The following is a 57,192-nucleotide window of genomic DNA, read 5'->3' as shown; positions in this document are numbered from 1 at the left end:
TCTCCCGCCGGCTGCGCCGTAGCCACCTGCGCCACCTGCCAATCCAGCTTGAGCAGACTGCCGAGATGGCTCAGCAGATCCTCGTACATCACCGGCTTGGCAATGAATGCGTCATGCCCCCTCTGCGCCGGGTCTTTCGGATCCAGCCCCAGGACATTGGCCGACAGCATCACAATCGGCACGGCCACGCCTTCATCGCGTAAGCGCCGCAGAACGTCCCACCCCGTCATATCCGGCATCGAGACGTCCATCAATATCAGGGCCGGCCGCAGCGTATGCACGCAGGCCAGGCAGGCCGCGCCGTGCGGCGCTTCGTGCACCTGAAAGCCCAGGGGCTCGAGCAGGTCGCGCACCAGCCGCCGCTGCGAGGGCTGGTCGTCCACCGTCAGGATCCGCAGCCGCTCGCCGCGATAGCCCACCACCAGTCCCGACGGCCGGGCGTCGCTGCGCGGCGAGCGCACTTCCGGCAGGAACAGCTTGAGCGTGAACACACTGCCGCGGCCGACGGCGCTGCGCACCGTCAGCTCGCCGCCCATGATGCCGGTCAGCATGCGGCAGATGGTCAGGCCCAGGCCCGTGCCGGAATCGGCCTGCTCGGCTGCCGCCCAACTGCGCTCGAAGGGCAGGAAGATGCGCTCCAGATCCTCGGCCGGTATGCCGCGGCCGCTATCCTCGACCTCGAACGACACCATGTCCGCCGCCGACTTCACGCGCATCGACACCTGCCCGGCCGAGGTGAACTTCAGCGCGTTGCTCAGCAGGTTGATCAGGATCTGCCGCAGCCGCTTTTCGTCGATATGCACGATGGACGGCAGTTCCGCCGCTTCGTAGCAGAAGGCCAGCCCCTTGAGTGTGCTCTGCGGCCGGAACATCTGCACGATCTGTTCCAGAAACTCCGGCAGGCGCAGTTCGCTGTTCTCCAGCCTGAGCCGACCCGCCTCGATGCGCGCTATGTCCAGCAGGCCATCGATCAGGCCGATCAGATGTTTGCCGCTGCGATGGATCACATCGATGGCCTCGCGCCGCGCCGGCGGCAAGGCCGGGTCGCGCTGCAGGATCTGCGCATAGCCCAGAATGCTGTTCAAGGGCGCGCGCAATTCGTGGCTCATGCCGCCCATGAATCGGCTCTTGGCCAGATTGGCGCTTTCGGCCGCCTCCTTGGCCTGCTGCAACTGCGCGTCGGTCTGCTTGTGCGCCTCGATTTCGCGCAGCAGCAAATGGGTCTGGCGATCCGATTCCTCTTGCGCCACGCGGCGGCTTTCATGGGCCAGCACCAGCCACCAGGCCGCCACGCCGCCGATCAGCGACAGGGCGGCGTACAGCTTGAAGAAGGTCGGCCGCAAACCCGAGGGATCCAGGCCCGACCGCATGTGACCGGCGTACTCCTGGTAGTAGATCAGGCCCAGGATGGCGGCCAACAGCGTCCCCATGCCCGTCACGATCAAGAGGTAGTGGCCCAGGCGGCTGTGCAGCAGCGGCGTGACCCGCGCCGGCAGCAGCCGTCCCAGGACCGCCTGTACCTGATCCTTCAGGCGCCCCTGCTGTTTGCAGCGGTCCTGGCAGCGGGCGTCGAGCGTGCAGCACAAGGAACAGATAGGGCCGTTGTAGGCCGGGCAATGCGCCATGTCGGGCTGTTCGAAGCGGTTGGCGCAGATCACGCAGACATGATCCGAACCCGCCACGTCGACCGGCTTGCGCGCCAGGTTGTAGCGTCCCCGCGTGCGCCAGGCGATGACAGGCGCGCAGACGAACGCCGCCAGCAACGCCACAAAAGGCGACAATGCCTGCGCCAGCGCGCCCGCCGTGCCGGGGAACACGCCGGCGAAAGCCAGCAGGCCCAGCGTCATGGCGATCAGCATGCTGCCCACGCCGACCGGGTTGATGTCGTACAGATAGGCGCGGCGAAACTCGATCCGGTCCGGCGACAGGCCCAGCGGCTTGTTGATCACCAGATCCGCCACCAGCGCGCCGATCCAGGCCAGCGCGACGTGCGAGAAAACCGCCAGCACGTGCTCCAGCGCGCCAAACACGCCCATCTCCATCAGGACCACGGCGATCAGCACGTTGAACACCAGCCACACCACCCGGCCTGGATGGCTGTGCGTGATGCGGGCAAAGAAGTTGGACCAGGCCAGCGAGCCGGCATAGGCGTTGGTCACATTGATCTTGACCTGCGAGACCACCACAAAGGCCGTCACCAGAGCCAGCGCCAGGCCGGGATCGCTGACCACATAGGTGTAGGCCGCCAGGTACATGTGGGTCGGGTCCCCCGCTTTGTCGGCCGGCGCTCCCAGGGACAGTGCCAGCCAGGCCAGGAAGGCGCCGCCCAGAATCTTGGCCGCGCCCGGCAGGATCCAGCCCGGCCCCGCGCAGACCAGGGCGAGCCACCAGCGCCGGCGGTTGGCCGCCGTGCGTTCGGGCAGAAAGCGCAGGAAGTCGACCTGTTCGCCGATCTGCGTCACCAGCGAAGCGGCCACCGCCACCGCCGAGCCGAACATCAGCAGATTGAAACTGCCGCCGCGGCCGTCATGGCCCGGAAACTGCAGAAACTCGCGCAGCGTCCCGGGATCGCGGAAGGCGACGAAGGCGTAAGGCAGCAGCAGCAGCAGCAGCCATATCGGCTGCGTCCATGATTGCAGCCTGCTGATGAAGGTGATGCCATAAGCGACCATCGGCAGGATGACCACGGCGCACAGGAGATAGCCGATGGACAGCGGCAAGCCAGTGGCCAGCTCGATGGCCAGCGCCATGATGGCGGCCTCCAGCGCGAAAAAAATAAAGGTGAAGGACGCGTAGATCAGCGAGGTGATGGTCGAGCCGATATAGCCAAAGCCGGCCCCGCGTGTCAGCAGGTCCATGTCCAGGCCGTGGCGGGCCGCGTAATAGGCGATCGGCAGGCCGGTCAGAAAGGTGACCAGGGCCACGGCGATGATGGCCCAGAAGGCATTGATGAAGCCGTAGTTCAGCGCCAACGCGCCGCCGATGGCCTCCAGCGCCAGGAAAGACACCGCGCCCAGGGCGGTATTGGCGACACGGAACTCCGACCATTTGCGGAACGACACCGGCGTGAAACGCAGGGCATAGTCTTCCAGCGTCTCATTGGCGACCCAGGTGTTGTAGTCGCGGCGGATCTTGACGATGCGTTGAGGCGCGCTGGCGGACAAGTCGGGCTCCGGGGGGTAGGGGATACGTCATTGAACGTAGTTGCGGTTGTAACGCCCGGGGGGCTGGCCTGCCTCTACGTCAATCAACGTATGTTGCACTGCGTCATTGGCTCCTAGTATGCCCTCACCCTCCGGGCCGCGGTACCTGCCGCGCATGCTCGGTTTCCCTGGTCGTGATCCACTGAGGAGTCATCGATGTCTGGCAAAACCCCTTTTGATACCGCTCCGGAGCTGCCCTCGCGCCGGCGCCTGGCGCTGGCATTTGCCTCCCTGCCGCTGTTGGGCATACCGGCCCTGTCGCGCGCGGCCGCCCCGGCCACCTCGGCCATCAACAGCACCGGCCTGGCCATTACCGACACCGAAGTCACGGTGGGCCAGTTGCATTCGGCGACCGGCACCATGGCCATCAGCGAAACGGGGTCGATTCAGTCCGAGCGCCTGGCCATCGAGCAGATCAACGCCATGGGCGGCATTCTGGGCCGCAAGATCAAGATCATCCAGGAAGACGGCGCCTCCGACTGGCCGACCTTTGCCGAGAAAGCGCGAAAACTGCTGGTCAGCGACAAGGTCGCCACCGTGTTCGGCTGCTGGACCTCGGCCTCGCGCAAGGCGGTGCTGCCGGTATTCGAGAAGGAAAACGGCCTGCTCTACTACCCGACCTTCTATGAAGGCCTGGAGCAATCCAAGAACGTGTTCTATACCGGCCAGGAGGCCACGCAGCAGATCCTGTCCAGCCTGGACTGGCTGGCGCGCGAGAAGAAGGCGCGTTCCTTCTACCTGATCGGCTCCGACTACATCTGGCCGCGCACCTCCAACAAGATCGCCCGCAAGCATATCGAGAACGTGCTCAAGGGCGAAGTGGTGGGCGAGGAATACTACCCGCTGGGCCACACGCAGTTCGGTTCGCTGATCAACAAGATCAAGCTGAAAAAGCCCGACGTCGTGTTCGCCGTGGTGGTAGGCGGCAGCAATGTGTCGTTCTACAAGCAGCTCAAGGCGGCCGGCGTCACCAGCGGCAAGCAGAAGCTCTTGACCATCTCGGTGACCGAAGATGAACTGCTGGGCATTGGCGGCGAGAACGCCGAGGGCTTCTGGTCCTGCATGAAGTACTTCCAGAGCCTGGACAACGCCAACAACAAGAAGTTCGTCGAGGCATTCAAGGCCAGGTACGGCGCCAATGCCGTGATCGGCGACGTGACCCAGGCGGCCTATCTGGGCCCCTGGCTGTGGAAGATGGCGGTGGAGAAGGCCGGCAGCTTCGACGTCGACAAAGTGGTGGCCGCCTCGGCCGGGCTGGAGTTCAAGGAAGCGCCCGAAGGCTACGTCAAGGTCGACCCGAATCACCATCTGTGGAGCAAGACCCGCATCGGCCAGATCCGCAAGGACGGCCAGTTCGACGTGATCTTCGAAACCCCGGAACTGATCAAGCCCGATCCCTTCCCCAAGGGCTATCAGTAATCACCTCGATCCGGGCGCCGCGCGCGGCGCCCTTGCCACTGCCGGGAGCCATCCATGGAATCCTTCTCCGATCTCGGGGCCATCCTGCTGATGCAGGGCTTCAACGGTCTATCGGTCTTCAGCGTGCTGTTGCTGATGGCCCTGGGCCTGGCGATCATCTTCGGCCAGATGGGCGTCATCAACATGGCCCATGGCGAGTTCCTGGCGGTGGGCGCCTATTGCACTTATCTCTGTTCCGAGCTGGTGCAGCAGTACGCGCCGGGCCTGATGCCGGCCTACTTCTTCATCGCCATCCTGTTGGCCTTTGCCGTGACCTTCGGCCTGGGCTGGCTGGTCGAGTGGCTGATGATCCGCCATCTCTACCGCCGGCCGCTGGACACGCTGCTGGCGACCTGGGGCTTGTCGCTGGTGCTGCAGCAGACGCTGCGCTCGCTGTTCGGTCCGCGTGAAGTCAGCCCCACGCTGCCCGACTGGCTGATGGGCTCCTGGCAACCGCTGGACGGCGTGGACATCCCCATCAACGGCCTGTTCGTCATGTCCATCAGCATCCTGCTGACCGGCGCACTGCTGCTGGCGCTGTTGCGCTCGACCTGGGGCCTGCATGTGCGCGCCACGGTGCAGAACCGCGCCATGAGCGGCGCGGTCGGCATCGACACCAAGCGCGTGGACCGCGTGACGTTCTCGCTGGGCTGCGGCATCGCCGGCATTGCCGGCGCGGCCTTCACCACCATCGGCTCCACCGGGCCCACCAGCGGCTCGCTCTACATCGTCGACACCTTCCTGACCGTGGTGTTTGGCGGCGCTGCCAGCCTGTTCGGCACCATCGCATCGGCCTTCGTCATTGCGCAGACGCAATCGATCTCGGAGTTCTTCATGACCGGCTCGATGGCGAAAGTGCTGACCCTGTCGACCATCGTGATCATTCTGATGCTGCGCCCGCAAGGCTTGTTCAGCATCAAGGTACGCAAGTAGGGGCGCATCATGCAGAAATTCTTCCGCAATGTCGTGGGCGGGCGCGAAGGGCTGGCCGGGCTGGCGATCCTGGCGCTGCTGCTTTTCGTGGTGTTTCCGCTGGCCCTGGACGTCTTCCGGCTCAATCTCATCGGCAAATACCTGTCCTATGCCTTCGTCGCGCTGGGGCTGGTGCTGTGCTGGGGCTATGGCGGCATCCTGAGCCTGGGCCAGGGCGTGTTTTTCGGCCTGGGCGGTTACTGCATGGCCATGTTCCTGAAGCTGGAAGCCTCGACACCGGAGGCCACCAAAATCCAGTCCACGCCCGGCATCCCGGACTTCATGGACTGGAACCAACTGACCTCGCTTCCCTGGTTCTGGGCGCCCTTCAAAAGCTTCTGGTTCACCTTGATGGCGGTGCCGGTGCTGCCCTGCCTGCTGGCGCTGATCCTGGGCGCGGCGATGTTCAAGCGTCGCGTGGGCGACACCTATTTCGCCATCGTGACGCAGGCCGTGGCCCTGATTCTTTCGGTGCTCATCATCGGCCAGCAGGGCTGGACCGGCGGCGTCAATGGCATCACCGACCTGAAGACGCTGCTGGGCTGGGATATCCGCACGGACAGCGCCCGGCTGGTGCTGTACTTCATCAACGGCGCGCTGCTGTTTGCCTGCATCCTGTTCGGCCGCTACCTGCTCTCGTCCAAGCTGGGCAAGCTGCTGATGGCGATGCGCGACAAGGAAGAGCGCGTGCGCTTCTCGGGCTATGACGTCGCCAGCTTCAAGGTGTTCGTCTTCTGCGTGGCCGCCGTCTTCTCGGCCATCGGCGGAGCCATGTTCACCTTGCAGGTGGGCTTCATGTCGCCCTCGTTCGTGGGCATCGTGCCCTCCATTGAAATGGTCATCTTCGCCGCGGTCGGCGGCCGCCTGTCCCTGCTGGGCGCGGTCTACGGCACGCTGCTGGTCAACTTCGGCAAAAGCTACTTCTCCGAGAGTTTTCCGCAGCTCTGGCTGTTCCTGATGGGCGGCCTGTTCATTGCCGTCGTGATGGCGTTTCCCAACGGGCTGGCGGGTCTTTACAACCAATACATCCGGAAACGCCTGGCGCGCAGAACATCGCGGCGCGAGGCGGATGGCGCCACGGAGGCAGCATGAATCCCTCAGCGTTCGCCCTGTACATCGAAGGCCTGACCGTCTCGTTCAATGGCTTTGTCGCCGTCAATGACCTCAACCTGTATGTCGACCAGGGAGAGCTGCGGGTGGTCATCGGCCCCAATGGCGCTGGCAAGACCACGCTGCTGGATCTGATTTGCGGCCGCACCAAGGCCTCCGCCGGCTCGATCCGCTTCAAGGACACGGAGCTGACCGGCCTGGCCGAATACGAAATCGTGCGCGCCGGCGTGGGCCGCAAGTTCCAGACGCCCTCCATCTATGAAACCCTGTCCGTGCGCGAAAACCTGGAAGTGTCGTACCCGGCCGGGCGCAGCGTGCTCGGCGCGCTGACCTTCAGGCGCAGTCCGGCGGTGCTGGAACGGGTCGAGCAAGTGGCCGAAGAGATCTTCCTGGCGGACCACCTCGACCGCTCGGCGGAATTGCTTTCGCATGGCCAGAAGCAATGGCTGGAGATCGGCATGTTGTTGATGCAGGAGCCCGAGCTGATGATGCTGGACGAACCGGTGGCCGGCATGAGCGTGTCCGAACGCGAGCGCACCGCCGAACTGCTCAATCGGATCAGCCGCAACCGATCGCTCATCGTGATCGAACATGACATGGAATTCGTCAAGAACATCGCGCACAAGGTCACGGTGCTGCATCAAGGCCGTGTGCTGGCCGAGGGCAGCATGGACAAGGTGCAGTCCGATCCGCGCGTGGTTGAAGTCTATCTGGGTCATTGAGGCCGGGAGGCAATATGTTCAATATCGCTGGCCTGGTGTCAGGCTATGGCCAAAGCAAAGTCATCCATGGCGTCGACCTTGCGGTGGCGGCCGGTGAAATCGTCGCCGTCATGGGCCGCAACGGCATGGGCAAGACCACGCTATTCAAGACCATGATGGGCCTGCTGCCCGCCATGCAGGGCTCGATCTCGCTGGAGGGCAGGGCGCTCGAGCGTCTGGAGAGCCATCAGCGCGTGCGCAGCGGGGTGGCCTACGTGCCGCAGGGCCGCATGATCTTTCCGACGCTGACCGTGGAAGAGAACATCCGCACCGGCATGCGCGGGCGGGCGCTGCGCAACACCATTCCGGAAGACATCTACGCCCTGTTTCCGGTGTTGCACGAAATGCGCGGCCGGCGCGGCGGCGATCTGTCGGGCGGGCAGCAACAGCAGCTCGCCATCGCCCGCGCCCTGGTCACCAACCCGCGCGTGCTGCTACTGGACGAGCCCACCGAGGGCATACAGCCGTCCATCATCAAGGACATCGCCCGCAGCCTGCTGGAGATCCGCAAGCTGCGCAACCTGGCCATCGTGGTGTCCGAGCAGGTCCTGAGTTTCACCATGCAGATCGCCGACCGCCTCATCGTGATCGACAAGGGCCGCTTCGTGCACGAAGACCCGCGCGAGCGCGTCGATGAGCAGACGATCAGCAAATACCTGTCTGTCTGAATTCATTGTCCATCTCAAAGGAGCATGACATGCCTGAAACCCTGATCAAGGTCGACCTGGCCCAATCCCCCTACGAAAACGAAGGCGTGCACAATCGCTGGCATCCCGACATCCCCATGGCGACGTGGGTCAGGCCGGGCGATGACTTCGTGCTCGAAACCTACGACTGGACCGGCGGCGCGATCAAGAACGATGACGATGCCTCCGATGTGCGCGACGTGGACTTGTCCACGGTGCACTTCCTGTCGGGCCCGGTCGGCGTCGAAGGCGCCGAGCCCGGCGACCTGCTGGTGGTGGACTTGCTCGATATCGGCGCCAAGCCGGAGAGCCTGTGGGGCTTCAATGGCTTTTTCAGCAAGAACAACGGCGGTGGCTTTCTGACCGAGCACTTCCCGTCGGCGCAAAAGTCGATCTGGGATTTCGAAGGCATGTTCACGACCTCGCGCCACATCCCCGGCGTGCGCTTCGCCGGCCTCATCCACCCGGGTCTGATCGGCTGCCTGCCGGACCAGGCCCTGCTGGACAAGTGGAATGCGCGCGAACAGGCACTTATCGACAGCGACCCCGAGCGCGTGCCGCCCCTGGCCAATCCGCCGGCGCCCAAGACGGCGCACATGGGCAAGCTCAAGGGGGCCGAGCGCGATCGCGCGGCCGCCACCGGCGCGCGCACCGTGCCGCCGCGCGAGCACGGCGGCAATTGCGACATCAAGGATTTGTCGCGCGGCTCCCGGGTGTTCTTCCCGGTCTACGTCAAAGGCGGCGGCCTGTCTGTCGGCGACCTGCACTTCTCGCAGGGCGATGGCGAGATCACCTTCTGCGGCGCCATCGAAATGGCCGGCTGGGTACACATGCGGGTGTCGCTCATCAAGGGCGGCATGGCCAAGTACGGCATCCGCAATCCCATCTTCAAGCCCAGCCCCATCACGCCGAATTACAAGGACTATCTGATCTTCGAGGGCATTTCGGTCGACGAAGGCGGCAAGCAGCACTATCTGGACGTGCACATCGCCTATCGCCAGGCCTGCCTGAACGCCATCGAATACCTGAAGAAGTTCGGCTATTCGGGGGCGCAGGCGTATTCGATCCTGGGCACGGCGCCAGTGCAGGGCCACATCAGCGGGGTGGTGGATATTCCCAACGCCTGCGCCACGTTGTGGCTGCCCACGGAGATCTTCGAGATCGACATCCAGCCCAATGCGCTTGGCGACGTGCCGCAGATAACGCGCGGCATGGACATGCCCATCGCCAAAGACCTCTGAGGAGCCGGCATGCCGCTCTATGACTATCGCTGCCGGGACTGCGGCGAGTTCTCCGTGCTCAGGCCCTTGGCGCAATGGCGCGACGCCGCGCCCTGCCCCCATTGCGGCGCCGCCTGCGAGCGTTTCGTCAGCGGCGCGCCGGCCCTCTCGGCGCTGTCCTCGGCCATGAACCGCGCCCGCGCCGTCAACGAACGCGCCGCCCATGAACCGCGCAGCACCCGTGGCGGGCACGGCATGGGTTGCGGTTGCTGCGCGGGCGCCAAGGCCGCCGGCCGGACGCGCCAGACGGCCGACGGCGGCAAGACCTTCGCCGGCGCCCGGCCGTGGATGATCAGCCACTGAAAGCGGGGGAGAGTGTCACGGGTTCCCGGGGGGAGGCTGATCCGACAGGGCAGCGGCATGCGCCCGGAACCCCGGCCGCAGGTGCCATTCATGTCGCCATCAGCTTGCCCAGCGTTGCCATGCCTTGTTCCATCGCGTCGTTCCAGGGATGGCCGCAGTTCAGCCGCAGGAAGTTGCCGAACGCGCCGGTGCACGAAAACAGCGGCCCCGGCGCAATGCTGATGCCGTGGTCGAGCGCGGCGCGGTGCAGCCGCAGGGTGTCGATGTGCGCGGGCAGTTCGACCCAGGTGAAGTAGCCGCCCAGCGGCCGAGTGGCGCGCGTGCCCTTGGGAAAGTAGCGCGCCACCGCCTGCAGCATCTCGCCCTGCTGCAATGCCAGCGTCTGGCGGAATTGGCGCAGGTGGCGGTCGTAGCCGCCCTGCGCCAGGTAGGCGGCAATCGCGGCCTGCGTCGGCGCGGCGGTGGCCAGGCTGGTGGTGAGCTTGTTGCGCATGATGGCGCGGGTGTAGCGCCCGGCCGCGACCCAGCCGACGCGATAGCCCGGCGCCAGCGTTTTCGAGAACGACGAGCAGTGCATCACCATGCCGTCGGTGTCGAAGGCCTTGGCGGGACGCGGCCGCGTGGCGCCGAAGTACAGTTCGCCGTAGACGTCGTCCTCGATCAGCGCCACGCCGTGGCGCGTCAGCAGCCTGACCAGCGCTTCCTTCTTGGCCTCGGGCATCAGGCTGCCCAGCGGATTCTGGAAGGTCGTCATGAGCCAGCAGGCGCGCGGCTGGTGCTGCACGATGGCCTGTTCCAGCGCTTGCAGGTCGATGCCTTCGCGCGGATGCGTGGCCACTTCGATGGCATGCAACTGGTTGCGTTCGAGCGACTGCAAGGCTGCGTAGAACGTCGGCGATTCCACGATCACCGCGTCGCCGGGCCGCGTGACCGCGCTCAGGCAGAGGTTGAGCGCGTCGAGCGCACCGTTGGTGATGATGATGTCGTCCACCGGCACCGTCAGGCCGTCGGCCAGGTAGCGCAGGGCGATGGCGCGGCGCAGGGCGGGGTCGCCGGGGCTGAGGTCGTCGATGGAGCCCCATGGGTCAAGTTGCTGCACCGTGGTTGCCATGTATCGCGCCAGCCGGCCATAGGGCAGCAGCGACGGGCTGGGAAAGGCCGAGCCGAAAGGCAGCATGTCGCGCCGCAAGGTGGCGTTGAGCACTTGTAGCACGTTGTCGCTGACATCGACCGGATGGCGGCCGGCGGCGGCGCTGGAAAGGTCGTCGGGTTCGGGCAGCGCGGCCTGCGGGGCGCGCAGCACGTAGTAACCGGAGCGGTCGCGCGCGCGGATAAGGCCGCGCGCTTCCAGCAGGTAATAGGCCTTGAACACCGTCGACGGGCTGACGCCGCGGCTGGCGCTGGTCTGGCGCACCGAGGGCAGGCGGTCGCCCGCCTGCAGCAGGCCCGACAGGATCGAGGCGGTGATTTCTTCGGTCAGCCGTTCATAGCGCTTCATGGAGGGATCCGTGGAAGACGGCGGTTCAGGTCGACATGCCGATGGCGCGCATCACCAGCCGCAGCGCGCCGGCGGCCAGGCCCAGCGACGCCACGCCGCCGGCCCAGATCAACAGCAGCCACAGCAGCCGGCTGCGCCAGGAGGGCAGGGAGCTCGGCGCGGCCATCAGTGAAACGCCTCGCCGGTGCGCACCTTGCCGCGGAACACGTAATAGGACCAGGCGGTGTACATCAGGATAATCGGAATGATGGCGAGCGCGCCGACCAGGGCGAAGCCCAGGCTCTGCGGCGGCGCGGCCGCGGTCCAGATCGACACGTCGGGCGGGATCACGGCCGGCCAGATGCTGATGCCCAGGCCGCTGTAGCCCAGGAACACCAGGCACAGCGCCAGCACGAACGGCCCCGCGGCGGGCGCGCCGCGCACGCGGCGCATCAGGTCGATGCCGGCGGCCGCCACCAGCAGCGGCACCGGCAGGAACCAGAACATGTTGGGCAGGCTGAACCAGCGCTGGGCGATATGCGGCTGCGCCAGCGGCGTCCACACGCTGAGCGCGGCGATCACCGCCAGCAGCGCCAGCGTCAGCGGCCGCGCCAGCGCGCACATGTGGCGATGCAGGCGGCCCTCGGTCTTCATGATGAGCCAGGTGCAGCCCAGCAGCGCATACGCCACCACCAGGCCCGCGCCGGTGAACAGGGAGAACGGGCTGACCCAGTCCCACGGCCCGCCCTGGTAGGCGCGGTCCACCACCCTGATGCCTTCGATGTAGGCGCCCAGCGTCACGCCCTGGAAGAAGGTGGCGCAGAGCGAACCCAGCACGAAGGCCCGGTCCCACAGCGCGCGGTGGCGCGGGTCGGCCTTGAAGCGAAACTCGAAGGCCACGCCGCGGAAGATCAGCCCCAGCAGCATGAACACCAGCGGCAGGTGCAGCGCGCTCAGGATCACCGAATACGCCAGCGGAAACGCGGCCAGCAGCCCCGCGCCGCCCAACACCAGCCAGGTCTCGTTGCCGTCCCACACGGGGGCGACGGTGTTGACCATGGCGTCGCGCTCCTCGGCGTCGCCGATCAGCGGAAAGAGGATGCCGATGCCCAGGTCGAAGCCGTCCATCACCACGTACATCATCACGCCGAACAGAATGATGACGGCCCATATCAATGCAAGGTCGATGCCCATGGCCTCAGGCTCCTTTGAATCCAGGTTGCGCGGACGGGGCGTCCGCCGAGGTGGAGGCGGCCGACAGCGGCCGCGACGGCTGGCGCGGCTCGCCCGGGCCGCCGGACAGCGGGGCGTGGCCGGGCGCCGGGGTCGGGCCCATGCGGATCAGGCGCAGCATGTACGACACGCCGGCGCCGAACACGAACAGGTACACCACCACGAACAGCGCCAGCGTCAGCGTCAGTTCGCCCGGGCCGTGGCGGGTGGCGGCGTCGGCCGTGCGCATCACGCCATAGACTACCCAGGGCTGGCGGCCGATCTCGGTCACGTACCAGCCGGCCAGGATGGCCACCAGCCCCGATGGCCCCATCCACAGCGCGAAGCGCTGCAGCGCGCGCGATTGGTACAGGCGGCCGCGCCAGCGCGCCCACAGCGCCCACCCTGCCAGCAGAATCATCAGCATGCCCAGCCCCGCCATCACGCGGAACGACCAGAACACCACGGTGGCATTGGGGCGGTCTTCGGGCGGATACGATTTCAGGCCGGGGAACTGGCCGTCCCAGCTATGCGTGAGGATCAGGCTGCCCAGGCGCGGCAGGTTGAGCGCGTAGCGGGTCTCTTCGCGCTCCATGTCGGGAATGCCGAACAGCGTCAGCGGCACGCCGGCGCCCGGTTCGTTGTTCCAATGACCTTCGATCGCGGCGATCTTGGCGGGCTGGTGCCTGAGCGTGTTCAGGCCGTGGAAGTCGCCCACCACCGCCTGCAGCGGCGCCGAGATCGCCAGCATGGCCATCGCCATCGCGAACATCTTTTTCACGGCCGGGCTGCGGTCGCCGCGCAGCAGGTGCCAGGCGCCGGACGCGCCCACCATCAGCGCGGTGGCCAGGAACGCGGCGATGCCCATGTGCGCCAGGCGATAGGGGAACGAGGGGTTGAAGATCACCGCCAGCCAGTCGGTCGGCACCACGCGGCCATCCAGGATCTCGTAGCCGGCGGGGGTCTGCATCCAGCTATTGGACGCCAGGATCCAGGTGGCCGACACCAGCGTGCCCAGCGCCACCATGATGGTCGAGAAGAAGTGCAGGCCCGGGCCCACGCGCGACCAGCCGAACAGCATCACGCCGAGAAAGCCGGCTTCCAGGAAGAAGGCCGTCAGCACCTCGTAGGCCAGCAGGGGCCCGGTGACGCTGCCTGCGAAATCGGAAAAGAAGCTCCAGTTGGTGCCGAACTGGTACGCCATCACCAGTCCGGACACCACGCCCATGCCGAAATTGACGGCGAAGATCTTGGTCCAGAAGTGGTAGAGGTCGCGGTAGACGGTGTTGCGGGTGCGCAGCCAGCAGCCTTCGAGCACGGCCAGGTAGCTGGCCAGGCCGATGGTGATGGCCGGAAAGATGATGTGAAAGGAAATGGTGAATCCGAACTGTATTCGGGCAAGCAGTAACGCGTCGCTATCCATGGCGGGAAATTCCTGGCTTCAAGGCCCGCGCGTTCCTGCCGCCACCGGGCGGCGCGCGCGGACAGGCTGGTGCCTGCAGCGTCAAGATAGGCCGATGGCGCCGAGCAGTACAGATTCAGAAGTGTCGAGAAAAAGCGGAGCAGTTTGACGGCCGTGTGCGGGCGGCGCGCCTGCCGCCATAGGGAAAACGGGCCATCCGCATGACCAGGGCCAGATCCCGCCGTTACAAAAAAAAGCAGCACAGCGGGACTGCTGTGCTGCCTGATCCGGCCGGTATTGCGCGGGCCGCGTCAGTACATGTGCTGCCCGCCGTTCATGGCGACATTGCTGCCTGTCATGAATGCCGCCGCGTCGCTGCAGATGAACGCCACCAGCGCGGCGATCTCGTCGGGCTGGCCCAGCCGGCCCAGCGGAATCTGCGGCAGGATCTTTTCCTTGAGCACCTCTTGCGGCACGGCTTCGACCATGCGCGTGGCCAGGTAGCCGGGCGACACGGTGTTGACCGTGACGCCTTTCCTGGCCAGCTCCAGCGCCAACGACTTGGTGAAGCCGTGGATGCCGGCTTTGGAGGCGGCGTAGTTGGTCTGCCCGAAGGCGCCCTTGGATCCGTTCACCGACGAGATGTTGACGATGCGTCCCCAGCCGCGGTCGGCCATCGGCCCGCACAGCGGCTGCGTCATGTTGAACATCGAATCGAGATTGCTGCGCAGCACGTCGTTCCAGTCGGCGTAGCTCATCTTGCGCAGGCTGGCGTCGCGGGTGATGCCGGCGTTGTTGACCAGGATGTCGATCTGGCGGCCGTCGCCGGCCAGGCGCTGCGCCAGGGCCTGGCAGGAATCGTAGTCGGCCACGTCGACCTTGACCATGTCGTAGCGGCGGCCGGCGGCCGCCTCCTCATCGAGCCATTCGCGCGTGGCCGACTCGTGGGAATGGCAGGTGACGATGATGTCGTGGCCGGCGGCGTGCAGGGCCCGGGCGATGGCGCGGCCCAGGCAGCCCGCGCCGCCGGTGATGAGCGCGGTGCGTCTAGTTGCCATGGCGGGCTCCAAACTGGCTGGCCTCGCGCATGGCCGAGCAGGCCGAGGTCATCTGGTCGCAATACGACGACCACATGCGCGTCAGTGGCGATTCCGCCAGGCCGCCGCTGGCTGCGGCGGAGGCGTTGTGCAGCCAGCCGCTCACCGCTTCGCTGACGCCCGCGGCCAGCGCCGCCTGGTCTTCCAGCGCGGCGTGGGTGATGGCCTGGCTGGCCTCGAGCTGGCATTGCCATTGCCTGCGCGTAACCTCGCCCAGCGCCGGGGCGATGTTCTGCCAGTTGCCGTCGAGCTTGAGCGGCGCCAGGGTCGACAGGTACTGGCCGGTGCCGTCGCTGGCCAGGCGCTGTCCCAGTTGCAGCCAGCGCTGGTGGCTTTCGCGCGCCAGTTCAGCCAGGCGCTGGCAGTAGGCGGCATTGGCGCCGGCGAGGTCCTGGGTCGTGGAAGCAGGGGTCTTCTTCATGATGCGTCCTTTTAAGAGAGTGGTAAGGGGCAACGAATGCACAGGCCTCACGCCATCTGGCTGAGGGTCTTGCGGAAACGGGTCAACGAGAAGGCGAACAGGACGCTGCCGATCAGTGTCAGCGCCAGGAACGGTTGCCATACGACGCTAATGCCGGCGCCACGGAAGAGAATCGCCTGGCCGAGTTCCACGAAATGGGTGGTGGGGGCGGCCAGCATGATGTTCTGCACGAAGTCCGGCATGCTTTCGCGCGGCGTGGTGCCGCCGGACAACAACTGCAGCGGCAGCAGCACCAGCACCAGCAGCATGCCGAATTGCGGCATGCTGCGTGCGAGGGTGGCCATGAAGATGCCCATGGAGGTGGTCGCGAACAGGTGCAGCGCCACCCCGGCCAGGAACAGCGCCACCGATCCTTCGACCGGTACGTGCAGCAGGCCGCGCACGACGAATGTCAACGATAGCCCGGCGGACACCAGTACCACCAGCCCCATGGACCACACCTTCGCCAGCATGATCTCGTTAGGTGTAACAGGCATGACAAGCAGGTGCTCGATGGTGCCGTGCTCGCGTTCGCGGATCAGGGCCGCGCCGGTCAGGATGATCGACAGCATCGTGACGTTGTTGATGATCTCCATCAGGCTGCCGAACCACGCCTGCGTCAGATTGGGGTTGAAGCGCATGCGCACCGCCAGGTCCACCGGCAGCTCGGTCGGCTTGCGGTAGCGCTTGACGAATTCGTTGATTTCGTCGGTGATGATCTGCTGAATGTAGCTGCTGCCGGTGAACGCCTGACTCATGCGGGTGGCGTCCACGTTCAGTTGGATCTCGGCCGGCTTGCCTGCCAGCACGTCGCGCTGGAAATTCGGTGGCACGTTGACCGAAAAGGTGTAGCGCCCGGCGTCCATGCCGGCATCGGCCTCGGCCGAGGTGACCATCGCGGGCATCGTGAAGTGCGGCGGGTAGAACGCCGAGGCGATGCGCGCGGACAGCGGCGAGGCGTCCTCGTCCACCACCGCGATGGCCGCGTTGTGCAGCGACTCGGGCACGGCGGTGGCGGCCGTATAGATCATCAGCGTGAATGAAACGAAGATCAGGGCCAGCATCATCGGATCGCGCGCCAGGCTCCACAGTTCCTTGACGCCCAGGCGGAATATATTGGCGGCATGTCGCGGCATGGCTCAAGTCTCCTGCTTTTTCAATAGGAGCGTCGAAGCGCCCAGGATCACCGGAATGGCGACCAGCAGCGGCCAGAACGACCCTTGCAGGTTGGAGAAATCCAGCGCCTTGCTGAACACGCCGCGGCTGATGGTCAGCATGTGGGTGGCGGGGTAGACCTGGCCGATCAGCTTGCCCATGCCTTCCAGCGACGACACGGGATTGAGCAGGCCGGCGAATTGCACCGCCGGCACCAGCGTGCCGATCATGGTGAAGAACAGCGCCGCGATCTGGCTGCGGGTGAAGGTCGAGGCCAGCAGGCCGATGGCGGTGGCCACCACGTTGTAGATCAGCGCCGCCGCCAGCAGGGTGGCGAAGCTGCCGGTGATCGGCACGCCGAACAGCGTCACCGCCATCAGCGCCATCAACAGGAAATTCAGCATCGCCAGCGCCACATAGGGCGCCTGCTTGCCCAGCAGGAATTCCAGCCGCGTCACCGGCGTGACGTACAGGTTGATGATCGAGCCCAGTTCCTTCTCGCGCACCACCGCCAGCGCCGTCAGCATCGCTGGCATCATCAGCAGCAACAGCGGAATCACGGCCGGCACCATGGCCGGCAGGCTGCGCACGTCCGGGTTGTAGCGAAAGCGGGTTTCGATACCGACCTGCTGCGTGGCGGCGGCGCCCAGGCGTTCGCGCGCCTGCTGTTGCAGCCAGCCCTGGTGCATGCCGAGCACATAGCCGCGGATGGTCTCGGCGCGCTGCGGCATGGCGCCGTCGATCCAGACGCCGATCTGGGTGTCGCGGCCGCGCGCGGCATCGCGCGCGAAGCCCTGTGGAATCTCTATCGCCAATGACAGTTCGCCGCTGCGCATGCGCGCGTCCATGTCCTGGTAACTGGTAATGGGGGCGTGCTCGATGAAGTAGCGCGATCCCGCCAGGTTCAGGCTGTAGTTCTGGCTCAGGGCGGTCTGGTCGCGATCCATGACGGCGTAGCGCAGGTCCTCCACGTCCAGGCTGATGCCGAAGCCGATCACGAACATCAGCAGCAGCGAGCCGGCCAGCGCCAGGGTGGCGCGCACCGGATCGCGGCGCAGTTCCAGCGCCTCGCGCCACATGTAGCTGAACATGCGCTGCAGGCTGAAGCCGCGCGTTTCGTGGGCCGGCGCGGTGGCGGCCGGCGCCGGCACGGCCGCTTGCGCCTGGCCGGGCCGGGTGCCCGCGCCGGCGTCGACCAGGAAGGCGATGAAGGCTTCTTCGAGCGTGCTGGCGCCGCGCATCCGGGTGATCTCGTCCGGCGCGGCGCTGACCAGCACCTTGCCCGCATGCATCAGCGACATGCGGTCGCAGCGCTGCGCCTCGTTCATGAAGTGGGTCGAGATGAAGATGGTGACCTGGTCCTGGCGCGCCAGGGCGATCAGCAGGCGCCAGAAGTTGTCGCGCGCCACCGGGTCCACGCCCGAGGTCGGCTCGTCCAGGATCAGCAGCTCGGGCTTGTGCACCATGGCCACCGCCAGCGACAGGCGCTGGCGCACGCCCATGGGCAGCTTGCCAGGCAGCTCGTCCAGCGACTCGCCAAGGTCGAAGCGCGCCGCCATTTCGTCCACGCGCGCCGGGATCTGCGCCTCGGGCACGTGGAACAGCCGCGCGTGCAGCACCAGGTTCTGCCGTACCGTCAGTTCGCCGTAGAGCGAGAATGCCTGAGACATATAGCCGACGCGGCGGCGCGTGGCGAGGTCACGCGGGTCGACTTCGGCGCCGAACAGCCAGGCGCGGCCCTCGCTGGCCGGCAGCAGGCCGGTCAGCATCTTCATGGTGGTGGACTTGCCGCAGCCATTGGAGCCGAGAAAGCCGAATATCTCGCCCTTGCGGATGCGGAAGTTGACGTGGTCGACGGCGACGAAATCACCGAAGCGCATGGTCAGGTCGCGCGCTTCGATCGCGATCTCGGCCTCATCGCCGAGTGTCAGCGGCACGATCTCGACCGGCTTGTGGCCGCGCCGCTTTTCCTCGGGCAACAGGGCGATGAAGGCGGCCTCCAGCGTGTCGCTGGCGGTGCGCCGGCGCAGCTCGTCGGGCGTGCCGGCGGCCAGCACCCGGCCGTCGTCCATGGCGATGAGCCAGTCGAAGCGCTGCGCCTCGTCCATATAAGCGGTGGCGACGATGACACTCATGCCTGGGCGTTCGTGGCGGATCTGGTTGATCAGGTCCCAGAATTGCGCCCGCGCCAGCGGGTCGACGCCGGTGGTGGGCTCGTCCAGGATCAGCAGATCGGGGTCGTGGATCAGCGCGCAGCACAGACCCAGCTTCTGCTTCATGCCGCCCGACAGCTTGCCGGCCGGGCGCGACAGGAACGGCTCCATGCCGGTGCTGCGGGTCAGGCTGTCGATGCGGCGGCGGCGCTCGGCCTCGCCGTGGCCGAACAGCCGGCCGAAGAATTGCAGGTTTTCCTCCACCGACAGGGTAGGGTAGAGATTCTTGCCCAGGCCCTGCGGCATGTAGGCGATGCGCGGGCAGACGTCGTCACGATGACGCTTGCTGGCCATGTCGCCGCCCAGCACCTGGACCGTACCGTCCTGCACCTTGCGCGACCCTGCGATCAGCGCCAGCAGGCTCGACTTGCCCACGCCGTCCGGACCGATCAGGCCAACCATGCGGCCGGCGGGGATGTCCAGCGAGACATGGTCCAGCGCCAGCGTCTTGCCGTAGCGCAGCGACACCCCCGACAGCTTGACCACCGGAGCGGGGGCGGCCGTCGTGGTCACGGTCATCACGGCACCTTGACTTCAAGATTGGCGGGCCACTGCGCGTCGGCGTCCAGCTTCAGCCAGGCCACGCCGGGCAGGCCCGTCTTGACCTGGTGCAGATGCTGGCGCAGCAGCTCCGGCGCGATCTGCGCCTTGACGCGGAACATCAGTTTCTGGCGCTCGGTGGCGGTTTCGACGGTCTTGGGCGTGAACTGCGCGGTGCTGGCCACGAACGACACCTTGGCCGGGATCACGTATTGGGGCGCCGCGTCCAGCACGATGCGCACGTCCTGGCCCAGCGCGACCCGGCCGGCGGCCTGCTCCGGCAGGAAGAAGGTCATGTAGACGTCGGCCAGGTCGACCATGTTGAGCACTTTGCCGCCGGCGCCCAGCACTTCGCCGGCTTGCGCCACGCGGTACTGCACGCGGCCGTCGCGCGGCGCGCGCAGTTCGCTGTCGGCGATATCGGCGTCGATGCGGGCGATGGTGGCCTGCGCCGCCTTGACCGCGGACTGGGCGCCGACCTGGGCGGCCCTGGCCGCGTCGATGGCGGCCTGCGCTGCCTTGACCTGGGCACGCCCGGCGTTGACGGCGGCCTGCGCGCTGCGCACCCTGGCGCGGTCGTCATCGAGTTCCTGGATCGACGACGCGCCTTCGCGCGACAGCGTCTCGGAGCGCGCCAGGCGCCGGCGCGCGGCGTCCAGTTCGCTTTCGCGCTGCACCACCACGGCCTCGGCGGCCAGTTTGTCGCTTTCGCGCTGCGCCACCTGCGCGCTGGCGCTGGCGGCGTTGTTGATGGCCTGCTGGTGCTGGGCGCGGGCCTCTTCGCGTTGCGCCTGCAAGGTGTCTATCTGCATGCGGGCCAGCGGCTGGCCGGCGCTGACGAAGTCGCCCTCGGCCACCAACACATCCTGTACCCGCCCGGCCAGCTTGGTGGCGACGTCGACTTCAGTGGCTTCGATGCGGCCGTTGCCGCTGATGAAGCCGGCGCCGGGGCCTGTGTCGGACAACATGCGCCAGCCGTAGTAGCCGGCGGCGGCCAGCGCCACGATTGCGAGCAGGGGAACGAGTTTCCGAGTGGGCAGCTTCATGATGCGTATCCTGTATTCAGCGGCGCGGGGCGGTGGACGCGGCGCTCGCGCCGGCGGGGACGGGCGTGGGGCGCGCCGGGCTCGGCTCGGATGCCGCTTGCGGCGTGGAGGCGGCTGGCGCTGGCGGCGCCACCTGGGTGCCGCCGCCGAGCGCGGCATACAGCCCGACCCGGGCCGCGAGCAGGGCCCGGCGCGTCTGCACCAGTGTCTGCTGCGCCGCCAGCAGGTCGCGCTGGGCGTCCAGCACTTCCAGGTAAGGCGAGGCGCCGTGGTCGTAGCGCAGCTTGGCCAGGCGCGCGCGCTCCCCCTGCGCCGCCACGGTGGCGCGCAATACCTGTACCTGTTCGGCCAGCCAGCGGCGCGCCGACAGCGCATCGGCCACATCCTTGAAGGCGCCTTGGATGGCGCGCTCGTAACCGGCCACCGCCTGGTCGCGGCGAGCCTCGGCCAGGTCCAGGTTCGCGCCGCGGCGCCCGGCGTCGAAAAGGGGCAGGTCGAGGCTGGGCGCGAAATTCCAGGCGCGGCTGCCGGAGCCGAACAGCCCGTCCAGTTCGGCGCTGGCGCTGCCAAACGCGCCGGTCAGCGTGATGCGGGGAAAGAAGGCGGCACGGGCCGCGCCGATGTTGGCGTTGGCGGCGCGCAACTGGTGTTCGGCGGCGACGATGTCGGGCCGGTTGGACAGCAGGTCCGAAGGCAGCCCGGCCGGCAGGTCGCGCATCACGCTGTCATCGTCCAGGTCGGCGCGTGGCAATGGCAGGGCCAGCGGTTCGCCGGTCAGCAATTCCAGCGCATGGGCCTGCGTGGCGCGGGCCTGCTCCAGGTCGGCGCCGAGCGCCCGCGCCTGTTGCCACAGCGTTTCCACCTGGGTCAGGTCCAGCTTCGAGATCGATCCCACCTCGAACCGGCGGCGAAAGATGCGCAGCGATTCTTCGCGCGAGGCGATGGTCGCGCGGGTCAATGCCAGCCGCTCGTCCAGTTCGCGCAGCGACAGATAGCTGTCCGCGACTTGCGTCACCAGGCTGAGCGTGGCGGCCTTGGCGGCGGCCTCGGAGGCAAGGTAGTTCTCGAGCGCGGCGTCCTTGAGGCTGCGTACGCGGCCCCAGAAGTCCAATTCCCAGGCCGCCATGCCCACGCCTGCCTGGTACTGGCTGGCCACTTGCGGCTGGCCGGTGAGGGTCAGGTCGCCCGGGGTGCGGGCGCGGGTGCCTTCGGCCTGCGCACCGAGCGTGGGGAACTGGTCGGCGCGCTGGATGCCGTAGAGCGCGCGCGCTTCCTCGACGCGCAGCAGCGCCACGCGCAGGTCGCGGTTGTGCGTCAGGGCGGCGTCGATCAGGCCCTGCAGCACGGGATCGGTGAAGTAGTCGCGCCAGTCGACCCGCGCCGCGTCGCGTGCCGCGGCGCCGGCGGCGGTGGAGGCGGCCGGGTCGGGATAGACGGCTGCCACCGGCGCCGCCGGCCGCACATATTGCGGCGCCATCGACACGCAGCCCTGCGCCAGCAGCGTGGCCAGGATAGCCGGCGCCAGTCGGGCGGCGCGCCATTGCGCGAGAGGGCGGCGGGTCATGCTCGGGTCTCCGTGACGTAAATGCCGGGCGCATCGTCCAGCGCCGGATAGCCTCTGCGCGCGGCGCCAAGGGCGGGCGGCCTGACCGGCTTGCCGGACTGCTCGTTCAGCCAGGCGACCCAGTGCGGCCACCATGAGCCTTCGTGCGACGTGGCGCTGGCCAGCCACGCGTCGGGCGTCAAGGCCGGCTCCCCCGCCGCGCGCAACCGGCTGCGGAAGTGCCGCCGCGGATGTCCCGGCTCGCTGACGATGCCGGCGTTGTGGCCGCCGTTGGTCAGCACGAATGTCAACGGCGCAGGCGCCAGGCCGTGCAGCTTGTAGACCGACCGCCATGGCGCGACGTGGTCGGTTTCGGTGCCGACGCAGAATATCGGCAGGCGCAGGTCATGCAGCCTGACCGGACGGTCGTCCACGCAATAGCGGCCGGCGGCCAGCTCGTTGTCCAGGTACAGGTGACGCAGGTACTGGCCATGCATGCGCGCCGGCATGCGGGTGGCATCCGCATTCCAGGCCTGCAGGTCGTTCATGGGGCGGCGCTGGCCCAGCAGGTATTCCGAGATCATCGGCGACCACAGCAGTTGCTGGGCGCGCAGCAACTGGAACGCGCCGCTCATCTGCCGTGCAGGGAAATAGCCCAGCGACGCCATTTCCGCTTCCAGCAGCGCCACCTGGAAGGGGTCGATGAACAGGCCCAACCGGCCGGGCTCGCTGAAGTCGGTCTGCGCCGCCAGCAGGCTCAGGCTGGCCAGGCGCGAGTCGCCGTCGCGCGCCATGGCGCTGGCGGCAATGGCCAGCAGCGTGCCGCCCAGGCAGTACCCCACCGCATGCACCGCCGCGCCGGGCACGATCGCCCCGATCGCCGCCAACGGCTCGCGCACGCCCAGGCGCAGGTAGTCCGCCATGCCCTGGTCGCGGTCCGCGGCCGTGGGATTCTTCCAGGACACGCAGAACACCGTGTAGCCCTGGTCGACCAGATAGCGGATCAGGGAGTTGTGCGGCGACAGGTCCAGCACGTAGTACTTCATGATCCAGGCCGGCACGATGAAAATGGGCTGCGGCCGCACGCGCCCGGTCGTGGGGCGGTACTGGATCAGTTCGGCCAGGGCATTGCGCAGCACCACCTTGCCTGGCGTGGCAGCGACTTCATGGCCGGGGCGGAAGCGCTCGGCGCCATCTGGCGGCTGCCCGCAGCATTGGCGCAGGCCGTCCTCCCAGGCGTAGCGGACGCCGCGCAGCAGGTTGGCGCCGCCTTCGCGCAGGGTCTGGCGCCATACCAGGGGGTTGGTATAGGGGTTGTTGTCGGGGGCCAGGGGTTCCAGCCACAGGCGTGCCGCGAACGCCGCCAGCTCGCGCTGGTGCGCATCCGCCAGGGGCAGCGCGCCAGCCCACGCGTCCCAGCCCTGCTGCGCCAGCTCGAAACCCTGGCGCCACAGCGCGAACGGCCATTGTTGCCAGGCCTCGTCGGCGAACCGGCTTGCATCTTGCGCAGGCTGCGGGGTCGGCGGCGGGGGCGTGATCGGCATGGGGGCTCCGGGTTGCACGGGCGGCGGGAGTGCCGCGCATGGAACGGTTTGTCGCGCCACCGGGCGGGTCGCCTGGGGTCGGACAAATCCGACTTCGTAATCATTGTGCCGCCGCCCTCCTGATCAATCCTTGATCAGGATCAAGTTAACGACTGACTGGTCGGTTTTTAATGGGCGATGGGCGGACGGTTTGACCGGCGCGCCCATTCGCACAGGGAGCAGTGGTGATGAGCACGCAACGTCTACGTCTGCCTTCGACCGTGCGCGTCGGGCAGATTCTTGACGCCGCGTTGCAGGAGTTCTCGGCCGCCGGCTATGCCGGCGCACGCATGGATGACATCGCCTTGCGCGCGGGCTTGTCCAAGGGCGGCCTGTACGCGCACTTCTCCAGCAAGGAAGAGGTGTTCGAGGCCCTGCTGGCGCGCTACCTGAGTCCGCCGCGGATCGACGCGTGCGCCCTGGTCGACGGGTCGGACACGCCTCGCCACCTGGCCGAGCGCGTCGTCAGTCACCTCCATGCCAGCCTGGCGAATCCGGCCATGATTGCCGCCATGCGGCTGCTGCTGGCAGAGAGCGCGCGCGTGCCGCACCTGGCGCGGCGCTGGCGCCAGGCGACCGTCGACGCGCACCTGGCCGATATCGCGCAATTGCTGGCGTTGGCGCGCGAGCGCGGCCTGTGCGGCGACGGCCCGGCGCTGCGGCATCCCTGGTTGCTGCTGTCGCCGGTGGTGCATGCCATCTTCATGGCGATGCTGCCTGGGCCGGACGAGCGCCTGAACCTGCCGGAAAGGCGCGAGGCGCATGTGGCGATGATCTGCCAATTGCTGTAGGGAATGGCGTGGACCTGCGGCGCGCCATTGCCGCCTGGCGGCGGTAGCGGCCAGGATGCGCGGCAGAGGCATGGCCCTGTATCCTTTCATCCATTCCATCATCGAAAGCAGCGAGGGCGATTTGCCTACCTCAGGAATGACGGTCCGCGTACCGTCCTGGCGCTATTTCCCGGTGGCCCTGGCCCTGGTGCTGCCTGTGCTGGGCTGCATCGGCTGGACCTGGCTGCACGCGCTGAACAGCGAACGCGCCCAGGCCGCCACGGCGGGGCGGATCGTACGGGTCCAGACCGAGCAGATCCTCACGAACGCGCTGGACATCCTGCCGCGGGTCGCGGCCCTGGCCGCGCAGCCCTGCCAGGCCGTGCATGCCAACCTGCTGCGTTGGGGCACGCTCAACCCTTATTTCCATTCATTGCTGCTGGTCAGGCGCGATCGCATCTATTGCTCGTCCGTGCTGGGCGACGTCGACTACGACACCGGTACGTTCCCGCGCTGGCCGGCGGGCACACCGCCCACGCAATGGTTCGTCAGTGTGGCAGGGACTCCCCTGGCCCCCGAGCGGCCCGCCCTGCTGCTGGGCATGGCGGGGGAGGCCGGTCGCGGCGGTGTGGTGGTGATCGACGGCCGCTATGTGCAGGATCTGCTGAACGCGGTGTCGTCGCTGGGGGTCTATCAGTTGGAAGTCACGCTGGGACGCGGCACGCCCATCCGCAGCGAGGCCTGGAGCGATTCGGCCTCCGAACGGCTGTTCGAATCGACCGAGACGATTGCCGGTCGCGATGACCTGAGCGTCCGGGTGATGGCGCCGGCCGAGACCGTGGTGCGCGCCTGGCAGCAATTGTTGATCGCCTACCTGCCGGTCGCCCTGCTGTGTGGCGCCTTGCTGGCCATCGGCGCCTACCGCCTGCAAGTGAATCGGCAATCGTTCAAGGAACAACTGCGCCGCGCCATGCTGGCCGACGAATTCCACGTCGAGTACCAGCCGGTGTATGGCCTGGCCAACGGCCGCTGCGAGGGCGTCGAGGCCTTGCTGCGCTGGACCCGTCCCGGCGTGGGGCCGGTGCGTCCCGACATCTTCATCGCGGCGGCCGAAGCCGAAAACATGATCGTGCCGCTGACGCAGCACCTGCTCCGGCTGATCCGGCGCGACATGCAGGCCTGGGTCACGCCGCCGGACTTCCACATCGCCGTCAACGTGGCGCCCGAGCACTTGTCCAGCCCGGCGCTGGTGCCTGATGTGCAGGCCTTCCGCGCCGCCGTCCGGCCGTCGTTGATGGTGCTGGAGATCACCGAGCGCAGTCTGATCACTGACAACGGCCAGGCCCGCGCCAACATCGATGCGCTGCGCGCGCAGGGCGTATTCGTGGCCATCGACGATTTCGGCACGGGCCATTGCTCGCTGTCATACCTGCAACGCTTTCCGGTCGACTATCTGAAAATCGACAAGGGTTTCGTGCATGCCATCCAGCCCACCGGCGAAGAGACCCCGGTGCTGGACGTGATCATCACATTGGCGCATCGCCTGGGCCTGGCAGTGGTGGCCGAAGGCGTTGAAACGCCGGATCAGTTCAACTACCTGACGCAGCGCGGTGTGGCGTTCATCCAGGGCTACCTGTTTGCCCGGCCCATGCCATCGGCCGATTTCGTGCGGTGGTATGCCGAGAAAGCGGCACAGCCGCCGGTGCCCGCGGCGTCATAGCGCGCGCGGCAGGGTCAATAGCGAAAAGCGGATTCCCAGCGACCACAGCACGCTGCCGCGCCCACCCTGCGCGACGGCCGTGCCTTGGCGGGGCCCTTCGCCGGGGCCGGCAACGCGGCCGCACGGGGCTGAAAACACGAAGCAAAGCAGCACGGCGAGCAGCGATCCTACGGCAATGGATACGCGCATGTTTTCCTCTTTTGGGATAAAAAATTATTGTAAAACGATAAGTTATCGCTACAATACAGAAAGTTAATTCCCTCAAGCAACATCGTCCGGAGACCGCCATGACCGTCGCGCCGACCTTTTCATCCGCTCCGCAGGCCTCGTCACCCGCCAACGGCGCGCGGCGGCTGGCCCGCATTCGTGGGCTGTCGCGCTGGATGCGTGTTCTGCTGGTCATTGCCGCGGCGTCCCTCGTCGCGGCACTGATCGGCATATGGTTCTTCACATCCGAGGCCGTGCTGGCCCGCGGCCTGTATTCCTTTCTCAACGTCACGGCGCCGACCTATGCGGAACCGGTCGCGCCCGTCACGTTGCCGCATCTGAACCTTGGGCCTGCGTACCGGGTATTGGGCTTTGCCTTGTTCGGAGTCGTGGCGGCCTTGGCATTGCGCGCCATCGCCCATGCCCACGCGATGTTCTCCGACTTCAGCCGCGGCGATGTGCTGACCGTGGCCACGGCCCGGCGTTTGCGCGGCATTGCCTTGCTGGTCACGGTGTTCAGCATCGCGGTGCCGGCCCTGAAAACCGTATTGATGTTGGCGCTCACGCTGGCCAATGGGCCGGGCGGGCGCTACATGATGGTCGGCATCGACATCAGCGACATCCTGCTCGGCTTGCTTGGCGGCCTGTTGTTCACGCTGGCCTGGGCGATGGAAGAGGCGGCCCAGGTCGCGGAAGAGAACCGGGGATTCATCTGATGGCGATCATCGTACGGCTGGATGTGATGCTGGCGCAGCGCAAGATGAAGGCGCGCCAACTGGCCCAGGAGATCGGCATTACCGAGCCGAATCTGTCGCTGCTCAAATCGGGCAAGGTCAAGGGCATGCGCTTCGATACGCTGGAGCGCATCTGCGAAGTGCTGCAATGCCAGCCCGGTGACCTGCTCGAATATCAACCGGACCCGGCGCCGGGCGGCGTGGCCCCCGACTGAAGCCACCCCCGCTTTGCGGCTTTCCGCCGCGCGCAATGACCTGAAGAACCGTGCCGCGTCAGCCGGCCTTGGCCTGGGGCGCGGCCTTGGCGAAGAACAGGTCGGTGATCGACTGGCTGTCCAGCGGCTCGCCGTTGATGGTGCGGGCCAGCAGTTCGGCGCCCAGCAGTTGCACCGAAAACACCAGGTCGGGCCGCACCCGCCGGATCTTCTCCAGGTGCTTGCTGGTGTTGACCAGGGCCACCGTCTTGGCGCCCTGCTCGCCGCAGGCCTCCTTGGCGGCCAGTACGATGAACGCGTTTTCCGCGTCGTCCGCGCGTAGCGCCAGGACGTAGCGCGCGCGGGTGACGCCGGCGCTGCGCAGCACTTCGACGCTCGAGGGGTCGCCCTCGATCAGGTCGGTGGCCGCGGGGTATTCCTGCGGCACGCCCGGCGGCACGATGACCGTGACCTCGTCGCCACGGCGGCGCAGGCCGTCGTAGACGCTCAAGGCCAGAGGGGTGGCGCCGGCGATGATGATGTGGTTTTTTCTCATGGCGTTGGAAAACCGGCCCTTGACCAGCCGCTTCAGGTTGCCGCCGATCACCGGGCCGGCGATCGCGCTGATGGAGGTGGCAAAGACGGTGATGCCAAGAATGATAATCGACGCGGTGAACAACCGCGCCGCGTTGCTGTGAGGGGTGATGTCGCCGTAACCCACCGTCGACATCGAGACGATGGAGAAATACAGGGCGGTGGCGGCGTCCTTGATCGGCGGGTTGAATTCCTCGCCTAGGTAGAGCGTGCCGAAGATCGCATAGATCAGCAGCGATAGCATGCTGACCAGGGCAAACAGCGAGCCGGCGGTGACGCTGGCCCGGTCGAAGCGGCGCCAATAGGCGATCAGCGCGATCACCAGCACCAGCGTATAGATGCCCAGGCCGGCGCGCCCGCTTTCGCCCAGGATGGCGAAGGTGCCCACGCCGATCAGCAACACCAGCGAGAAAGCCCAGGCAATGCGCGCCTTGAGGATCAGGCCGAGGGCGATGACCTGCAGGCCGACGCCCAGCACCAGCCGTGGAATTTCCAGCAGGCCCACCACCTGCATCACGTCGCGCCAGTTGTCCAGCGCCAGCCAGAACGAATACTCGCGCGCGCGGACTTCGCGCAGCACCGGGTGCATGAAGGCGTAGCCGTCCAGCGCCACCAGGATGGCAAGGCACCAGTTGGGGGGAATCAGGGCGAGCAGACGGCGCAGGCGGCGCGCGGGGCCGGTCAGGGGATTGGGCATGTCAGGGGCATCCTTTGCCTGCATTCTATAGGCCCGCGCGGCGGGCTTGCTATATCCAATATGTATAGAAGGCTATCAACAAAGAATTACTTGAATCGCGTCCGAGGTCCTAAACTTTCTTCATCACGCAGCTATCCGAAAGGAACGCCGCTGATACGGGCGACAAGCCCGCCAGTTGCAGAGGCGGACGAAATCCCCGGGCGTTATCACGCTGCAGCTTGGGCGGGGACTAGAGACCCCGGCCGGGCTCACGGTTCAGTCCGTGCGTGAGCAGTATGAGGCACGAATGTTGGAATCGCGTGATCCAGGTAGAAGGCATCAGTGCCGGCTGATGACTCCAGGCTCACGTGTTGTTTTAGCGCGGCGTCTTACCTTCGGGGCAGCGCCGCGTTTTTTTCGCCCGTCGCCGGCCGATCGTTAGCGTATCAGTAAGTGGGCGCGTTCGCATCCACCGCGTTGCGCCGCCAGGTCCCCAGGCCTTCCGGACCACTCTCTTCCCCCCCCTCCCGCGGTTCCACTTCCAGCGCGATATCCGCCGCGAACATATAGCCCCAGCCATGCACAGCCCGGATCGGCAGCGTCATGTGGTGGCTGGCCGCCTTGCGCCGCAGGCGGCTGATCATCACATCGACGAAGCGGCGCCGCGTAATGGCGCCGTCGGCGTACTCGGCGCCGTCTGGATAGAACGCGTCGCGGCTGACCTTGCGATCGGGCGCCTTGACCAGGCGCGTCAGGAAATCGCGCTCGCCGGTGGTCAGCCCCAGGCTGCGGCCGGTGGGGCTGATCAGCGTCCAGCCCTTGTTGGCGAGCCGCCAGGATTCCTGCAGCGGTTCCTCGGGCTGCGGATCGGCGGCCGGATCGGACAGGTCCAGGCCGACGGCGCGCCTTACCAGCGCCTGCAGCACCGCCGCCAGCTCCAGTCCGGTCACTTCCGGGGGCAGGCAGGCGTCGGCGCCGCAAAGCAAGGTGCGGATGCGGCTTTCCTCGGTGTCGAACGGCGCGATGGCGACAATGCCCAGGCTGCGGTCGATCGCGCGCAGGCGCACCGCGGCATTGTGGATATCCGGCAGTGGGGCTTCCAGGATGATCAGCGGACTGGGCCGGCGCGAATAACGGTCGTAGAGGTCGGCCAGGTCGTGGCAACGCCGCACGCTGAAGCCCAGGTGGGACAGGGCCTCGACCAACCGCGCATGGCGGGTATCGGCCTGGCCCAGAAAGATGACATCCAGGGTGTTGTTCATGGATGCCCGCCTGCGCATGCGCCTGCGACCCCCCGATCCTTGCGTGTCATGCCCCTCTCCCTGTGCTGCGCCATCATGTGGCGGCATATGGCGATGTTGTCTGGTGGCGGGCGAAGGTCTTGAACAATTCTGGGCGGCGCTTGGCCGAGCGTGTTGCGCCCTGGCCGCCGCTGGTCCGATTCCGCATGGAAGTCACGCCCGTGTTTCATTTAAACACGGGCGTGTTTTTTTGTGAAGATACGTTTCTGTAGTTTCTGCTGGTAACAGTGGTGATGGCGGGCATCACGGCGAAGCGCTTGAAACACTGTTTGTTTGTGCAGTTGTGGCCGCGAGATATTAAATATTACCGATACATTATTTTCTATTTCTGAATGGCGAAAAGCCATAAACTCGGGCGCGGTTTTAATTGCGGCGGCCGCCAGCCCGGATGCCAGGCGAGGGCGCTGAGCGGTGCGCTCGGGGCAGGCGCAAACCGCTGATAGCAATGGATTTTTTCGGCAGCGCCAAGACCATGGGCGGGGGCGGGCAGGCAGCCTGTCGGGCGGGCCGGAAGGGGCGGCGGCGATTTACGGATTAGCCCGGGAATTGGGGTGTAAACCGTTTATTTGGCGGCAGTATTGAGATGTTTTAATCAAATAAATAAATTCATATTAATGTCTCGGGTTGATCGATTGGACACGTTTAGCCATCGTCTGCGCAATGCAAGAATGCTTCAGGGATGGACACAGAAGGACTTGGCAGTCGCGAGCAACCTGTCGCAAAGCGCCATCGGCAACTATGAAAGCGGCCAGCGCCAGCAGCCTTCCAGCGAGGCCCTGATCAAGTTGACCCGGGCATTGCGGGTCAATCCCATGTGGCTCAGCACCGGCGAAGGGCCGATGCTCAATCCCGGTTACACCGAACCCGTCACCAGCGCCGGCGTGCTTCCGGCGCCGCCGCCCTGGCCGTTTGAAACCGTGTCATACGCTACCTATGCGCGTCTGAGCCAGCAGGAAAAGCGCCAAATCGAGCAGGTGCTGGCGGCATACATCAAGGCACGCGGCGAATAGTCGACGGCGCGCGCGGCATCGCCGCCACGGCGCCGCCGGCGGGACGCGGCCGCGCGCGTGGCGACGCCGCCAGCGCTGCATTGGCCGCCAGGGGCGCGCGCGCCATGGCCGGGTTGGAAGGCAGCGGCCCGGCTGTCGCCCGATCGGCCGGCGTGGCCGCGCGCAGGCGCCGCCGCAACCGTTCCACCGGATCGGCAATCAGTGCGTTCAGCAGTGCCGCGAAGCCGATACTGCCCGCAAGCACCAGGGTCATGAACATCGCCGGCTGGCGCAATTGCGTGTCGTCGAGCAGCCAGCCGAAGAACACGATGACCAGCGTGTGGCAGATATAGATCGGATAGCTCAGTTCTCCGATCACCTTGTCCAGGCGATAGCGCGACTGGAACAGGAAAGCCAGTGGCAACAGCGCGGCGAACAGCAGCACCGCCAGGCCGTCGCGTGCCGTTGGCGGCAGGGCAATGGAAAAATGCGCCAGCGCGTACAGCAGCAGCAGCGCGGTGCCGAGTTCGGGCAGCCGTGGCAGGCGCGCGCTCCAGGCCCGCCAGCGCGGCAGCAGGGCCTGGTGCGACAGCGAGCCAGCCAGGAACAGCGCCAGCTCGGTCGGAAAGAACCGGTAGGTCCACGGGTCGCTCCTGCCGATGCCGCTGGCCATCAACACCACGCGCAGCGCCAGCGAGGCCAGCAGCAGGAGCAGCAGGCGCCGCGGCGAATGCAGCACGAAGGGCGCGATCAGGTAGAAGCTCAATTCCACGCCCAGCGTCCAGGCCTGTGGCACCAGCAGGCCCTGGTACAGCGGTACGTCGCTATGCGCGAAGCTGCCGGTAAAGGCCAGCGCGCCGTGCTCGATGCCGAAGAACATCAGCCAATCCTGTCCCAGTATCAGCAGGTTCGACAGCGCCAGGAACACGGTCGCGGCCAGTGGCAGGCCGTCATAGATGCGCCAGAACGCGGACCCGCCGGCGCCGGCGTAGGCCAGCAGCGTCATCGCCGCCACCACCAGATAGACCGGATACAGGCGCAGCGCGCGGTTGGCGTAGAACCGGCCCGGCGCGCCCTGATAATGGTCGGTCGCGGTGAGCACGTAGGAAATCAGGAAGCCCGAGATCACGTAGAAAAGCTGGACCGCCAGGCGCCCGCCCACCAGCCAGTCGGTGGCGCCGCCGCCCACGTGGTCCAGCACGACGGACAGCGCCAGCAAGGTTCTCAGCATGCCCATCGCCGTGTCTCCGGAAAATGTTGTTGTCGTCGCCGAGGCCGTGGCCGGTCCGGCGCTAAGCGTCAATCGATTCTGCGCGTCGTCGCGGCCCGCCGCCATGCGGCATTCGATGCACGCCTTCCGGCTCGCGGTCTAGCGCGCCTGGCGCGATGTGCTGCTTTGGGACTCGGCTGTCGGAAGGAGGCGCGGGACGGACCCCGGTCATGGCGGTTACAGTCAGGGGTGTGTCTTTTCAGGAGTGCTGTCCATGTCTACTTTGCTGTCTACGCGATACCGTCTGGCCGGCGTCTGCGTGCTGGCCGTGGCGCTGGCGGGTTGCGCCGGATCGACCGGCGGCGCGCGCGCCCAGGGCGCGGCCGCCGCCAACGCGGCCAGCAGCGCCGATTCGCTGGCCCAGACAAGCTGGGAACTGGTGCGCTGGACGCAACCTGGCGGCGCCCTGCGCGAGATTCCACATGGCGACAATGGCGAACCGATCCGCCTGACGTTCCTGGCGCAGGGCAGGCAGTACCGGACCGAAGGTTTCTCGGGTTGCAATCGCTATATGGGCAGCTACCGGCTCCAGGGCGGCAAGCTGTCGATCGACGCTCGCGCCGCCACCCGCATGGCGTGCGTGCCGGCGGCCCGCGCCACACTCGAGAACGACTATCTGCGGGGCCTGGGCGCGGTCGACTCGTTCACGCTGGACAGTGGCGGCGCGCCGCGCCACCTGACCTTCAATCTGCGCGGCGGCGACGTCCTGGAGTTCGAGCGCCGCCAGGATCCGCCGACGCCCTGACGGCGAATACCGGCCCGCTTGCGCAACCACGGCGCGGTGGGTCCGGGGCAGGTGTTTCAGTGTGTTTTCCACCGCCGGGGCGTGGTCCGGGCCGCGCCTACAATGGGCGCTGTCCGCCTCTCGGCCAGCCCGACCGGGGGCGGCGCGCCCTGGTTTCTTGCGGGAGATTTGCATGTCCTTGTCCACTTCCTGGCGCTGGATCGCGCCGTGCGCGCTTGGCCTGGCACTGGCTGCCTGCGCGGCGCCGCCGCGTACCGCGGACGGGCGCGACCCGCGCTTGCAGCCGGCCGCCGCCTCGGACGTGCTGGCGCAGACCAACTGGGACCTCGCCCGCTGGACCCGCCCGGGCGGCGCGCTGCGCGAAATCCCGCATCCGTCGTCCCATTCGGTGCCGCTGACCATCGGCTTCATCCATGACCAGGGCGCCACGCGCGCAACCGGCTTTTCCGGCTGCAACACCTACAGCGCGCCCTACACCGTGGCCAACGGCCAGTTGATCATCCAGTCCACCCCGGTGGCGACGATGAAGGCCTGCGCGCCGGTGAACATGAAGCTGGAACAGGAGTTCCTGGCCGCGCTGACGCGCATCACCGCCACCGCGTTCGACAACACCAGCAACCCGCAGCGCGTGACCTGGGCCTTGAGCAACGGCGATACGCTGGATTTCGGCCGTCGCCTCGACCCGGTCGCCGGCGGCCAGGTGGGCGCGACCAAGCTGGTCTACGTCAACGCCGAACGCGTGCCGTGCAACGCGGGCGCCGGCCGCGCCATGTGCTACCAGGTGCGCGACACGCCGACACAGCCGTGGCAGCTCTGGTATGGCGACATCACCGGCTTCGATTTCCAGCCCGGCATCCGCTACCGCCTGCGCGTGGTCGAGGTCAGGGACCCGAATCCGCCGGCCGACGCCTCGGGCCTGCGCTGGGTGCTGGATACGGTGGTGGAACAGGAAATCGTGCGGCGCTGAGCCGGGGGGGGCGGGGGCCGCGCTTGACCCGCGACAAGCGGGCCGCGCGGGGCAGCGATTACTATTACGGCCTTCGCCGCTTTCGTCCCGCTTTGCCATGTCTTCCGTCGTCAATATCGCCGCCTACAAATTCGTCTCGCTGGACGCGCTGCCCGAACTGCGCGCCCGGCTGCTGGCCGAGGCCGGGGCGGCCGGGCTGAAGGGCACCATCCTGCTGGCCGAGGAAGGCATCAACCTGTTCCTGGCGGGCCAGGCCGGCGCTATCGACGGCTTTCTGCGCGACCTGCGCGGCGATGCCCGGTTCGCCGACCTGGAAGTGAAGTTCAGCCACAGTGCGCAAGTGCCGTTCCGCAAGCTGCTGGTGAAGATCAAGCGCGAAATCATCCGCATGAATCACCCGACGATCCGGCCCGAGGCCGGCCGCGCGCCGGGCGTGGACGCCAGGACGCTGGCGCGTTGGCTGGAACAGGGCGCCGACGACAACGGCCGCCCCGTGGTCATGCTGGACACGCGCAACGCCTTTGAAGTCGACGAGGGCACGTTCCGCGACGCCATCGACTGGCGCATCGACCGCTTCACACAGTTCCCGGCGGCGGTGCAGGCGCACCGCGCCGAACTGCAAGGCAAGACCGTGGTCAGCTTCTGCACCGGTGGCATCCGCTGCGAGAAGGCCGCGATCTACATGAATGAGGCGGGCATCGAGAATGTCTACCAGCTCGACGGCGGCATCCTCAAGTATTTCGAGGAAACCGGCGGCCCGGGGTTCGACGGCAAGTGCTTCGTGTTCGACGAGCGCATCTCGCTCGATCCGGCGCTGGCGCCAAGCAAGGACTGATCGCGCGCCGGCCGCTGGCGCCCTGCGCGGCGTGCCCTCCACGACGAAAAAGCCCGCCGAATTGATCGGCGGGCTTTTTCGTTAGGCGTATACGCGGATCGGGATATCAGCGCACGCGCATGCCGGGCTTGGCGCCGGGGAACGGTTCCAGCACGTAGATGCCGGCGTCGACCGCCTCGTCGGCGTGGCTGGCGGCCAGCACCATGCCTTCCGAGACGCCGAACTTCATCTTGCGCGGCGCGAGGTTGGCGACCATGACGGTCAGCTTGCCGATCAGGTCTTCGGGCTGGTAGGCCGACTTGATGCCGGAGAAGACGTTGCGGTGGCGGCCTTCGCCCACGTCCAGCGTCAGGCGCAGCAGCTTGGTCGAGCCTTCGACGTGCTCGCAGTTGACGATCTGCGCGATGCGCAGGTCGACGCGGGCGAAGTCGTCGATCGAGATGGTCTCGGCCAGCGGCTCGCCGCCGGGGATCACGGCGGGGGCGGCGGGCGGCTCGAACAGGTCTTCCAGCATCTGCGGCTCGACGCGCTGCATCAGGTGCTTGAACGGCGCCACGCGCTGCGGCAGCACGGCGGCGTCGGCCCAGGTGAAGTCGGCGTCGGCGGCGAACAGTTCGCGGGCGACGCGCTCGGCCAGGGCCGGCAGCACCGGCGCCAGCATCACCGACAGGGCCTTGAAGCCGGCCAGCGAACGCGAGCAGATGTCCTGCAATGCGGCCTTCTGCGCGTCGTCGGCGCTGGCGATGCCCTTGGCCAGCACCCAGGGTTGGGCCGTGTCGAAGGCCTGGTTGATGCGGTCGGCGTAGGCCATGATCTCGCGGATGGCGCGGTTGTACTCGCGCGCCTCGAAGGCGGCGCGGATCGATTCGGCCTGCGCGGCGTATTCGGCCGCCAGCGCGGCGGTGTCGCCCAAATAGGCCAGGGCGCCGTCGAAGTGCTTGGTGATGAAGCTGGCGGCGCGGCTGGCGATGTTGACGTACTTGCCGACCAGGTCGCTGTTGACGCGGGCGATGAAGTCTTCCGGGTTGAAATCCACGTCCTCGACCCGGGCATTGAGCTTGGCTGCGATGTAGTAACGCATCCATTCGGCATTCATGCCGAGTTCCAGGTAGCGCAACGGCGAGATGCCGGTGCCGCGGCTCTTGGACATCTTTTCACCGCTGACGGTGATGAAGCCGTGCACATTGACCGCGTCCGGCGTCTTGCGGCCGGCGAACTTCAGCATCGCGGGCCAGAACAGGGCGTGGAAGTAGACGATGTCCTTGCCGATGAAGTGGACTTGTTCGGTGCTGCCGGCCGGATCGAGCAGGGCGTCGAAGTCCAGGCCCTTGACTGCGCAGTACGACTTCAGCGAGGCCAGGTAGCCCACCGGCGCGTCCAGCCAGACGTAGAAGTACTTGCCCGGCGCGTCCGGGATCTCGATGCCGAAGTAGGGCGCATCGCGCGAGATGTCCCAGTCGCCCAGCTTGGCCTCGCCGTCCTCGGCGCCCAGCCATTCGCGGGTCTTGGCCAGCATTTCGGGCTGCAGGTGCTTGCCGCCACTGGCGTTGCTGCCGGTGGTCCATTGCTGCAGGAACTCGACGCAGCGCGGGTCCGACAGCTTGAAGAAGAAGTGGTCCGACGACTTCAGCACCGGCGTGGCCCCGGTCAGGGCCGAATACGGGTTGATCAGGTCGGTGGGCGCGTAGACCGCGCCGCAGACCTCGCAGGAATCGCCGTACTGGTCCTTGGCGTGGCACTTGGGGCATTCGCCCTTGATGTAGCGGTCGGCCAGGAACATGCCCTTGACCGGATCGTAGAACTGCTCGATGGAGCGGGTCTCGATCAGGTCCTGGGCCTTGAGCGCGCGGTAGATGTCTTGCGACAGCGCCACGTTCTCGGGCGAATCGGTGGTGTGCCAGTGGTCGAAGCGGATGTGGAACCCGTTCAGGTACTGCGGGCGTTCGGCGGCGTAGCGCGCCACCAGCGCCTGCGGCGTGATGCCTTCTTTCTCGGCCTTCAGCATGATCGGCGCGCCGTGCGCGTCGTCGGCACCCACGAAGTGCACCGTGTGGCCCGCCATTCGCATCGAACGGACCCAGATGTCGGCCTGGATGTATTCCATGATGTGGCCGATGTGGAAGGATCCGTTGGCGTAGGGCAGCGCAGTGGTGACAAAGAGAGTGCGAGACATGGTTGTCGGTCGAGGTTGAGGGGGAAGGATGGGTTGGCCGGCCATTTTAGGGCAATGGCGGCGATGCGCCTGTGGCGCCGGGGGGCGGACCCTTGAAACGACACAACCCGCCGGTTGCGCACGCGGGCGCCAGGCGGGTTGGGGAACAGCGAGCCGGTCGTTCGGCCACGGGGGCGCGGCGCGGGCCGCCGCGGGATGCGGCGGGCGCCGGCGATATGGCGCCTAGCGGACTTCGCGGGCCTCGACGTCGATCACGTCGCCGCGCGGCTGCGTGGCGAACGGGGCGGTGGCGGACTGGAACGGACCCGGACGGGCGCCCTGGCGCTGGCTCCAGTAGGCGCGAACGCCGAAAGGCTTGCCGCGCACCTTGGCGACCACGTACAGGATCGCCACGGCGATCGCCGTGGACAGCATGAAGACCAGCGCCATCGCCATGCCGATCAAGGCCAGGGCGGCAAACAACACGGCACGGAAGAAGCGGATAAGAGTATTGGTCATGAAGGTCGGATGCAAAACGCAGCGAAAGGTTCCCGTGTATCCGCTATCCTTTAGGGGATGGCGGCCCGCAGACGCCGCGCTGCCTACGGAACCATAGTGACATGAGTATAACGATAGAACACATCCGCGCCGCGCTGCGCGGCGCGCAAGACCCGAATACCGGCCTGGACCTGGGTGTTTCTGTAAAAGATCGTGACATTCGAATCGACGGCGCCCGCGTCACCGTGGCGCTGGAACTGGGCTACCCGGCCGACGCGGCGCGCGATCAGGTGCGCGCCATCGCGGGCGCGGCGCTGGAGGCTGCCGGCGTGCCCGGCGCCAACGTGGACGTGTCCTGGAAAGTAGCCGCGCACGCGGTGCAGAAGGGCCTCAAGCCGTTGCCCAATGTGCGTAACATTATTGCGGTCGCCTCCGGCAAGGGCGGCGTGGGCAAGAGCACCACGGCCGTGAATCTGGCCCTGGCGCTGGCCGCCGAGGGCGCCAAGGTCGGGCTGCTGGACGCCGACATCTACGGCCCCAGCGTGCCGACCATGCTGGGCATCTCGGGCCGTCCGGAAAGCCTGGACAACAAAAGCATGGAGCCGCTTACCGGCCATGGCTTGCAGGCCAACTCCATCGGTTTCCTGATCGATGCCGACGCGCCCGCCATCTGGCGCGGCCCCATGGTCACGCAGGCGCTCGAACAGTTGCTGCGCCAGACCAACTGGCGCGATCTCGATTACCTGATCGTCGACATGCCGCCGGGCACCGGCGACGTGGCGCTGACGCTGGCGCAGAAAGTGCCGGTGGTGGGCGCCGTCATCGTCACCACGCCGCAGGATGTGGCGCTGCTGGACGCGCGCAAGGGCCTGCGCATGTTCCAGAAGGTCGAGGTGCCGATCCTGGGCGTGGTCGAGAACATGGCCATCCACATCTGCTCGCAATGCGGCCATGCCGAGCACATCTTCGGCGAAGGCGGCGGCCAGCGCATGGCCGAGCAGTACGGCACGCCCTGGCTGGGCAGCCTGCCGCTGACGCTGGCGATCCGCGAGCAGACCGACGCCGGCACGCCGACCGTGGTGGCGGACCCGGGCAGCGAAGCGGCCGGGTTGTACCGCGCCATCGCCCGCAAACTGGCGGCCGGCGTTGCGGCGCTGCCCCGTGACATGGCCGGGAAATTCCCGTCCATCGTCGTGCAGCAGCCGTCGTAACGCATGCGGTGGGCGGCCCGGGCCTTCTTGGCTGGACTTTGCGTAGTGGCGGGCGATGCTGCGGCCAAGCGCCCGGAGATCATCGTGGACCCGGGCGGCGTGCCGCCGGCCGCGCTGCAGGCGATCACCGAGGCGGTGGGCGCCATCGCGCGCCTGGCTGAAGACCAGGACGGCGGCGAAATCAACCGCCTGCGGCGCCGCGCCCGCGACGCCACGCTGGCCGCGCTGGCCACGCAGGGGTATTTCTCGCCCACCGTCACACTTGAGGCCGGCACCGACATCGGCGGCGAAACCTGGGACATCGGCATCGTGCCGGGCAAGCGCACCACGGTGTCGTCCGTCGACCTGACCTTCACCGGCCGCATCACGCGGCCGGAATATGCCCAGCGGGTGCAGAAGCTGCGCGACGACTGGCTGCTCAAGCCGGGCCAGCCCTTCATCAACGCCGATTGGAACAAGGCCAAGTCGGCGTTGCTGGATGAAGTGTCGGTGCGTGATTTCATGCTGGCGCGCATGACGGCCTCCGAGGCCGAAGTGCAAGCCGACGCGGCCTCGGCGGCCTTGCGCGTCACTATCGACAGCGGGCCGCAGGTGCGCATGGGCGAGCTGAGCACCGAAGGGCTGGAACGGGTGCCGCCCAAGCTCATCACCCGCTATGTGCGTTATTCGCCGGGGGCGGTCTACGACCAGAACCGCCTCGACGAATGGCAGCAGGACCTGCAATCGACCGCGTTTTTCCGCGGCGCCTTTGTGTCGGTGCGCCAGCCGGGCGATGCCCAGCAGCCCGCCGAGCCCGCCAGCGACCGCGCCCGCGCGCCCGGCGCGGCCGATGTTGCGGAAGTCACCCCCGCTGGCGATCCCCTGGTGTCCGGGGCCTTGCCGCCGCCGCCGGCGAAGTACGATTCCGACGGCGAGGTGACGCTGCCGGTGCAGGTGCGCGTGGTCGAGGCGCCGCCCAAGCGCCTGTCGGTCTCGCTCGGCGTCGACGACGAGGCAGGGGTACGGCTGGAGTCGCTCTACCGCCAGAACGTGGTGTTCGGCCAGCCGGTGACCATGGAATCCGGTTTCAGCGTCGACCGCCTGCAGCAACGGGTCTACACCGACTTCCTGCTGCCGCCGACCGAGCGCGGCTATAAGGACTCCATCGGGGTGCTGGCGCAGCATTCCGACATCCAGGGCCTGGCGGTGACCCGCTACGCCCTGGGCGCCACCCGCAGCCAGGAGCGCAAGGGTGCCGGCGACAGCCGGGTCACCTACGAAACCCGCTGGGGCCTGCTGCTGGCGCACGACGACGTCAAGATCGACGGCGGCGACGAATATTCTCTGCCCACGCTGACCGCCACCGGCGAGTGGCTGCGGCGCGACGTGGACAACAAGTACGACCCGCGCGAGGGCAATCTGATCGCGCTGGGCGGTGGCGTGGGCGTGACGCTGGATACCGGCGAGCCCTACACCCGCGCCCGTTTCCGGGCCCAGAAATGGTGGCCGATCGGCAAGCTGGACGTGCTGACCGTGCGCGGCGAGGTCGGGCGGGTCTGGTCCAATGGCAACGTGCAGGTGCCGGACGATTTCGGTTTCCGTACCGGCGGCGCGCGCTCGATCCGGGGCTACAAGTACCAGAGCATCGGCCTCAAGCGCGACAAGGCCATCGTGGGGGCGCCCACGCTGGTGGTCGGCAGCATCGAGTACGACCATTACTTCAACGAACGCTGGGGCATGGGCGTGTTCGTCGATGCCGGCGACGCGGCGCAGTCGTTCGGCGACATGTCGCTGGCGGTCGGTTACGGCGTGGGCGCGCGGGTGCGCACGCCGGCCGGCCCGCTGTTCCTGGACGTGGCCTACGGCCAGCGCGAGCGCGACCTGCGCCTGCACTTCTCGCTGGGGATCGCGTTTTGACGGCGCTGCGCGGATTCCTGCGGCGCCTGTTGGTGTGGTGGCTGCCGGGGCTGGCGATGCTGGCGGTGCTGGCGTGCAGCTTCGTGTTCTGGCTGCTGGCCTCGCAGACCGGCACCCGGCTGCTGCTGACCACCGCCGCCCAGCAACTGGACGGCCAGGCGCTGGACGTGCGCGGCTCGGTCCTGCGCGGGCTGGACGTGGGGCGGCTCGACTTGAACATCAGCGGCACCCGCATCGGCATCAGCGACCTGCGCCTGAGCGTGCGTTGGCGCGCGCTGGGCAATCGCTTGCTGCACGTGCGCGAGATCTCGGCGGGCAACGTCGAAATCGCCCTGACCGCCAGCGACGAAGCCACCGCCAAGGGCGACGAGGAACCCTTCACCTTGCCGTCGTTGCCGGTGGATATCGCCGTGGACCGGCTGGCGCTGGGTGAATTCCATCTGCTGCAGGACGGCCAGCCGCTACCGGTCGAACTGGGCGACCTGAATGCCACTTTCGCCGCCGGCAAGCAGGGCGCGCAGCTGCGCATCGCCAATCTGCGCGTGGGCCACGAGGTCGGCCAGGCGCAACTGAGCGGGCAAGCCGAATTGCAGGGCCTGGCCGATCCCTGGCCGTTCGCCGCGCGGCTGGATGTGATGGCGCGCGGATCGGGCCCGGCCTCGCCGCTGTGCCAGGCCGATCAGTTGAGCGGCAAGTTCGCGCCGCCCGCGAAACCGCAAGAGGAAAGGCCCAAGGCGTCCGAGGCGGCCAAGCCCCGGGCCGGCAAGGCCAAGGGGGAATCCGCCAAGGCCGCCGCCGGCGCCAGGCCGTCCTCCGCCACGCCGACCGAGGGCGCCCAGGCTAAAACCACGGATGCGTTCGTCGGCCCGCCGGCGCCGGCCTGCCAGGTGATGTTGCAGGCCGATGCGGCAGGCTCGCTGGACGGCATCCAGGCCAAGCTGGATGGCACCGGCGCCGGTCTGGCGTTGGAGGTGATGGCCGATCTGGCGCCGCGCACGCCGCTGGTGCTGCGCAGCGCGCGGGCCGAGGTGCGGTTGCCGGACCAGTCGACGCTGTCGGCGCGCCTGGACCTGCGGGCCGTGGACGGCCAGCCGGGCCGTGACCGCATCGTCGGCACCGTTGGGGCGCGGCGCCTGGACCTGTCGCCCTGGCTGGGTGACGCGATTCCGCCGGCGATCGTCAGCGCCAGCGCGCAGTTGAGCGCCGAGTTCGAGAACCTCAGCCAGTTGCGCCAGGCCGCGATCGACCTGCGCTTCGAAGACGGCGCGCGCTGGAACAAGCAGGCGCTGGCGGGCGCGGTCAAGGCCCAGGTGGATATCGCCGCGCCCGCCGCCGGCCCGCAGGCCAGCGCCGTGGCACCGGGCCCCGATGCCGCGCAGCCAGTCCCCGATGCCGCGGTCAAGCCCGCCGCTGGTACGCCCGAAGCCGGTATGCCCGAAGCCGCCAAGCCCGCCGCTACCAAGCCCGAAGCCGGTACGCCCGCCGCCGATCTGCTGGCCGGACTGCGCATCCACGGCCTGGACGTCGATCTCAAGCTGGGCGCCAACCGGATCCGGGCGCAGGGCGAGATCGGCGAGGCCGACGGCGCGCTGACGCTGGACGCGCAGGCGCCGCAGCTGGATGCATTCTGGCCCGGCATTCCGGGCGGCGCCGACCTCAAGGGCAAGCTCGGCGGCACCATCGCTGCCCATAAGGCCGAGATCACCGCCGGCTACAACCCGCCCAAGCCGCGCCCCGGTGTGTTGGGCGAATCGCGGGCCCAGGCCACGCTCGCCTTCGCCGGCGGTTGGGGCAAAGGCGCACCGGGGGCGGCCGACGCAGCCCTGACCGGTTGGCGCGGCACGGTTTCGCGCCTGACGGCCGACAGCGCCGGCTTCACCGTTTCGGTCGACCGGCCCGTGGCGCTGTCTTACCTGCCGGCGGCGGTGGCGCCGCAATGGCAGTGGCAGGTGGGCCAGACCGTGCTGGGGGTGGCCCTGCCGGGCAAGGAAAAACTGGCGATCGCGCACAAGGGGTCGCGCGGCGACGCCAAGCGCTGGGAAACCGCCGGGCAGGCCGACAACCTGGTCATCACCGCCGCGATGGCGCGGCAGGTGATCGCCGCCGTCGACCCGGAGGCCGCGGCCAAGATGAACAAAGGACCGAAGCGCGTCAATGCTACGGTGGCGGAAAGCCAGCGCCGCATCGCGCTGGACGCGTCCTGGGACCTGAAATTCGACGGCCGCCTGGCCGGCCGCGCCCGCATCGCGCGGCGCGACGGCGATCTGCTGATCCCGGGCGACCCGCCGGTGCCGCTGGGGGTGAAGGCGCTGGTGCTGGACCTGACCGCCACGCCGACCTCGGCCAACGCCAGCCGGCTGGACGCCAAGCTGGACTTGGCCACCGACAAGATGGGCAAGATCGCCGGCAATGGCACGGCGGTGCTGGCGGTGGACGCCAAGGGCGGCATGGCGCTCGATCCGCGCCAGCCGATCCGCGCCAGGCTGGATGCGGATATCACCGATCTGGCCTGGGTCGGCCTGTTCGTCGGCGACTCCATGGAGGTCGGCGGCCAGGTCAAGGCCAACCTCGAAGCCCAGGGCACGCTCAGCGGCAAGTGGAGCGCGAGCGGCGCGATCCGCGGCGACAAGCTGCGCGTGGTGCGCATCGACGACGGCGTGCGCCTGATCGACGGCACGCTGGCGGCGCGGCTGGACGGCGACAAGCTGGTGCTCGACAGCCTGCGTTTCCCGGCCTCGCTGCGCGTGATGCCGGCCGAATGGCGCACCAAGGAGTGGATCACCAACGACCCCGGCGCCAAGGGCGGCTATGCCGAAGCCAAGGGCCAGTGGAACCTGATCGACGGCGGCGGCAACGTGCGCCTGACGCTGTACCGCTTCCCGGCGTTGCAGCGCTCCGACCGTTATGCCATGGTGTCCGGCACGATCGACCTGACCGCCGCGCTGCCGCGCATCGACATCGTCGGCGACCTGAAGGCGGACGCCGGCTGGTTCAGCCTGGAGATCCTGCAGGGCGTGCCGTCGCTGGACGACGACGTCAAGGTGCGGCGCCCCGGCGACAAGCCCGGCGCCGTGTCGACGCCGTTGCAGACCAGCATGAACCTGAAGTTCGACATGGGGCCGCGCTTTTACATCACTGGCATGGGGCTGGACGCAGGCCTGCTCGGATCGATCCAGATTCTGCTGAACGACGGCCGCCTGACCGGAGTGGGGGCGCTGCGTACCCGTGGCGGCGGTATCGAGGCCTACGGTCAGAAATTGCGGCTGCGGCGCGGCACGCTCACCTTCCAGGGCCGCCTGGACAATCCGCTGCTGGACATCGAGGCGCTGCGCACCGGCGAACAGGTCGAGGCCGGCGTCAAGGTGGTGGGCACCGCGCAGCGCCCGCGCATCGATCTGGTGTCGTATCCGGACGTCAGCGACGTCGAGAAGCTGTCGTGGCTGCTGCTGGGCCGGGGGCCCGACGAAAGCGGCAGCGACGCGGCCTTGCTGCTGTCGGTGGGCACGGCCCTGCTGGGCGGCGGCGAACCGTTCTACAAGCAGTTCGGTCTGGATGATGTCAGCGTGCGCACCGGCAACCTGGGCAGTTCGGGCAGCATCCTGCCCGACCGCACCGTGGCCGGCGACGTCAACCGCGACAGCGACAGCCAGTTGGCCACGCAATTCCTGGTGGCCAGCAAGTCGTTCGCCAATGGCATCACGCTCAGTATCGAGCAGGCGCTGGCCGGCAGCGATACCGTCGGCCGGGCCAGCTACCGGCTGGCGCGGGGGCTGTCGCTGGACCTGAAAGGCGGCTCGGTCAACGGCATCGCGCTGGTGTACCGCACCTTCTTTGGCGATTGAGGCCCGCCGCCGTTCCGTCCCCGTTGGGGGGCGGGGCGGCGCTCGGGATAAAATGACGCCCATTTCATTCCCCAAGCACCTTGCCATCATGAGCATCAAAAGCGACCGCTGGATCCGCCGCCAGGCCGAAGCCGGCATGATCGAACCCTTCGAAGCGGGTCAGGTCCGCACGGCCAATGGCGGGCGCATCGTCAGCTACGGCACCAGCAGCTACGGCTACGACGTGCGCTGCGCGGACGAATTCAAGATCTTCACCAACATCAATTCCACCATCGTCGATCCCAAGAACTTCGACGAAGGCTCGTTCGTGGATTTCAAGGGCGACGTCTGCATCATCCCGCCCAACTCGTTCGCGCTGGCCCGCACGGTGGAGTATTTCCGCATCCCGCGCAGCGTGCTGACGATCTGCCTGGGCAAGAGCACCTATGCGCGTTGCGGCATCATCGTCAACGTGACGCCGCTGGAGCCCGAATGGGAAGGCCACGTCACGCTGGAATTCTCCAACACCACCCCGCTGCCGGCCAAGATCTACGCCGGCGAAGGCTGCGCCCAGATGCTGTTCCTGGAAAGCGACGAGATCTGCGAGACCTCGTACGCCGACCGGGGCGGCAAGTATCAGGGCCAGCGCGGCGTGACCCTGCCGCGCACCTGATTGCGCCCCGGCGAGGCATGGCCGGCGCCAGGGCCGCGCCGCTTCAGGGCGCAGCCTGGCGGCCCGCCGCCGGGCGCAGGTATTCGATGTCCCATTCGCTTTGCGCCACCGGCGCGAAGCCATGGCGGCGATAGAAGCGGTTCGAGTCGCTGCCGCGCAGCGCGCCCACGCTGACCGCCAGGCCGCGCCGGTCGGCGTCCAGCAGCAGGCGGCCCAGTACCTGGCCGCCCACCCCCAGCCGTTGCGCCGCGGGCACAACATACAGATGATCCAGCCGCAGGCCGGCGCCGTCGGGGCGCAGGGCGTAGAAGCCGATGCGCGCGCCGTCGCGTTCGATGAACCAGGTGTGGCCGGGCCGGAAGCTGGCGCGCAGCCGCTCCCGGGCCCGTTCCGGGTCGAACCGGCCCAGGCGCTCCAGGCTGTCGCGCATGGCCTCGATGCGGATCGCCAGCAGGGCTTCGAAATCGGCCTCGGTGACGGGCACGTCGCGCAGCGCGTCCGCCGCCAGCGCATCGTAGCCGCGGCCCAGGAACTGCATGACGCAGATGCCGTGGCCGAAGGGATCGCTCAGGTGCGCAATGCGGCCCCAATCGTGTGAGACCGCCGGGTCTTCCAGCCGCGCGCCGGCCGCCACCGCCCGCGCCACCGCCGCATCCACGTCCTCGACCACTACGTCCAGGTGCACCGGGGTCCAGTGGCGCGCGTAATCGCGGGGCTGGCGCGCGGCGCCAGCGGCCGGGGTGCCGGCGGCTTTTTGCAACAGGTAGATCGGTGCCGGCGCGCCCAGCATTTCGGCGGCGCCCGGACCCAGCCGGCGCTGCAGCGCCAGGCCGAAGGCGCGGGTATAGAAATCGATGGCCGCTTCGAGATCGGGAACGTCGATGTTGACCAGGATGCGCATGGGGTCTTTCCTCGGAGTCGGGGTGCCAAACATAGCATGGCGCATGGCATGGGCAACCGTCGGTAACGCGCTAAAGAACCTGCGGTCGCGACCGTAAAATGGCATATGTGTTTGCCGATTTGGCGACGTCATTTCTGCAAGCGTGAGCAAGGCCCTATCCGTGCGTTACCCCCATATCCCCTGGCTGCCCCTGTTGTTCTACCCTGCGCTGCCGGTGATTGCGGCGGTGGGGCTGCTGCTGTGGCGCCAATGGCCGCCTGCGCTGACCCTGATCGTGCCGTTCGTGCCCTGGGTCATGGCGCTGGTCGGGGCGGCCATCTGCCTGATGTACCAGCGCTCGCAGACCCTGGCGTTGATGGTGGCGGTGCTGGCGGCCATGGCCATCTGGCCGATGCTGGCCAGTCAGGCGCCATGGGCGCTGGGGCCGGCGCTGGTGTGGTGGTCCCTGGCCTATAGCATCAACGCGCTGTGGCCGGAGCGCGCGGGCATGCTGCGCGATCTGGCGGCCCGCTTGGGCCTGATGGCGGTGGGCGCGGCCGCCATCGCGCTGGCGGGCAGGGAAGGGGTGTCGCAGTTGTTCGGCGCCCTGCCGGTGCAGGGCGTGCTGGCGCGGCTGGGGGTGCCGTTCGAGGCGTTGGCGGCGTTGCTGCTGACCGGCTTGACCCTGACCCTGCTGCTGTTGCGCTATGGGCGGCCGCAGCAAGCCGGCCAGTGGCTGGGCTTTGTCTGCATGGCCTGGGCGCTGCCGCGCGGCGCCGAGCATGGCATCGAGCTGGCGGTGATGGCCGCCGCCGCACTGACATCGCTGTCCATTTCGCTGGCGCACGAGGGCTATCACATGGCCTTCCGCGACGAGCTTACCGGCCTGCCCGGGCGGCGTGCGCTCAACGAACGCCTGCAGCGCATGGGCCGTGTCTACACGCTGGCGATGGCCGACGTGGATCACTTCAAGGCGTTCAACGACACCCACGGGCATGACGTGGGCGACCAGGTGTTGCGCATGGTGGCGGCGCAACTGCGCCGGGTGTCCGGTGGCGGCTACGCCTATCGCTACGGCGGCGAGGAATTCACGCTGGTGTTCCCGGGCAAGACGGCGGTCGAGGCCATGCCGTACCTGGAAACCGTGCGGCAAGCCATCGAGGCCTACCAGATGCGCCTGCGCGACAAGCCGGCGCGTCCCAAGGCCGACCAGATCGGCCTGCGCAGGCGCGGCGTGCGCGGCCGCAATACGCGACCGCTGCGCGTGACGGTGAGCATCGGTGTGGCCGAGCGCGGCGAGGCGCTGCGGGCGCCGGACGCGGTCATCAAGGCGGCCGACCAGGCGCTCTACAAAGCCAAGGACGGCGGCCGCAACCAGGTTTGCGCCTACGGCACGCGGCGGCGCGCGGGCGCCGCCTGAAGGGCGCGGCGGCTCAGCGGGCGGGCAGAGGCAGCGCCATCAGCAGTTCGTCGTACAGCGTGCCGTTGACGCACAGGGCTTCCTGTTCGTGGCCATACTGTTCGAAGCCGAGGCTGGCGTACAGCCGGCAGGCGGCGGTGTTGTTGGCGGTGACGCTCAAGAGCACCGTGCGCACGCCGTGCATGGCGGCGGCGTGGTCGATCGCCGCCCGCAGCAGCAACCGCGCCAGGCCGTGGCCGCGCATCTCGGGCGCCACGTAGACGCTCCAGATCTGCGCCTTGTGGCGCATCTTCAGCTTGCGCTGCCGGGCCACCCCGACGATGCCGGCCAGCGCGCGATCGACGAACGCGCCGAACATCGCGCTGTCGTCCGCCGGAACGATCCAGGCGCGGATGTCCGCCAGTGTCAGCGTGTGTTCCTCTTCGTAACTCGATCCGAACGCTTCGGGGGTTTCGCGCAATGCGTCCAGGCGCAACTGGCGCAGGGCGGGGGCATCTTCGGCGGCAAGACGTCTGACGAGCGGAGCGGGATTCACGGGACGGAGCGAGTGTTGGGAATTGGGAACGGTCGGGGCCGCATGCGGTCAGTATAGGCGCGCAGCCTGCCTATAATGGGGTCAACGCCGCTTGCGGTTTTCAAAGGAGCCAATGATGTTCGGTTTCCTCAAGATAAACCAGGACGCCAAGCGCGACGAAGTCCAGGAAGAGTTCGTGGCGCGCGTGGTCAATGCCGCGCAGGATTTCGTCCAGGCCGCCGGCCCGGCCGGCGCCCGGCTCGACTATTCCGCGTCGAGCGTCCATGCCCTCGACGACGCGCTCGAAGCCGCGCACGAGGGCAAGTTGTCCCTGACTCCCATGCAGACAGTCGGTGCGGCGGCATACCTCTACGAGGTGGCGCGGCGCGCCCATGGCGGGTTGTACGAAGTCTGCGACGACGAAGACCCGGTGGTGCTGGTGTGCGGCGGGCCGGCGGCCGAGGTCTGCTTTGGCGCCATCGCCAAGGTCGAGCGGCGCATCCGCTATGGCGCCGCCGAAGCCATCCCTCCCTATTTCGAGCGTTTCCTGGCGGCGTTGGCGGCGGGCCAGGACGTCACCATCCGCTAGCGGCCATTTTCCGTCAGCAAGAGCGTCGCCCTTGGACGAGGCCTGTGGCCCGGCGTCGCGGCACGCCATGCCGCGGGGCGCGCCGGGCGCCTCGCTTGCCGCCATCGTCGCCCGGCCGCGTGGCCAAGCCTGGGTCCCGGCGGAAACCTGGCCACCGGTCGCGGGCGGGCCGCTCTTTTCGGGGTTGACTGGCCCTGGAGGAAAACAGCCCTACAATTCCGCCATTCCCGCCGTCGGCGGGAACCTCGCGCCCGCCTGTCATCAGACGGTTTTTCACTAGAAGTACACTCGCGTCCGCCAACCCGGTCCGATTCGCCTTGCCCCCAGGAGCGCCTGCATGAAATTCCGCTTCCCCATCTTCATCATCGACGAGGACTACCGTTCCGAGAACGCGTCCGGTCTGGGTATCCGCGCCTTGTCCGCGGCGATCGAGGCCGAGGGCGTCGAGGTGATCGGGGTGACCAGTTACGGCGACCTGAGTTCGTTCGCCCAGCAGCAGAGCCGGGCCAGCGCCTTCATCCTGTCGATCGACGACGAGGAATTCGACGTGGATTCGCCCGAGGACGTGGCCAGCGCGATCAAGAACCTGCGCACGTTCATTGGCGAACTGCGTTTCCGCAACGCCGACATCCCCATCTACCTGTACGGCGAGACGCGCACCTCGGAACACATTCCGAACGACATCCTGCGCGAGCTGCATGGCTTCATCCACATGTTCGAGGACACTCCCGAATTCGTGGCGCGCCACATCATCCGCGAGGCGCGCAGCTACGTCGACAGCCTGCCGCCGCCGTTCTTCCGCGAGCTGGTCAAGTACGCGCAGGATGGCTCCTATTCGTGGCACTGCCCCGGCCACTCCGGCGGCGTGGCGTTCCTGAAGAGCCCGGTGGGCCAGATGTTCCACCAGTTCTTCGGCGAAAACATGCTGCGCGCCGACGTCTGCAACGCCGTCGACGAACTGGGCCAGCTACTGGACCACACCGGCCCGGTGGCCGAGTCCGAACTGAATGCGGCGCGCATCTTCCATGCCGACCACTGCTTCTTCGTGACCAACGGCACCTCGACCTCGAACAAGGTGGTGTGGCACGCCAACGTCGCCGCCGGCGACGTGGTGGTGGTGGACCGCAACTGCCACAAGTCGATCCTGCACGCCATCACCATGACGGGCGCGATTCCGGTGTTCCTGCGTCCGACGCGCAACCACCTGGGGATCATCGGCCCGATCCCGCTGGAAGAGTTCCATCCGGATAACATCCGCAAGAAGATCGAGGCCAACCCGTTCGCGCGCGAAGCCGTCAACAAGAACCCGCGCATCCTGACGCTGACGCAAAGCACCTACGATGGCGTGATCTACAACGTCGAGATGATCAAGAAGCAGTTGGGCAGCTATGTCGACACGCTGCACTTCGACGAAGCCTGGCTGCCGCACGCGTCGTTCCACGAGTTCTATCACGACATGCACGCGATCGGCCAGGACCGCCCGCGCAGCCAGGACGCGATGGTGTTCGCCACGCACTCCACCCACAAGCTGCTGGCCGGCATCTCGCAGGCCTCGCAGATCATCGTGCAGGAATCCGAGACCCGCAAGCTGGACCGCAACGTCTTCAACGAAGCCTACCTGATGCACACCTCGACCTCGCCGCAGTACGCGATCATCGCGTCGTGCGACGTGGCCGCGGCCATGATGGAGCCCCCGGGCGGCACCGCGCTGGTCGAGGAAAGCATCCGCGAAGCCATGGACTTCCGCCGCGCCATGCGCAAGGTGGAATCCGAGTTCGGCAAGAATGACTGGTGGTTCAAGGTCTGGGGGCCGAACCGCCTGGTGTCCGAAGGCATCGGCAACCGCGACGAGTGGATCCTGGAGTCGAACGACCACTGGCACGGCTTCGGCGACCTGGCCGAAGGCTTCAACATGCTGGACCCCATCAAGGCCACGGTCATCACGCCGGGGCTGGACATGTCGGGCAGCTTCGGCGAAACCGGCATCCCCGCCGCGCTGGTCTCGAAGTACCTGACCGAGCACGGCGTGGTGGTCGAGAAGACCGGCCTGTATTCGTTCTTCATCCTGTTCACCATCGGCATCACCAAGGGCCGCTGGAACACGCTGCTGACCGCGTTGCAGCAGTTCAAGGACGACTACGACCGCAACCAGCCGCTGTGGCGCATCCTGCCGGAATTCTGCCGCGACCACCGCCGCTACGAGCGCATGGGCCTGCGCGACCTGTGCCAGCAGATCCACGAGGCCTATCGCGAGCGCGACGTGGCCCGCCTGACCACCGAGATGTACCTGAGCGACATGGTGCCGGCGCTCAAGCCGTCCGACGCCTTCGCCCGCATGGCGCACCGCGAGGTCGAGCGTGTCGACATCGACCAGCTCGAAGGCCGCGTCACCGGCGTGCTGCTGACGCCGTATCCGCCGGGCATCCCGCTGCTGATTCCGGGCGAGCGCTTCAACCGCACCATCGTCCAGTACCTGCAGTTCGCGCGCGAGTTCAACGAACGCTTCCCGGGCTTCGAAACCTACATCCACGGCCTGGCCGACGAAGTGGGTCCGGACGGCGAGAAGCGTTATTACGTTGACTGCCTGATCGAAGACTGATCAGGTCCGGAGTCCCGATGTTCGATGTCGCCGTCCTCGGTGCCGGCGCCGCCGGCATGATGTGTGCCGCGGTCGCCGGCCAGCGCGGCTTGCGCGTGGTGCTGGTGGACCACGCCGAGCGCCTGGCCGAGAAGATCCGTATCTCGGGCGGCGGCCGCTGCAACTTCACCAACCTCGGCGCGGGACCCGCCAATTTCCTCTCCGACAACCCGCATTTCTGCCGGTCGGCGTTGTCGGGCTATACGCCGCAGGACTTCCTGGCGCTGCTCAAGCGCCACCGCATCGCCTGGCACGAGAAGCACCGCGGCCAACTGTTCTGCGACGATTCCAGCGAGTCCATTATCGAGATGCTGCGCGCCGAATGCGATGCCGGCGGCGTGCAGTGGCGCATGGGCTGCCAGGTGGCCGAGGTGGCCCATGGCGAGGCCGGCTTCGAACTGCGCACCAGCCAGGGCGCAATCCGCGCCGCCAAGCTGGTGGTGGCCACCGGCGGCATGGCGATCCCGCAACTGGGCGCCACCGACTTCGGCCTGAAGCTGGCGCGCCAGTTCGGCCTGAAGGTGGTCGAGCCGCGGCCGGCGCTGGTGCCGCTGACCTTCGACGCGGCGCAATGGCAGCCGCTGTCGGAGCTGTCCGGCGTGGCGCTGGAGGTCAATCTGGCGACGGGGCAAGGCAAGGCGCGCGGCGAGTTCCTCGAAGACCTGCTGTTCACCCATCGGGGTCTGTCGGGCCCGGCGATCCTGCAGATCTCCAGCTACTGGAAGCCGGGCGAGCCCATCGTCATCGACCTGGCGCCGGGGCGCGACCTCGCGGCCGAGTTGCTGGCGGCCAAGTCGGGCAACCGGCAGCAATTGCACACGGTGCTGGCCGGCCTGTGGCCCAAGCGTCTGGCCGACCGCTGGCTGCAATTGGCCGAGCAGGGCGGCAAGCCGGGCCTGGCGGCGCTGCGCCTGGCCGATGCGCCGGACAAGACCCTGCGCGCGCTGGCGCAGGACATCCACCAGTGGACCCTGGTGCCCAGCGGCACCGCCGGCTACAAGAAGGCCGAGGTCATGCGCGGCGGGGTCGATACCCGCGGCCTGGATCAGAAATCGATGCAGGCCCGCGCCACCCCTGGCCTGTACTTCATCGGCGAGACCGTGGACGTCACCGGCTGGCTGGGCGGCTACAACTTCCAATGGGCCTGGGCCTCGGGCGTGGCCTGCGGCAAGGCGCTCTAGGCGCTCCTGGCGCTTCACCCACGCTTTTCCCGCCCGTCGGCGCGGGCACGCTTCGTGCTGCCCGCCCAGGCCTGTCCCCTCCCATAGCCTGACTGCATGACAGGCATTGCGACGTTGTCGTTGTGATATCAAATAAAAATGCCTATCATTTGTATTTCAAAAAAATCAGACGCTTGCTACCGCCAGCGGCGTCGCCCGATGGAGACCGACTTGGCCTATACCTTGCCGCCCCTGCCTTACGCCTACGACGCGCTCGAGCCGCATATCGACGCGCTGACGATGGAGATCCACCACAGCAAGCACCACCAGGCCTACGTCAACAACCTGAACGCCGCGCTGGAAGGCGCCGGCATCGCCACCGACGAGCCGGTCGAGGCCCTGGTGGCGCGCATCGACCAGTTGCCCGAAGCCGTCCGTGGCGCGGTGCGCAACAACGGCGGCGGCCACGCCAACCACAGCCTGTTCTGGGCGGTGATGTCGCCGCGCGGCGGCGGCGAGCCCGACGGCGCGCTGGCCCGCGCCATCGATGCCGATATGGGCGGCCAGGCAGCCTTCCGCGATGCCTTCACCAAGGCGGCGCTGACGCGCTTCGGCAGCGGCTGGGCCTGGCTCAGCGTGACGCCGGACGGCAAGCTGGCGGTGGAAAGCAGCGCCAACCAGGACAGCCCGCTGATGCAGGGCAACACGCCGATCCTGGGGCTAGACGTGTGGGAGCACGCCTACTACCTCAAGTACCAGAACCGCCGCCCGGAATACATCGGCGCCTTCTACAATGTGATCGATTGGTCCGAGGTGGCGCGCCGCTACGCCGCCGCCGTGGGCTGAGCCGGCATTGCGCGGGGGCAGTGGATCATGAACACCTTCAGCCGTCATCGCATCCGGCCCGCGGCCACCAGCGTCAGCGTCTGGACGCTGGCGGTGCTGGTGGCCTGCCTGGGCCTGCACCAGATGTGGATCTATTTCGATGCCAATGCCCCGCATGTGGCCGACGCGCTGCTGGGCGGCATGGTCGCCGCCGGCGCCACCGCGGCGGGCACGCTGCCGATCCTGTTCGCGCGCACCATCCCCCAGAAAATGCAGGACAGCATGTTCGGCTTCGGCGCCGGCGTGATGCTGGCGGCCAGCGCATTCTCGCTGGTGGCGCCGGGCATCGCGGCTGCCGAGTCGCAGGGCGCGGGCCCCTGGGGCGCGGGCCTGACCGTGGGCGCCGCGATCCTGCTGGGGGCGGCGGCATTGCTGCTGATGGACCGGCTGCTGCCGCACGAGCATTTCATCAAGGGCCGCGAGGGCATCGAGGCGCACCGGCTGCGCCGCACCTGGCTGTTCGTCTTCGCCATCACGCTGCACAACCTGCCCGAAGGCCTGGCCATCGGCGTCGGCTACGCCGGCAACGACCCGGTGCGCGGCACGGCGCTGGCCACCGGCATCGCCATCCAGGACATCCCCGAAGGCCTGGTGGTGGCCGTGGCATTGATCGCCGCCGGCTACAAGCGCGCGTTCGCGGTGGCGCTGGGCATGCTGTCCGGCCTGGTCGAGCCGGTGGGCGCGGTGCTGGGCGCGGCCGTGGTGGGCTGGTCGGCGGCGCTGCTGCCGTGGGGCCTGGGCTTTGCCGCCGGCGCCATGCTGTTCGTGATCAGCCACGAAATCATTCCCGAATCGCACCGCAAGGGGCACGAGGTCTACGCCACCTGCGGGCTGATGCTGGGCTTCGTGCTGATGATGCTGCTGGACACCGCGCTGGGCTGACACGGGCGCGGCGCGGCGACCGGCCAGCGTTCACGGGTTCACGGATCAACAACGCAATCGCGTTTCGCGGTATGCTTTCGGCGCTGTCACGCATGTTGCGGGAGAGAGCGGCCGTTCGCGGCTGCCGCCGAAGGCGCAATTCGCCCGGAATCGCTCAGGTATCCCATACCGCGCATGCTTGCCCTGTCCCGGTTTTCACCGCGCGGACTCGGCAAAGCAGCACTCTGGAGAGACCTGGCGCCGCTGCCCAATCAGGGACATAGCGAGCAGCCCAGGCGCCGAAGGTGCAAACCCGCCACGCGGGGCAACTCTCAGGCAAAAGGACAGAGGGGCGGAAGATTCAGCCGTTGCGTGGGCGCATCCTGTCCGCCGGCGGCATTCCGTAACCCTGGCAACGCTGCCGCTCCGGAGTACCCGCGCATGTCCGCACCCCTCAAACGCACCCCGCTGGCCGACGAACATATCGCCTCTGGCGCCCGCATGGTCGACTTCGGCGGCTGGGACATGCCCCTGGCCTACGGCTCGCAACTGGAAGAGCACCATGCGGTGCGCCAGGACGCCGGCATGTTCGACGTCTCGCACATGCTCAACGCCGACATCGCCGGCCCCGATGCCTACGCCTTCCTGCAGCGGCTGGTGGCCAACGACGTCGCCAAGCTGACCGTGCCCGGCAAGGCGCTCTACACCTGCATGCTGAACCCGCAGGGCGGCGTCATCGACGACCTGATCGTGTATTTCTTCGCCGCCGATGAATGGCGCGTAGTGGTCAACGCCGGCACTGCCGACAAGGACATGGCCTGGATGCAGCGCGTCAGGCAGGCCGGCAAGTTCGACGTCACCATCACGCCGCGCCGCGACCTGGCCATGATCGCCGTGCAGGGCCCCAATGCCCGCGCCAAGGTCTGGGCCGCGCGCCCCGCCTGGCAGGCCGCCAGCGAGTCGCTGACCCCGTTCGTGGCCGCCCGCGTCGGCGACGACACCCTGGTGGCGCGCACCGGCTACACCGGCGAAGACGGCTTCGAAATCGTGCTGCCCGCCGCCGAGGCGGTGCAACTGTGGCGCGACCTGGCGGCCCAGGGCGTGCGCCCGGCCGGCCTGGGCGCGCGCGACACGCTGCGCCTGGAAGCCGGCATGAACCTCTACGGCCAGGACATGGACGAACTGACCCAGCCCGGCGAAGCCGCGCTGACCTGGACGGTGTCCCTGAAGAACCCCGAGCGCCGCTTCATCGGCCGCGACGCGCTGGAGCAGTTGGCCACGCCCGCCGCCTTCGTCGGCCTGAAGCTGCAGGAACGCGGCGTGATGCGCGCCCACATGGCGGTGCGCACCAAGAACGGCACGGGCGAACTCACCAGCGGCACCATGTCGCCGACGCTGGGCGTGTCGATCGGTTTTGCCCGCCTGCCGCAAGGCGTGGTCGCGGGCGACACGGTCGAGGTCGACATCCGCGGCAAGTGGGTGCCCGCCCTGGTGTGCAAGCTGCCGTTTGTCCGTAACGGCAAAGCCGTCGAACACTCGTAAACTCGAAGCTTCGCGCCGCTGGCCGGGCCCTCGGGGCAGGCCGCCGGCGCGAGGCGCGCAACACCATTTCCTTATCCGAATCCCCCCAGGAGTTCCCATGAGTCTGCCCACCGATCGCAAGTACACCGAGTCCCATGAATGGGTCAAAGCCGAAGGCGACGTGTTCGTCGTCGGCATCACCGATACCGCCCAGGACCAGCTGGGTGACCTGGTCTTCGTCGGCGACGTCAAGGTCGGCGCCAAGCTGAATGCGGGCGAGACCGCCGGCGTGGTCGAGTCGGTCAAGGCCGCCTCCGACATCTACGCGCCCGTGGCCGGCGAAATCGTCGCGTTCAACGACGAGCTGGAAAGCAACCCCAACCTGATCAACGAATCGGCCTTCACCGCCTGGATCTTCAAGATCAAGCCGGTCAACGCCGCCGATGCCGACAAGCTGCTGGACGCCGCCGGCTACGAAGCCGTCGCCAACGGCTAAGTCCGTCAGGGCGGGCGCGGCGCTGGCGCCGCCGCCCGTCCATGCATCACCGTCCGTCCCTCCCGACGACACCGCCATCCCGAGATCCCCCCCATGTCGCGCGCCCTAGACACCCACACCGACTTCATTTCCCGCCACATCGGCCCCTCCGACGCCGACCAGGCCGCCATGCTCGCCGCCATCGGCAGCCCCAGCCTGGACGCCCTGATCGAAGAAGTCGTGCCGCCCAAGATCCGCAGCCAGGCGCCGCTGGCGCTGCCGCCGTCGCGCAGCGAAGCCGACGTGCTGGCCGAACTGAAGCAGATCGCCGGCCGCAACAAGGTCTTCCGCAACTACATCGGCCAGGGGTACTACGGCACGCAGACGCCCAACGTGGTGTTGCGCAACATTCTCGAGAATCCCGCCTGGTACACGGCCTACACGCCGTACCAGCCCGAGATCTCGCAGGGCCGCCTGGAGGCCCTGCTGAACTACCAGACCATGGTTGCCGACCTGACCGGGCTGGACATCTCCAACGCCTCGCTGCTCGATGAAAGCACCGCCGCCGCCGAAGCCATGACGCTGGCGCGCCGCAGCGCCAAGTCGCAAAGCCCGGTGTTCTTCATCTCGCGCCACGTGCATCCGCAGACCATCGAAGTCGTGCGCACGCGCGCCGAGGGCCTGGACATCGAGATCGCCGTCGGCGACGAGGCCGAAGGCCTGCCGGAATGCTTTGGCGTGCTGCTGCAGTACCCGCACAGCACCGGCTCGGTGGCCGATTACCGCAAGCTGGCCGAAACCGCCCACGCGCAGGGCGCGGTGGTGGCCGTGGCCACGGACCTGCTGGCGCTGGCGCTGCTGGCCGCGCCCGGCGAATGGGGTGCGGACATCGCCATCGGTTCGGCCCAGCGTTTTGGCGTGCCGTTCGGCTTCGGCGGCCCGCACGCCGGCTTCATGGCCTGCAAGGACGCCTTCAAGCGCAACATGGCCGGCCGCCTGGTCGGCGTGTCCAAGGACGCCCAGGGCAACCCGGCGATGCGCCTGGCGCTGCAGACGCGCGAACAGCACATCCGCCGCGAGAAGGCCACCTCGAACATCTGCACCGCGCAGGTGCTGCTGGCCGTGATGGCCGGCATGTACGCGGTCTGGCACGGCCCGGCCGGCATCCGCCGCATCGCCGAGCGCGTGCAGCGCTACACCGCCATCCTGCGCGCCGAACTCGGCAAGCTGGGCATCAAGGTCGCCAACGACACCTTCTTCGACACGCTGCTGCTGGAAACCGGCGCGGCCACGCCCGCCATCATCACGGCCGCCGAGTGCGAGCACATCAACCTGCGCCGCATCGACGGTGCGCGCCTGGCCGTGTCGCTGGACGAGACCGTCACCGCCGCCGACCTGCAGGCGCTGGTGAACGTGTTCGCCGCCGGCCTGGAACGCGACGACGTCGAACTGGACATCGACGCGCTGGACGCCAAGGCGGCGGGTGGTATCCCCG

Annotated in this window: 49 protein-coding genes and 2 riboswitches (1 of these 51 only partly in view); of the genes, 29 read left to right on the top strand and 20 right to left on the bottom strand. The window is 67.7% G+C overall.

The window, feature by feature from the left end; genetic code table 11:
* Positions 1-3,164, bottom strand: the 5' portion of a protein-coding gene (locus AC6LKG_RS11740) for a hybrid sensor histidine kinase/response regulator (RefSeq protein ID WP_498164582.1). Its footprint begins 229 nt before the window's first position; 3,164 of the gene's 3,393 nt are visible here — the first part of the coding sequence; the start codon lies at positions 3,162-3,164; the stop codon falls past the left edge of the window.
* Between the two features lie 195 nt (positions 3,165-3,359).
* Between AC6LKG_RS11740 and urtA the strand changes: the two genes are divergently transcribed.
* The 7 genes from urtA to AC6LKG_RS11705 are packed head-to-tail and all read left to right on the top strand — an operon-like array spanning position 3,360 to position 9,773.
* On the top strand, positions 3,360-4,622 hold the full coding sequence (gene urtA / locus AC6LKG_RS11735) for an urea ABC transporter substrate-binding protein (RefSeq protein ID WP_498164581.1): 1,263 nt from the start codon (positions 3,360-3,362) through the stop codon (positions 4,620-4,622).
* Positions 4,623-4,676: 54 nt separating this feature from the next.
* Positions 4,677-5,594 (top strand): urea ABC transporter permease subunit UrtB, encoded by a 918-nt coding sequence (gene urtB / locus AC6LKG_RS11730; RefSeq protein WP_498164579.1) that lies wholly within the window; start codon positions 4,677-4,679, stop codon positions 5,592-5,594.
* 9 nt (positions 5,595-5,603) lie between these two features.
* Positions 5,604-6,725 (top strand): urea ABC transporter permease subunit UrtC, encoded by a 1,122-nt coding sequence (gene urtC, locus AC6LKG_RS11725; RefSeq protein WP_498164577.1) that lies wholly within the window; start codon positions 5,604-5,606, stop codon positions 6,723-6,725.
* A complete protein-coding gene (gene urtD / locus AC6LKG_RS11720; protein ID WP_498164575.1) occupies positions 6,722-7,465 on the top strand; it encodes an urea ABC transporter ATP-binding protein UrtD in 744 nt (247 codons plus the stop codon). The genes urtC and urtD overlap by 4 nt, the downstream gene beginning before the upstream one ends.
* 14 nt (positions 7,466-7,479) lie before the next feature.
* A complete protein-coding gene (gene urtE / locus AC6LKG_RS11715; RefSeq protein WP_498164573.1) occupies positions 7,480-8,172 on the top strand; it encodes an urea ABC transporter ATP-binding subunit UrtE in 693 nt (230 codons plus the stop codon).
* Positions 8,173-8,201: 29 nt separating this feature from the next.
* Positions 8,202-9,431 carry a formamidase gene (fmdA, locus tag AC6LKG_RS11710; RefSeq protein WP_498164571.1) on the top strand — a complete coding sequence of 410 codons (1,230 nt, stop codon included), beginning with the start codon at positions 8,202-8,204 and terminating at the stop codon, positions 9,429-9,431.
* A 9-nt stretch (positions 9,432-9,440) separates the two neighbouring features.
* Complete coding sequence (locus tag AC6LKG_RS11705) at positions 9,441-9,773, top strand: zinc ribbon domain-containing protein (RefSeq protein WP_498164569.1); 333 nt, start codon at positions 9,441-9,443, stop codon at positions 9,771-9,773.
* Positions 9,774-9,861: 88 nt separating this feature from the next.
* Here the strand turns inward: AC6LKG_RS11705 and AC6LKG_RS11700 are convergent, their stop codons facing one another.
* From AC6LKG_RS11700 to AC6LKG_RS11650, 11 genes are all read right to left on the bottom strand, one after another.
* Entirely contained in the window at positions 9,862-11,271 is a 1,410-nt protein-coding gene (locus tag AC6LKG_RS11700; RefSeq protein ID WP_498164568.1) for an aminotransferase-like domain-containing protein, read from the bottom strand.
* Positions 11,272-11,296: 25 nt separating this feature from the next.
* Positions 11,297-11,437, bottom strand: coding sequence for a DUF2474 family protein (locus AC6LKG_RS11695; RefSeq protein WP_080981527.1), 141 nt, complete (start codon positions 11,435-11,437; stop codon positions 11,297-11,299).
* Positions 11,437-12,444 (bottom strand): cytochrome d ubiquinol oxidase subunit II, encoded by a 1,008-nt coding sequence (gene cydB, locus AC6LKG_RS11690; protein WP_498164567.1) that lies wholly within the window; start codon positions 12,442-12,444, stop codon positions 11,437-11,439. Before cydB ends, AC6LKG_RS11695 begins: the two co-directional genes overlap by 1 nt.
* Positions 12,445-12,448: 4 nt before the next feature.
* Complete coding sequence (locus AC6LKG_RS11685; protein WP_498164566.1) at positions 12,449-13,885, bottom strand: cytochrome ubiquinol oxidase subunit I; 1,437 nt, start codon at positions 13,883-13,885, stop codon at positions 12,449-12,451.
* A gap of 290 nt (positions 13,886-14,175) precedes the next feature.
* A complete protein-coding gene (phbB, locus tag AC6LKG_RS11680; RefSeq protein WP_498164564.1) occupies positions 14,176-14,922 on the bottom strand; it encodes an acetoacetyl-CoA reductase in 747 nt (248 codons plus the stop codon).
* On the bottom strand, positions 14,912-15,382 hold the full coding sequence (locus AC6LKG_RS11675) for a hypothetical protein (RefSeq protein ID WP_498164562.1): 471 nt from the start codon (positions 15,380-15,382) through the stop codon (positions 14,912-14,914). Before AC6LKG_RS11675 ends, phbB begins: the two co-directional genes overlap by 11 nt.
* Positions 15,383-15,429: 47 nt before the next feature.
* Positions 15,430-16,557: an ABC transporter permease gene (locus tag AC6LKG_RS11670; RefSeq protein WP_498164561.1), complete on the bottom strand. Its 1,128-nt coding sequence runs from the start codon at positions 16,555-16,557 to the stop codon at positions 15,430-15,432.
* Positions 16,558-16,560: 3 nt separating this feature from the next.
* Complete coding sequence (gene rbbA, locus AC6LKG_RS11665; protein ID WP_498164559.1) at positions 16,561-19,308, bottom strand: ribosome-associated ATPase/putative transporter RbbA; 2,748 nt, start codon at positions 19,306-19,308, stop codon at positions 16,561-16,563.
* Positions 19,308-20,375 carry an HlyD family secretion protein gene (locus AC6LKG_RS11660; RefSeq protein WP_498164557.1) on the bottom strand — a complete coding sequence of 356 codons (1,068 nt, stop codon included), beginning with the start codon at positions 20,373-20,375 and terminating at the stop codon, positions 19,308-19,310. Before AC6LKG_RS11660 ends, rbbA begins: the two co-directional genes overlap by 1 nt.
* A gap of 16 nt (positions 20,376-20,391) precedes the next feature.
* Positions 20,392-21,939, bottom strand: a complete 1,548-nt coding sequence (locus tag AC6LKG_RS11655) for an efflux transporter outer membrane subunit (protein WP_498164555.1) — start codon at positions 21,937-21,939, stop codon at positions 20,392-20,394.
* On the bottom strand, positions 21,936-23,462 hold the full coding sequence (locus tag AC6LKG_RS11650; protein WP_498164553.1) for a PHA/PHB synthase family protein: 1,527 nt from the start codon (positions 23,460-23,462) through the stop codon (positions 21,936-21,938). The genes AC6LKG_RS11655 and AC6LKG_RS11650 overlap by 4 nt, the downstream gene beginning before the upstream one ends.
* 227 nt (positions 23,463-23,689) lie before the next feature.
* Here AC6LKG_RS11650 and AC6LKG_RS11645 point away from each other — a divergent pair, with 227 nt between their 5' ends.
* Both AC6LKG_RS11645 and AC6LKG_RS11640 read left to right on the top strand, forming a co-directional pair.
* Positions 23,690-24,292, top strand: a complete 603-nt coding sequence (locus tag AC6LKG_RS11645) for a TetR/AcrR family transcriptional regulator (protein ID WP_498164552.1) — start codon at positions 23,690-23,692, stop codon at positions 24,290-24,292.
* 70 nt (positions 24,293-24,362) lie between these two features.
* Positions 24,363-25,991, top strand: a complete 1,629-nt coding sequence (locus tag AC6LKG_RS11640) for an EAL domain-containing protein (RefSeq protein WP_498164550.1) — start codon at positions 24,363-24,365, stop codon at positions 25,989-25,991.
* On the opposite strand, the gene AC6LKG_RS11635 is transcribed toward AC6LKG_RS11640, so the two are convergent.
* The gene (locus tag AC6LKG_RS11635) at positions 25,986-26,180 is read right to left on the bottom strand and encodes a hypothetical protein (protein ID WP_498164548.1); all 195 of its coding nucleotides are present in this window, start codon (positions 26,178-26,180) and stop codon (positions 25,986-25,988) included. The two genes, AC6LKG_RS11640 and AC6LKG_RS11635, sit on opposite strands and share 6 nt — an antisense overlap.
* Before the next feature lie 98 nt (positions 26,181-26,278).
* Here AC6LKG_RS11635 and AC6LKG_RS11630 point away from each other — a divergent pair, with 98 nt between their 5' ends.
* Both AC6LKG_RS11630 and AC6LKG_RS11625 read left to right on the top strand, forming a co-directional pair.
* Complete coding sequence (locus AC6LKG_RS11630; protein WP_498164547.1) at positions 26,279-26,914, top strand: hypothetical protein; 636 nt, start codon at positions 26,279-26,281, stop codon at positions 26,912-26,914.
* Positions 26,914-27,147, top strand: coding sequence for a helix-turn-helix domain-containing protein (locus AC6LKG_RS11625; protein WP_498164545.1), 234 nt, complete (start codon positions 26,914-26,916; stop codon positions 27,145-27,147). Before AC6LKG_RS11630 ends, AC6LKG_RS11625 begins: the two co-directional genes overlap by 1 nt.
* Positions 27,148-27,205: 58 nt before the next feature.
* Here AC6LKG_RS11625 and kch read toward each other — a convergent pair whose 3' ends face one another.
* Positions 27,206-28,417: a voltage-gated potassium channel protein gene (gene kch / locus AC6LKG_RS11620; protein ID WP_498164543.1), complete on the bottom strand. Its 1,212-nt coding sequence runs from the start codon at positions 28,415-28,417 to the stop codon at positions 27,206-27,208.
* Between the two features lie 425 nt (positions 28,418-28,842).
* Entirely contained in the window at positions 28,843-29,658 is an 816-nt protein-coding gene (locus AC6LKG_RS11615; protein ID WP_498164541.1) for a response regulator transcription factor, read from the bottom strand.
* Between the two features lie 653 nt (positions 29,659-30,311).
* On the opposite strand from AC6LKG_RS11615, the gene AC6LKG_RS11610 reads away from it, so the two are divergent.
* Positions 30,312-30,707 carry a helix-turn-helix domain-containing protein gene (locus AC6LKG_RS11610; RefSeq protein ID WP_498164540.1) on the top strand — a complete coding sequence of 132 codons (396 nt, stop codon included), beginning with the start codon at positions 30,312-30,314 and terminating at the stop codon, positions 30,705-30,707.
* Here the strand turns inward: AC6LKG_RS11610 and AC6LKG_RS11605 are convergent.
* Positions 30,688-31,917, bottom strand: coding sequence for an acyltransferase family protein (locus tag AC6LKG_RS11605; protein WP_498164538.1), 1,230 nt, complete (start codon positions 31,915-31,917; stop codon positions 30,688-30,690). The two genes, AC6LKG_RS11610 and AC6LKG_RS11605, sit on opposite strands and share 20 nt — an antisense overlap.
* Here AC6LKG_RS11605 and AC6LKG_RS11600 point away from each other — a divergent pair.
* The 4 genes from AC6LKG_RS11600 to AC6LKG_RS11585 all read left to right on the top strand — a co-directional run bounded on the left by AC6LKG_RS11600 (position 31,916) and on the right by AC6LKG_RS11585 (position 34,503).
* Entirely contained in the window at positions 31,916-32,059 is a 144-nt protein-coding gene (locus tag AC6LKG_RS11600) for a hypothetical protein (protein ID WP_498164536.1), read from the top strand. The two genes, AC6LKG_RS11605 and AC6LKG_RS11600, sit on opposite strands and share 2 nt — an antisense overlap.
* 111 nt (positions 32,060-32,170) lie before the next feature.
* Positions 32,171-32,701, top strand: a complete 531-nt coding sequence (locus AC6LKG_RS11595; RefSeq protein WP_498164534.1) for an META domain-containing protein — start codon at positions 32,171-32,173, stop codon at positions 32,699-32,701.
* A 172-nt stretch (positions 32,702-32,873) separates the two neighbouring features.
* Complete coding sequence (locus tag AC6LKG_RS11590; RefSeq protein ID WP_498164532.1) at positions 32,874-33,668, top strand: DUF4377 domain-containing protein; 795 nt, start codon at positions 32,874-32,876, stop codon at positions 33,666-33,668.
* Positions 33,669-33,765: 97 nt separating this feature from the next.
* Positions 33,766-34,503 (top strand): sulfurtransferase, encoded by a 738-nt coding sequence (locus AC6LKG_RS11585; RefSeq protein WP_498164530.1) that lies wholly within the window; start codon positions 33,766-33,768, stop codon positions 34,501-34,503.
* 106 nt (positions 34,504-34,609) lie between these two features.
* Here AC6LKG_RS11585 and metG read toward each other — a convergent pair whose 3' ends face one another.
* The gene (metG, locus tag AC6LKG_RS11580; protein WP_498164528.1) at positions 34,610-36,676 is read right to left on the bottom strand and encodes a methionine--tRNA ligase; all 2,067 of its coding nucleotides are present in this window, start codon (positions 36,674-36,676) and stop codon (positions 34,610-34,612) included.
* 222 nt (positions 36,677-36,898) lie between these two features.
* Positions 36,899-37,174 carry a hypothetical protein gene (locus AC6LKG_RS11575; protein WP_343720329.1) on the bottom strand — a complete coding sequence of 92 codons (276 nt, stop codon included), beginning with the start codon at positions 37,172-37,174 and terminating at the stop codon, positions 36,899-36,901.
* 101 nt (positions 37,175-37,275) lie between these two features.
* On the opposite strand from AC6LKG_RS11575, the gene apbC reads away from it, so the two are divergent.
* The 4 genes from apbC to dcd all read left to right on the top strand — a co-directional run bounded on the left by apbC (position 37,276) and on the right by dcd (position 44,754).
* Positions 37,276-38,364 carry an iron-sulfur cluster carrier protein ApbC gene (gene apbC / locus AC6LKG_RS11570; protein ID WP_498164526.1) on the top strand — a complete coding sequence of 363 codons (1,089 nt, stop codon included), beginning with the start codon at positions 37,276-37,278 and terminating at the stop codon, positions 38,362-38,364.
* Between the two features lie 3 nt (positions 38,365-38,367).
* Entirely contained in the window at positions 38,368-40,260 is a 1,893-nt protein-coding gene (locus tag AC6LKG_RS11565; protein WP_498164524.1) for an autotransporter assembly complex protein TamA, read from the top strand.
* Positions 40,257-44,102: a translocation/assembly module TamB domain-containing protein gene (locus AC6LKG_RS11560; protein WP_498164522.1), complete on the top strand. Its 3,846-nt coding sequence runs from the start codon at positions 40,257-40,259 to the stop codon at positions 44,100-44,102. Before AC6LKG_RS11565 ends, AC6LKG_RS11560 begins: the two co-directional genes overlap by 4 nt.
* 88 nt (positions 44,103-44,190) lie before the next feature.
* Complete coding sequence (gene dcd, locus AC6LKG_RS11555) at positions 44,191-44,754, top strand: dCTP deaminase (RefSeq protein ID WP_006385856.1); 564 nt, start codon at positions 44,191-44,193, stop codon at positions 44,752-44,754.
* 43 nt (positions 44,755-44,797) lie between these two features.
* Here dcd and AC6LKG_RS11550 read toward each other — a convergent pair whose 3' ends face one another.
* The gene (locus AC6LKG_RS11550) at positions 44,798-45,655 is read right to left on the bottom strand and encodes a GNAT family N-acetyltransferase (RefSeq protein ID WP_498164521.1); all 858 of its coding nucleotides are present in this window, start codon (positions 45,653-45,655) and stop codon (positions 44,798-44,800) included.
* A 160-nt stretch (positions 45,656-45,815) separates the two neighbouring features.
* Here AC6LKG_RS11550 and AC6LKG_RS11545 point away from each other — a divergent pair, with 160 nt between their 5' ends.
* A complete protein-coding gene (locus AC6LKG_RS11545; protein ID WP_498164520.1) occupies positions 45,816-47,054 on the top strand; it encodes a GGDEF domain-containing protein in 1,239 nt (412 codons plus the stop codon).
* Between the two features lie 13 nt (positions 47,055-47,067).
* On the opposite strand, the gene AC6LKG_RS11540 is transcribed toward AC6LKG_RS11545, so the two are convergent.
* A complete protein-coding gene (locus AC6LKG_RS11540) occupies positions 47,068-47,589 on the bottom strand; it encodes a GNAT family N-acetyltransferase (RefSeq protein WP_498164518.1) in 522 nt (173 codons plus the stop codon).
* 115 nt (positions 47,590-47,704) lie between these two features.
* On the opposite strand from AC6LKG_RS11540, the gene AC6LKG_RS11535 reads away from it, so the two are divergent.
* From AC6LKG_RS11535 to gcvPA, 8 genes are all read left to right on the top strand, one after another.
* Positions 47,705-48,157 carry a hypothetical protein gene (locus AC6LKG_RS11535; RefSeq protein ID WP_498164611.1) on the top strand — a complete coding sequence of 151 codons (453 nt, stop codon included), beginning with the start codon at positions 47,705-47,707 and terminating at the stop codon, positions 48,155-48,157.
* Between the two features lie 337 nt (positions 48,158-48,494).
* Positions 48,495-50,756 (top strand): Orn/Lys/Arg family decarboxylase, encoded by a 2,262-nt coding sequence (locus AC6LKG_RS11530; RefSeq protein WP_498164517.1) that lies wholly within the window; start codon positions 48,495-48,497, stop codon positions 50,754-50,756.
* Between the two features lie 17 nt (positions 50,757-50,773).
* The gene (locus AC6LKG_RS11525) at positions 50,774-51,976 is read left to right on the top strand and encodes a BaiN/RdsA family NAD(P)/FAD-dependent oxidoreductase (RefSeq protein ID WP_498164515.1); all 1,203 of its coding nucleotides are present in this window, start codon (positions 50,774-50,776) and stop codon (positions 51,974-51,976) included.
* Positions 51,977-52,186: 210 nt separating this feature from the next.
* On the top strand, positions 52,187-52,801 hold the full coding sequence (locus tag AC6LKG_RS11520; RefSeq protein ID WP_498164610.1) for a superoxide dismutase: 615 nt from the start codon (positions 52,187-52,189) through the stop codon (positions 52,799-52,801).
* 27 nt (positions 52,802-52,828) lie between these two features.
* On the top strand, positions 52,829-53,722 hold the full coding sequence (locus AC6LKG_RS11515) for a ZIP family metal transporter (RefSeq protein ID WP_498164513.1): 894 nt from the start codon (positions 52,829-52,831) through the stop codon (positions 53,720-53,722).
* Between the two features lie 88 nt (positions 53,723-53,810).
* Positions 53,811-53,903: riboswitch (glycine riboswitch) on the top strand.
* Between the two features lie 33 nt (positions 53,904-53,936).
* A riboswitch (glycine riboswitch) is annotated at positions 53,937-54,059 on the top strand.
* 83 nt (positions 54,060-54,142) lie between these two features.
* Positions 54,143-55,243, top strand: coding sequence for a glycine cleavage system aminomethyltransferase GcvT (gcvT, locus tag AC6LKG_RS11510; protein ID WP_498164511.1), 1,101 nt, complete (start codon positions 54,143-54,145; stop codon positions 55,241-55,243).
* A 97-nt stretch (positions 55,244-55,340) separates the two neighbouring features.
* The gene (gcvH, locus tag AC6LKG_RS11505; RefSeq protein ID WP_006385867.1) at positions 55,341-55,718 is read left to right on the top strand and encodes a glycine cleavage system protein GcvH; all 378 of its coding nucleotides are present in this window, start codon (positions 55,341-55,343) and stop codon (positions 55,716-55,718) included.
* Positions 55,719-55,811: 93 nt separating this feature from the next.
* Positions 55,812-57,192, top strand: a 1,381-nt coding sequence (gcvPA, locus tag AC6LKG_RS11500) for an aminomethyl-transferring glycine dehydrogenase subunit GcvPA (protein ID WP_498164509.1), incomplete at its 3' end; no start/stop codon positions are given.

The sequence above is a fragment of the Achromobacter sp. 46006 genome, from assembly GCF_059761975.1.
This window is presented reverse-complemented; position numbering and strand designations above follow the sequence as displayed.

Coding starts and splice junctions, on each gene's coding strand:
- AC6LKG_RS11525 (WP_498164515.1), top strand. CDS start 50,774: ATGTTCGATGTCGCCGTCCTCGGTGCCGGCGCCGCCGGCATGATGTGT.
- AC6LKG_RS11660 (WP_498164557.1), bottom strand. CDS start 20,375: ATGAAGCTGCCCACTCGGAAACTCGTTCCCCTGCTCGCAATCGTGGCG.
- kch (WP_498164543.1), bottom strand. CDS start 28,417: ATGCCCAATCCCCTGACCGGCCCCGCGCGCCGCCTGCGCCGTCTGCTC.
- AC6LKG_RS11610 (WP_498164540.1), top strand. CDS start 30,312: ATGTCTCGGGTTGATCGATTGGACACGTTTAGCCATCGTCTGCGCAAT.
- urtC (WP_498164577.1), top strand. CDS start 5,604: ATGCAGAAATTCTTCCGCAATGTCGTGGGCGGGCGCGAAGGGCTGGCC.
- cydB (WP_498164567.1), bottom strand. CDS start 12,444: ATGGGCATCGACCTTGCATTGATATGGGCCGTCATCATTCTGTTCGGC.
- urtD (WP_498164575.1), top strand. CDS start 6,722: ATGAATCCCTCAGCGTTCGCCCTGTACATCGAAGGCCTGACCGTCTCG.
- fmdA (WP_498164571.1), top strand. CDS start 8,202: ATGCCTGAAACCCTGATCAAGGTCGACCTGGCCCAATCCCCCTACGAA.
- AC6LKG_RS11590 (WP_498164532.1), top strand. CDS start 32,874: ATGTCCTTGTCCACTTCCTGGCGCTGGATCGCGCCGTGCGCGCTTGGC.
- AC6LKG_RS11530 (WP_498164517.1), top strand. CDS start 48,495: ATGAAATTCCGCTTCCCCATCTTCATCATCGACGAGGACTACCGTTCC.
- AC6LKG_RS11585 (WP_498164530.1), top strand. CDS start 33,766: ATGTCTTCCGTCGTCAATATCGCCGCCTACAAATTCGTCTCGCTGGAC.
- AC6LKG_RS11650 (WP_498164553.1), bottom strand. CDS start 23,462: ATGCCGATCACGCCCCCGCCGCCGACCCCGCAGCCTGCGCAAGATGCA.
- AC6LKG_RS11685 (WP_498164566.1), bottom strand. CDS start 13,885: ATGGATAGCGACGCGTTACTGCTTGCCCGAATACAGTTCGGATTCACC.
- AC6LKG_RS11515 (WP_498164513.1), top strand. CDS start 52,829: ATGAACACCTTCAGCCGTCATCGCATCCGGCCCGCGGCCACCAGCGTC.
- apbC (WP_498164526.1), top strand. CDS start 37,276: ATGAGTATAACGATAGAACACATCCGCGCCGCGCTGCGCGGCGCGCAA.
- AC6LKG_RS11595 (WP_498164534.1), top strand. CDS start 32,171: ATGTCTACTTTGCTGTCTACGCGATACCGTCTGGCCGGCGTCTGCGTG.
- gcvT (WP_498164511.1), top strand. CDS start 54,143: ATGTCCGCACCCCTCAAACGCACCCCGCTGGCCGACGAACATATCGCC.
- AC6LKG_RS11640 (WP_498164550.1), top strand. CDS start 24,363: ATGGCCCTGTATCCTTTCATCCATTCCATCATCGAAAGCAGCGAGGGC.
- AC6LKG_RS11670 (WP_498164561.1), bottom strand. CDS start 16,557: ATGCCGCGACATGCCGCCAATATATTCCGCCTGGGCGTCAAGGAACTG.
- gcvH (WP_006385867.1), top strand. CDS start 55,341: ATGAGTCTGCCCACCGATCGCAAGTACACCGAGTCCCATGAATGGGTC.
- AC6LKG_RS11630 (WP_498164547.1), top strand. CDS start 26,279: ATGACCGTCGCGCCGACCTTTTCATCCGCTCCGCAGGCCTCGTCACCC.
- AC6LKG_RS11675 (WP_498164562.1), bottom strand. CDS start 15,382: ATGAAGAAGACCCCTGCTTCCACGACCCAGGACCTCGCCGGCGCCAAT.
- AC6LKG_RS11625 (WP_498164545.1), top strand. CDS start 26,914: ATGGCGATCATCGTACGGCTGGATGTGATGCTGGCGCAGCGCAAGATG.
- urtE (WP_498164573.1), top strand. CDS start 7,480: ATGTTCAATATCGCTGGCCTGGTGTCAGGCTATGGCCAAAGCAAAGTC.
- AC6LKG_RS11635 (WP_498164548.1), bottom strand. CDS start 26,180: ATGCGCGTATCCATTGCCGTAGGATCGCTGCTCGCCGTGCTGCTTTGC.
- phbB (WP_498164564.1), bottom strand. CDS start 14,922: ATGGCAACTAGACGCACCGCGCTCATCACCGGCGGCGCGGGCTGCCTG.
- AC6LKG_RS11705 (WP_498164569.1), top strand. CDS start 9,441: ATGCCGCTCTATGACTATCGCTGCCGGGACTGCGGCGAGTTCTCCGTG.
- AC6LKG_RS11535 (WP_498164611.1), top strand. CDS start 47,705: ATGTTCGGTTTCCTCAAGATAAACCAGGACGCCAAGCGCGACGAAGTC.
- AC6LKG_RS11645 (WP_498164552.1), top strand. CDS start 23,690: ATGAGCACGCAACGTCTACGTCTGCCTTCGACCGTGCGCGTCGGGCAG.
- AC6LKG_RS11695 (WP_080981527.1), bottom strand. CDS start 11,437: ATGGCCGCGCCGAGCTCCCTGCCCTCCTGGCGCAGCCGGCTGCTGTGG.
- urtA (WP_498164581.1), top strand. CDS start 3,360: ATGTCTGGCAAAACCCCTTTTGATACCGCTCCGGAGCTGCCCTCGCGC.
- AC6LKG_RS11550 (WP_498164521.1), bottom strand. CDS start 45,655: ATGCGCATCCTGGTCAACATCGACGTTCCCGATCTCGAAGCGGCCATC.
- metG (WP_498164528.1), bottom strand. CDS start 36,676: ATGTCTCGCACTCTCTTTGTCACCACTGCGCTGCCCTACGCCAACGGA.
- urtB (WP_498164579.1), top strand. CDS start 4,677: ATGGAATCCTTCTCCGATCTCGGGGCCATCCTGCTGATGCAGGGCTTC.
- dcd (WP_006385856.1), top strand. CDS start 44,191: ATGAGCATCAAAAGCGACCGCTGGATCCGCCGCCAGGCCGAAGCCGGC.
- AC6LKG_RS11600 (WP_498164536.1), top strand. CDS start 31,916: ATGCCCATCGCCGTGTCTCCGGAAAATGTTGTTGTCGTCGCCGAGGCC.
- rbbA (WP_498164559.1), bottom strand. CDS start 19,308: ATGACCGTGACCACGACGGCCGCCCCCGCTCCGGTGGTCAAGCTGTCG.
- AC6LKG_RS11605 (WP_498164538.1), bottom strand. CDS start 31,917: ATGCTGAGAACCTTGCTGGCGCTGTCCGTCGTGCTGGACCACGTGGGC.
- AC6LKG_RS11700 (WP_498164568.1), bottom strand. CDS start 11,271: ATGAAGCGCTATGAACGGCTGACCGAAGAAATCACCGCCTCGATCCTG.
- AC6LKG_RS11565 (WP_498164524.1), top strand. CDS start 38,368: ATGCGGTGGGCGGCCCGGGCCTTCTTGGCTGGACTTTGCGTAGTGGCG.
- AC6LKG_RS11575 (WP_343720329.1), bottom strand. CDS start 37,174: ATGACCAATACTCTTATCCGCTTCTTCCGTGCCGTGTTGTTTGCCGCC.
- AC6LKG_RS11655 (WP_498164555.1), bottom strand. CDS start 21,939: ATGACCCGCCGCCCTCTCGCGCAATGGCGCGCCGCCCGACTGGCGCCG.
- AC6LKG_RS11615 (WP_498164541.1), bottom strand. CDS start 29,658: ATGAACAACACCCTGGATGTCATCTTTCTGGGCCAGGCCGATACCCGC.